This is a genomic window from Nocardia sp. NPDC005366, from assembly GCF_040606855.1.
In the GTDB taxonomy this organism is placed as follows: domain Bacteria; phylum Actinomycetota; class Actinomycetes; order Mycobacteriales; family Mycobacteriaceae; genus Nocardia.
This window is the reverse complement of record NZ_JBEXFQ010000006.1, coordinates 228,063-285,733: the sequence shown is the minus strand read 5'-3', so window position 1 is coordinate 285,733 and position 57,671 is coordinate 228,063. Positions and strand designations below refer to the sequence as shown.

General features: G+C 67.7%; 48 protein-coding genes and 2 pseudogenes (1 of these 50 only partly in view). 32 read left to right on the top strand and 18 right to left on the bottom strand.

The genetic code is table 11. The features are described 5' to 3' along the window. The first annotated feature begins 112 nt into the window (after nucleotides 1-112). From hisS to ABZS43_RS10055, 3 genes are all read left to right on the top strand, one after another. Entirely contained in the window at nucleotides 113-1,387 is a 1,275-nt protein-coding gene (hisS, locus tag ABZS43_RS10065; protein ID WP_355035473.1) for a histidine--tRNA ligase, read from the top strand. A 151-nt stretch (nucleotides 1,388-1,538) separates the two neighbouring features. Beyond that, complete coding sequence (locus ABZS43_RS10060) at nucleotides 1,539-2,186, top strand: hypothetical protein (protein ID WP_355035472.1); 648 nt, start codon at nucleotides 1,539-1,541, stop codon at nucleotides 2,184-2,186. Between the two features lie 167 nt (nucleotides 2,187-2,353). Next, nucleotides 2,354-3,361, top strand: a complete 1,008-nt coding sequence (locus ABZS43_RS10055; protein WP_355035471.1) for a malate dehydrogenase — start codon at nucleotides 2,354-2,356, stop codon at nucleotides 3,359-3,361. A gap of 11 nt (nucleotides 3,362-3,372) precedes the next feature. Here the strand turns inward: ABZS43_RS10055 and ABZS43_RS10050 are convergent, their stop codons facing one another. From ABZS43_RS10050 to ABZS43_RS10035, 4 genes are all read right to left on the bottom strand, one after another. Then, nucleotides 3,373-4,455: a 2-oxoacid:ferredoxin oxidoreductase subunit beta gene (locus ABZS43_RS10050; protein WP_355035470.1), complete on the bottom strand. Its 1,083-nt coding sequence runs from the start codon at nucleotides 4,453-4,455 to the stop codon at nucleotides 3,373-3,375. A 1-nt stretch (nucleotide 4,456) separates the two neighbouring features. Then, complete coding sequence (locus tag ABZS43_RS10045; protein WP_355035469.1) at nucleotides 4,457-6,421, bottom strand: 2-oxoacid:acceptor oxidoreductase subunit alpha; 1,965 nt, start codon at nucleotides 6,419-6,421, stop codon at nucleotides 4,457-4,459. A 115-nt stretch (nucleotides 6,422-6,536) separates the two neighbouring features. After that, nucleotides 6,537-7,553, bottom strand: a complete 1,017-nt coding sequence (locus ABZS43_RS10040) for an Rv2578c family radical SAM protein (protein ID WP_355035468.1) — start codon at nucleotides 7,551-7,553, stop codon at nucleotides 6,537-6,539. Nucleotides 7,554-7,584: 31 nt separating this feature from the next. Continuing rightward, nucleotides 7,585-8,589, bottom strand: coding sequence for an NAD-dependent epimerase/dehydratase family protein (locus ABZS43_RS10035; protein WP_355035467.1), 1,005 nt, complete (start codon nucleotides 8,587-8,589; stop codon nucleotides 7,585-7,587). A 463-nt stretch (nucleotides 8,590-9,052) separates the two neighbouring features. On the opposite strand from ABZS43_RS10035, the gene ABZS43_RS10030 reads away from it, so the two are divergent. The 5 genes and pseudogenes from ABZS43_RS10030 to ABZS43_RS10010 all read left to right on the top strand — a co-directional run bounded on the left by ABZS43_RS10030 (nucleotide 9,053) and on the right by ABZS43_RS10010 (nucleotide 13,145). Beyond that, the gene (locus tag ABZS43_RS10030) at nucleotides 9,053-9,244 is read left to right on the top strand and encodes a hypothetical protein (protein WP_355035466.1); all 192 of its coding nucleotides are present in this window, start codon (nucleotides 9,053-9,055) and stop codon (nucleotides 9,242-9,244) included. An 855-nt stretch (nucleotides 9,245-10,099) separates the two neighbouring features. Beyond that, on the top strand, nucleotides 10,100-10,990 hold the full coding sequence (locus tag ABZS43_RS10025; protein WP_355035465.1) for a helix-turn-helix domain-containing protein: 891 nt from the start codon (nucleotides 10,100-10,102) through the stop codon (nucleotides 10,988-10,990). A 63-nt stretch (nucleotides 10,991-11,053) separates the two neighbouring features. Next, nucleotides 11,054-11,635, top strand: coding sequence for a dihydrofolate reductase family protein (locus ABZS43_RS10020; RefSeq protein WP_345128216.1), 582 nt, complete (start codon nucleotides 11,054-11,056; stop codon nucleotides 11,633-11,635). A 121-nt stretch (nucleotides 11,636-11,756) separates the two neighbouring features. Beyond that, a pseudogene (locus ABZS43_RS10015) lies at nucleotides 11,757-12,161 on the top strand (ISL3 family transposase); the annotation flags it as partial. A 462-nt stretch (nucleotides 12,162-12,623) separates the two neighbouring features. Then, nucleotides 12,624-13,145 (top strand): hypothetical protein, encoded by a 522-nt coding sequence (locus ABZS43_RS10010; protein WP_355035464.1) that lies wholly within the window; start codon nucleotides 12,624-12,626, stop codon nucleotides 13,143-13,145. 19 nt (nucleotides 13,146-13,164) lie between these two features. Here ABZS43_RS10010 and ABZS43_RS10005 read toward each other — a convergent pair whose 3' ends face one another. Beyond that, nucleotides 13,165-13,509 carry a hypothetical protein gene (locus ABZS43_RS10005; RefSeq protein ID WP_355035463.1) on the bottom strand — a complete coding sequence of 115 codons (345 nt, stop codon included), beginning with the start codon at nucleotides 13,507-13,509 and terminating at the stop codon, nucleotides 13,165-13,167. A gap of 1,549 nt (nucleotides 13,510-15,058) precedes the next feature. On the opposite strand from ABZS43_RS10005, the gene ABZS43_RS10000 reads away from it, so the two are divergent. After that, nucleotides 15,059-15,379, top strand: coding sequence for a type VII secretion target (locus ABZS43_RS10000; RefSeq protein WP_355035462.1), 321 nt, complete (start codon nucleotides 15,059-15,061; stop codon nucleotides 15,377-15,379). An 18-nt stretch (nucleotides 15,380-15,397) separates the two neighbouring features. Next, on the top strand, nucleotides 15,398-17,056 hold the full coding sequence (locus ABZS43_RS09995; protein WP_355035461.1) for a hypothetical protein: 1,659 nt from the start codon (nucleotides 15,398-15,400) through the stop codon (nucleotides 17,054-17,056). 90 nt (nucleotides 17,057-17,146) lie between these two features. Here ABZS43_RS09995 and ABZS43_RS09990 read toward each other — a convergent pair whose 3' ends face one another. After that, the gene (locus tag ABZS43_RS09990; protein ID WP_355035460.1) at nucleotides 17,147-17,665 is read right to left on the bottom strand and encodes a hypothetical protein; all 519 of its coding nucleotides are present in this window, start codon (nucleotides 17,663-17,665) and stop codon (nucleotides 17,147-17,149) included. Between the two features lie 60 nt (nucleotides 17,666-17,725). After that, the gene (locus ABZS43_RS09985; protein ID WP_355035459.1) at nucleotides 17,726-18,649 is read right to left on the bottom strand and encodes a neutral zinc metallopeptidase; all 924 of its coding nucleotides are present in this window, start codon (nucleotides 18,647-18,649) and stop codon (nucleotides 17,726-17,728) included. Between the two features lie 302 nt (nucleotides 18,650-18,951). Between ABZS43_RS09985 and aspS the strand changes: the two genes are divergently transcribed. After that, entirely contained in the window at nucleotides 18,952-20,739 is a 1,788-nt protein-coding gene (gene aspS, locus ABZS43_RS09980; protein ID WP_355035458.1) for an aspartate--tRNA ligase, read from the top strand. Nucleotides 20,740-20,742: 3 nt separating this feature from the next. On the opposite strand, the gene ABZS43_RS09975 is transcribed toward aspS, so the two are convergent. Then, a complete protein-coding gene (locus ABZS43_RS09975) occupies nucleotides 20,743-21,729 on the bottom strand; it encodes a hypothetical protein (RefSeq protein WP_355035457.1) in 987 nt (328 codons plus the stop codon). A gap of 194 nt (nucleotides 21,730-21,923) precedes the next feature. On the opposite strand from ABZS43_RS09975, the gene ABZS43_RS09970 reads away from it, so the two are divergent. Beyond that, entirely contained in the window at nucleotides 21,924-23,093 is a 1,170-nt protein-coding gene (locus ABZS43_RS09970; RefSeq protein ID WP_355035520.1) for a kinase, read from the top strand. 78 nt (nucleotides 23,094-23,171) lie between these two features. On the opposite strand, the gene ABZS43_RS09965 is transcribed toward ABZS43_RS09970, so the two are convergent. Together ABZS43_RS09965 and ABZS43_RS09960 are read right to left on the bottom strand one after the other, a co-directional pair. Next, the gene (locus ABZS43_RS09965) at nucleotides 23,172-23,684 is read right to left on the bottom strand and encodes a DinB family protein (RefSeq protein ID WP_355035456.1); all 513 of its coding nucleotides are present in this window, start codon (nucleotides 23,682-23,684) and stop codon (nucleotides 23,172-23,174) included. Between the two features lie 64 nt (nucleotides 23,685-23,748). Next, nucleotides 23,749-25,347, bottom strand: coding sequence for an alkaline phosphatase D family protein (locus ABZS43_RS09960; protein WP_355035519.1), 1,599 nt, complete (start codon nucleotides 25,345-25,347; stop codon nucleotides 23,749-23,751). Between the two features lie 208 nt (nucleotides 25,348-25,555). Here ABZS43_RS09960 and ABZS43_RS09955 point away from each other — a divergent pair, with 208 nt between their 5' ends. The 6 genes from ABZS43_RS09955 to ABZS43_RS09930 all read left to right on the top strand — a co-directional run bounded on the left by ABZS43_RS09955 (nucleotide 25,556) and on the right by ABZS43_RS09930 (nucleotide 33,303). Further along, a complete protein-coding gene (locus tag ABZS43_RS09955; RefSeq protein ID WP_355035455.1) occupies nucleotides 25,556-26,917 on the top strand; it encodes a replication-associated recombination protein A in 1,362 nt (453 codons plus the stop codon). 129 nt (nucleotides 26,918-27,046) lie between these two features. Next, the gene (gene alaS, locus ABZS43_RS09950) at nucleotides 27,047-29,710 is read left to right on the top strand and encodes an alanine--tRNA ligase (RefSeq protein WP_355035454.1); all 2,664 of its coding nucleotides are present in this window, start codon (nucleotides 27,047-27,049) and stop codon (nucleotides 29,708-29,710) included. After that, a complete protein-coding gene (gene ruvX, locus ABZS43_RS09945; protein ID WP_355035518.1) occupies nucleotides 29,710-30,282 on the top strand; it encodes a Holliday junction resolvase RuvX in 573 nt (190 codons plus the stop codon). The genes alaS and ruvX overlap by 1 nt, the downstream gene beginning before the upstream one ends. Beyond that, complete coding sequence (mltG, locus tag ABZS43_RS09940; protein WP_355035453.1) at nucleotides 30,279-31,823, top strand: endolytic transglycosylase MltG; 1,545 nt, start codon at nucleotides 30,279-30,281, stop codon at nucleotides 31,821-31,823. Before ruvX ends, mltG begins: the two co-directional genes overlap by 4 nt. Before the next feature lie 25 nt (nucleotides 31,824-31,848). Further along, complete coding sequence (locus tag ABZS43_RS09935) at nucleotides 31,849-32,667, top strand: shikimate dehydrogenase (RefSeq protein ID WP_355035452.1); 819 nt, start codon at nucleotides 31,849-31,851, stop codon at nucleotides 32,665-32,667. Nucleotides 32,668-32,826: 159 nt separating this feature from the next. Continuing rightward, nucleotides 32,827-33,303 (top strand): B-4DMT family transporter, encoded by a 477-nt coding sequence (locus ABZS43_RS09930; protein ID WP_355035451.1) that lies wholly within the window; start codon nucleotides 32,827-32,829, stop codon nucleotides 33,301-33,303. A gap of 74 nt (nucleotides 33,304-33,377) precedes the next feature. On the opposite strand, the gene aroB is transcribed toward ABZS43_RS09930, so the two are convergent. The 4 genes and pseudogenes from aroB to ABZS43_RS09910 form a co-directional block, all read right to left on the bottom strand. Continuing rightward, nucleotides 33,378-34,499 (bottom strand): 3-dehydroquinate synthase, encoded by a 1,122-nt coding sequence (gene aroB, locus ABZS43_RS09925; protein WP_355035450.1) that lies wholly within the window; start codon nucleotides 34,497-34,499, stop codon nucleotides 33,378-33,380. Nucleotides 34,500-35,307: 808 nt separating this feature from the next. Beyond that, nucleotides 35,308-35,826: pseudogene (locus ABZS43_RS09920) on the bottom strand (shikimate kinase); the annotation flags it as partial. Further along, a complete protein-coding gene (gene aroC / locus ABZS43_RS09915) occupies nucleotides 35,823-37,031 on the bottom strand; it encodes a chorismate synthase (RefSeq protein WP_355035449.1) in 1,209 nt (402 codons plus the stop codon). The gene aroC and the pseudogene ABZS43_RS09920, both read right to left, overlap by 4 nt. A gap of 136 nt (nucleotides 37,032-37,167) precedes the next feature. Then, nucleotides 37,168-37,599, bottom strand: coding sequence for an A24 family peptidase (locus ABZS43_RS09910; protein WP_355035448.1), 432 nt, complete (start codon nucleotides 37,597-37,599; stop codon nucleotides 37,168-37,170). 225 nt (nucleotides 37,600-37,824) lie between these two features. Here ABZS43_RS09910 and ABZS43_RS09905 point away from each other — a divergent pair, with 225 nt between their 5' ends. The 9 genes from ABZS43_RS09905 (at nucleotide 37,825) to ABZS43_RS09865 (ending at nucleotide 44,527) form a co-directional block, all read left to right on the top strand. After that, on the top strand, nucleotides 37,825-38,952 hold the full coding sequence (locus ABZS43_RS09905) for a Xaa-Pro peptidase family protein (RefSeq protein WP_355035447.1): 1,128 nt from the start codon (nucleotides 37,825-37,827) through the stop codon (nucleotides 38,950-38,952). Between the two features lie 64 nt (nucleotides 38,953-39,016). Continuing rightward, nucleotides 39,017-39,580, top strand: coding sequence for an elongation factor P (gene efp / locus ABZS43_RS09900; protein ID WP_355035446.1), 564 nt, complete (start codon nucleotides 39,017-39,019; stop codon nucleotides 39,578-39,580). 66 nt (nucleotides 39,581-39,646) lie between these two features. Then, nucleotides 39,647-40,156, top strand: coding sequence for a transcription antitermination factor NusB (gene nusB / locus ABZS43_RS09895; RefSeq protein WP_355035445.1), 510 nt, complete (start codon nucleotides 39,647-39,649; stop codon nucleotides 40,154-40,156). Then, nucleotides 40,153-40,419 (top strand): YciI family protein, encoded by a 267-nt coding sequence (locus ABZS43_RS09890; RefSeq protein ID WP_355035444.1) that lies wholly within the window; start codon nucleotides 40,153-40,155, stop codon nucleotides 40,417-40,419. Before nusB ends, ABZS43_RS09890 begins: the two co-directional genes overlap by 4 nt. 124 nt (nucleotides 40,420-40,543) lie before the next feature. Further along, nucleotides 40,544-41,089 carry a DUF4334 domain-containing protein gene (locus ABZS43_RS09885; protein WP_355035443.1) on the top strand — a complete coding sequence of 182 codons (546 nt, stop codon included), beginning with the start codon at nucleotides 40,544-40,546 and terminating at the stop codon, nucleotides 41,087-41,089. A gap of 88 nt (nucleotides 41,090-41,177) precedes the next feature. Further along, a complete protein-coding gene (locus tag ABZS43_RS09880) occupies nucleotides 41,178-41,957 on the top strand; it encodes an enoyl-CoA hydratase/isomerase family protein (protein WP_355035442.1) in 780 nt (259 codons plus the stop codon). Nucleotides 41,958-42,048: 91 nt separating this feature from the next. Then, entirely contained in the window at nucleotides 42,049-42,939 is an 891-nt protein-coding gene (locus tag ABZS43_RS09875) for a hypothetical protein (protein WP_355035441.1), read from the top strand. Continuing rightward, nucleotides 42,939-43,628, top strand: a complete 690-nt coding sequence (locus ABZS43_RS09870; RefSeq protein WP_355035440.1) for a hypothetical protein — start codon at nucleotides 42,939-42,941, stop codon at nucleotides 43,626-43,628. The genes ABZS43_RS09875 and ABZS43_RS09870 overlap by 1 nt, the downstream gene beginning before the upstream one ends. Then, the gene (locus ABZS43_RS09865; protein WP_355035439.1) at nucleotides 43,607-44,527 is read left to right on the top strand and encodes an inositol monophosphatase; all 921 of its coding nucleotides are present in this window, start codon (nucleotides 43,607-43,609) and stop codon (nucleotides 44,525-44,527) included. The genes ABZS43_RS09870 and ABZS43_RS09865 overlap by 22 nt, the downstream gene beginning before the upstream one ends. 44 nt (nucleotides 44,528-44,571) lie before the next feature. On the opposite strand, the gene ABZS43_RS09860 is transcribed toward ABZS43_RS09865, so the two are convergent. Next, on the bottom strand, nucleotides 44,572-45,828 hold the full coding sequence (locus ABZS43_RS09860) for an SLC13 family permease (RefSeq protein WP_355035438.1): 1,257 nt from the start codon (nucleotides 45,826-45,828) through the stop codon (nucleotides 44,572-44,574). A gap of 96 nt (nucleotides 45,829-45,924) precedes the next feature. Between ABZS43_RS09860 and ABZS43_RS09855 the strand changes: the two genes are divergently transcribed. Further along, complete coding sequence (locus tag ABZS43_RS09855; protein ID WP_355035437.1) at nucleotides 45,925-51,660, top strand: TIR domain-containing protein; 5,736 nt, start codon at nucleotides 45,925-45,927, stop codon at nucleotides 51,658-51,660. 62 nt (nucleotides 51,661-51,722) lie between these two features. Here the strand turns inward: ABZS43_RS09855 and ABZS43_RS09850 are convergent, their stop codons facing one another. Beyond that, entirely contained in the window at nucleotides 51,723-52,718 is a 996-nt protein-coding gene (locus ABZS43_RS09850; RefSeq protein WP_355035436.1) for a zinc-binding dehydrogenase, read from the bottom strand. Between the two features lie 99 nt (nucleotides 52,719-52,817). Between ABZS43_RS09850 and ABZS43_RS09845 the strand changes: the two genes are divergently transcribed. Next, nucleotides 52,818-53,393 (top strand): helix-turn-helix domain-containing protein, encoded by a 576-nt coding sequence (locus ABZS43_RS09845; RefSeq protein WP_355035435.1) that lies wholly within the window; start codon nucleotides 52,818-52,820, stop codon nucleotides 53,391-53,393. 7 nt (nucleotides 53,394-53,400) lie between these two features. On the opposite strand, the gene ABZS43_RS09840 is transcribed toward ABZS43_RS09845, so the two are convergent. Both ABZS43_RS09840 and ABZS43_RS09835 read right to left on the bottom strand, forming a co-directional pair. Next, nucleotides 53,401-54,114 carry an HD domain-containing protein gene (locus ABZS43_RS09840; protein WP_355035434.1) on the bottom strand — a complete coding sequence of 238 codons (714 nt, stop codon included), beginning with the start codon at nucleotides 54,112-54,114 and terminating at the stop codon, nucleotides 53,401-53,403. A gap of 37 nt (nucleotides 54,115-54,151) precedes the next feature. Continuing rightward, nucleotides 54,152-54,778 carry an alpha-ketoglutarate-dependent dioxygenase AlkB gene (locus ABZS43_RS09835; RefSeq protein ID WP_355035433.1) on the bottom strand — a complete coding sequence of 209 codons (627 nt, stop codon included), beginning with the start codon at nucleotides 54,776-54,778 and terminating at the stop codon, nucleotides 54,152-54,154. 213 nt (nucleotides 54,779-54,991) lie between these two features. Here ABZS43_RS09835 and pyrR point away from each other — a divergent pair, with 213 nt between their 5' ends. The 3 genes from pyrR to ABZS43_RS09820 form a co-directional block, all read left to right on the top strand. Then, complete coding sequence (pyrR, locus tag ABZS43_RS09830; RefSeq protein WP_355035432.1) at nucleotides 54,992-55,627, top strand: bifunctional pyr operon transcriptional regulator/uracil phosphoribosyltransferase PyrR; 636 nt, start codon at nucleotides 54,992-54,994, stop codon at nucleotides 55,625-55,627. Beyond that, a complete protein-coding gene (locus ABZS43_RS09825; RefSeq protein WP_355035431.1) occupies nucleotides 55,624-56,583 on the top strand; it encodes an aspartate carbamoyltransferase catalytic subunit in 960 nt (319 codons plus the stop codon). The genes pyrR and ABZS43_RS09825 overlap by 4 nt, the downstream gene beginning before the upstream one ends. A gap of 76 nt (nucleotides 56,584-56,659) precedes the next feature. Further along, nucleotides 56,660-57,671: the 5' portion of a dihydroorotase gene (locus ABZS43_RS09820; protein ID WP_355035430.1), read on the top strand. The gene runs 290 nt beyond the window's last position; the window shows 1,012 of its 1,302 coding nt (coding positions 1-1,012); it begins with the start codon at nucleotides 56,660-56,662; its stop codon lies off the right edge, out of view.

Here is a 57,671-nt window from a genome sequence, read left to right as displayed (position 1 = left end):
CCGAACGAGCGTGGCGGGCGACGACCGCGCGCGTGCCGGTGACCCGCCTCGGCGTCGGCCGCGGGCAAACCGGTTGGACTTGTCGGGGCACAGTGGTGGAAACTTGACCATCGTGACCAAGACCAGCAGCTTCTCCGCCCCGAAGGGGGTTCCTGACTACGTCCCGCCCGGCTCCTCGGAGTTCGCCGCGGTACGCGAGGAACTGATTCGCGCCGCGACCCTGGCCGGGTACGGACATATCGAGCTGCCGATCTTCGAGGAGACGGCGTTGTTCGCCCGCGGCGTCGGCGAGTCGACCGACGTGGTCAGCAAGGAGATGTGGACCTTCGCCGACCGCAACGGTCAGAGTTTCACGCTGCGCCCGGAGGGCACGGCGGGCGTCATGCGCGCGGTCATCCAGCACGGCTTGGACAAATCGGCCCAACTGCCGGTGAAGGTGGTCTATTCGGGGCCGTTCTTCCGCTACGAACGTCCGCAGGCCGGTCGATACCGGCAATTGCAGCAGGTCGGGGTCGAGGCCATCGGCGTCGATGATCCGGCGCTGGACGCCGAGGTCATCGCCATCGCCGACGCGGGTTACCGCGCGCTCGGACTCAGTGATTTCCGGCTGGAGGTCACCTCGCTCGGCGACGAGACCTGCCGTCCGCAATACCGGGAGCTGCTGCAGGAATTCTTGTACACACTGCCGTTGGACGAGGACACCAAGCGGCGCGCCTCGATCAATCCGCTCCGGGTGCTCGACGACAAGCGGCCCGAGGTCAAGGAAATGACCGCGGCCGCGCCGTTGATGATCGATCACCTCTCGGAATCGGCCAAGACCCATTTCGAGCAGGTGCTCGGCTACCTCGACGCGCTCGGCGTGCCGTACGTGGTCAATCCGCGCATGGTCCGCGGCCTCGACTACTACACGAAGACGACCTTCGAATTCGTGCACGACGGGCTCGGCGCCCAATCCGGCATCGGCGGTGGCGGGCGCTACGACGGGCTGATGGCCGAATTGGGCGGCCAGCCGCTGTCCGGTATCGGGTTCGGGCTCGGCGTGGACCGGACCGTCCTCGCGCTGCGTGCGGAGGGCAGGCCGGCGGGTGATCCGGCGACCTGCGAGGTATTCGGGGTGCCGCTGGGTGATGCCGCCAAGCAGCGACTCGTGGTACTGGCGGCGCGGCTGCGCGCGGCGGGGATCCGGGTCGATCTGGCCTACGGCGGTCGCGGCATCAAGAGCGCGATGAAGGTGGCTGATCGCTCCGGAGCGAAGTTCGCGCTCGTCCTCGGCGACCGCGACCTGGCGGAGAACACCATCGGCCTGAAGGATCTCGGCACCGGCGATCAGCGGCAGGTGTCGCTCGACGAGGTGGTCGCGATACTCGGTGAGGCCCTCACCCGGTAGCTCGCCGACCCGGCGTCCTCGGTCCCGGCCCAGGTTCGGACCCGTCCGGGCCGGGGCGCCCACGTCCCGTAAGCGCCTCCGCGATACCGGGGCACGGGGTATCGTTTTCCGGCGCGCCGATGAGGCGCGAAGTCGCGGAGAGGCAGGGTCGGTGGAGTCGAATCCCGGTGACGCGGAAGCTGTTTCGGCGATCGGCCTCGATCTGGTCGCCCCCGAGGTGTACGCGCCGATGCTACGCAAACTGGCGCTGGCGGCGACCGGGGTCGGGGTCGGCGCTGCGCTGCTGGCGGCGACGGTGGTGAGCTGGCCGATAGCGGCGGCCATCGGTGTGGCGGTCGGCGTGCCGACCATCGGTTACGCGCTGGCGATACGGCGCAGGCGGATGTGGATGACCGGCACCACGATGCACGTGCGGCGGATATTCGGGGAGCGTCGCATCGAACTCCCCGAGGCCACCGGCGCCGAATTGCTGGTGTACCCGTCCAGGCTCAGCCGCATCGTGCTGCGCGTCACCGCGGGACCCGACACCCAGATCATCCCCCTGGCCATGTACACCGACGTGGGCAGCGGTCGCGAACTGCATCTACTCGGTCTGCGCACACTCGCCGATGCCTTGGCGGCGGGCCGATTGGCCGCTGCCGTAGCTGTTTCGGACGTCCTGGTTCACCAGTTGCGCGCCGAAGCTCGCGATGCAGGCCTGGCCGATCGGCCGCTGTACAAGGCCGTTCAGCTGGCCAGGGCCAAGGACGCGGTGTCGCCGGTCGTCCTCACCGACACCGAGGTCGCCGAACTCGGATGAAACCCGGACCGGCCGATCATCCGGGATGAACCAGCCGCGAACGCGCGCACGGCGGGCCGGGGAGTATCCGGCGACTACTGTCACGTAGCTCACGCCCGGCCTTCGAGGACGGTGAGACTCGATAGGGTTGAGGACGAGTTGTCCAATTGACGCAAGGAGTCGACGTCGTGAGCACCGCTCGGAACGCGCCCGTGACCGTTGCCGTGACCGGAGGAGCAGGCCAGATCGCCTACGGGCTGCTGTTCCGGATCGCCTCCGGGGCGATGCTCGGATCCGAGGCTCCCGTGCGGTTACGACTGCTCGAGATTCCCGCTGCTGTCGCGTCGCTGGAGGGTGTCGCGATGGAATTGGAGGACGGCGCGTTCCCGCTGCTCGAATCCATCGATATCAGCGACGATCCGTGGGTCGGCTTCGACGGGGCGAATGTGGCGCTGCTTGTCGGCGCGCGACCGCGCACCGCGGGAATGGAGCGGGGCGACCTGCTCGCGGCCAACGGCCCGATCTTCACCGAACAGGGGCAGGCCATCAACGCCAGCGCCGCCGACGACGTCAAGGTGCTGGTGGTGGGCAACCCGGCCAATACCAATGCCTACATCGCCATGTGCAACGCCCCCGATGTGCCCGCCGAGCGCTTCACCGCGATGACCCGTCTCGACCACAATCGCGCCATCGCCCAATTGGTCAAGAAATCCGGCGCGTCCGGCGCCGACATCGCCCGCGTCGCCATCTGGGGCAACCATTCCGCGACCCAATATCCCGATATCACCCATGCCACCATCGGCGGCCGTCGCGCCCTGGACCTCATCGGGGATCCGGACTGGGTGCGGACGGTTTTCATTCCCACCGTCCAGCGCCGCGGAACCGCCATTATCGAGGCGAGGGGCGCGTCCTCGGCCGCCAGCGCGGCCAGCGCCGCCATCGATCACATTCACGACTGGTCCCTCGGCACCGCCGAGGGCGACTGGACCTCGATGGCCGTCCCGTCCGATGGTTCCTACGGCATCCCCGGTGGACTCATCAGTTCCTTCCCCGTCACCTGCTCGGGCGGTGAGTACGAGATCGTCGCGGGCCTCGAGCTCGATGACTTCTCGCGCGCCCGCATCGACGCGAGTGTCGCCGAGCTCGAACAGGAACGCGAAGCCGTCATCGATCTCGGATTCGCCAAACGCGCCTGAGTCGGGCCGGTTCAGCCGCCCACGGTCCAGGTTTCGGAGCCGTTGAGCAGGTTCTGCAGGGAATCGGCGCGGACCGGGTCGCGCTCGCGGGCGGCGGCGGTCTGCGCGCGGACGCCGTCGTCGTAGGTGGGGCGGCTGACGCTGCGGAAGATTCCGGTGACGACGTGGTCGAGATCCTGGTCGGACAGACGCGAGAGCGCGTAGGCGTATTCGGGGTTGTCGGCGTAGGCGTCGTGGACGACTATGTCGGATTCGGCGACATCCTCGGACCGCGCGACCGCGAGGCCGAAACCGTCTCGCACCACGGCGAATTCGCGGTCCGCGCCGAAGCGGATGGGTTCGGCGTGGCGCAGGGGAACGAGATGGTCGGCCGCGTTGTCGCGACGTAACGCGTCGAAGGAGCCGTCGTTGAAGATGGGGCAGTCCTGCAGGATCTCTACGAAGGAGGTGCCCCGGTGTTCGGCGGCGGCGCGCAGCACCTCGGTGAGGCCCGCGCGATCGGAGTCGAGTGCGCGGGCGGCGAAGGTCGCCTCGGCGCCGAGGGCGACGGACAGCGTGTTGAACGGGTGATCCACCGACCCCACCGGGGTGGATTTGGTGATCTTGCCGGGTTCGGAGGTGGGGGAGTACTGCCCCTTGGTCAAACCGTAGATGCGGTTGTTGAACAGCAGGATGGTCATGTTCACATTGCGCCGCAGCGCGTGTATCAGGTGGTTGCCGCCGATGGACAGGGCGTCGCCGTCGCCGGTGACGACCCACACCGACAGATCGGGGCGGGTGACGGCCAATCCGGTGGCGATGGCGGGTGCGCGGCCGTGGATGGAATGGATGCCGTAGGCCTCGAGGTAGTACGGGAAGCGGCTCGAGCAGCCGATCCCGGAGACGAACATCAGGTTCTCCCTGCGCAACCCGAGTTCGGCGAGGAAACCGCGAACCGTCGCGAGTATGACGTAATCCCCGCAGCCGGGGCACCAGCGCACCTCCTGATCGGAGGTGAATTCCTTGACCTTCTGCGGGCCGTCCGCGACGGGCACCCCCGACAGGCCGGTGAGCCCCAGATCGGTTCCGACGAGCGAAGTCTCGATGATGGTCATCTCAGTTACCCCCGGTACTGGATCGAGCGGCCGGTGATCGGTCACCCGTCCGCGTGCGGTAGGTGGCCCGTGCGCGGGCGGCGAACGCTTTGCCGTGCTCCATTTCCGCGAGCGAGCCGTCCATGGCGGCGTCGATGACGCCGACGAGTTCCTGCGCGGCGAACGCGGTGCCCGCGATCTTCGTCCACGGCCGCACGTCCACGAGGTATTTCGCCCGCAACAGCATGGCGAGCTGCCCGCCGTTCATCTCCGGGACGACGACCATCCGGTAGCGCCGCAACACGGCTTCCAGATTGGGCGGCATGGGATTCAGATGCCGCAGGTGGGCCTGGGCCACCGCGACGCCGCGGCGTCGGGCTCGGCGGCACGCCTCACCGATGGGGCCGTAGGAACTGCCCCAGCCGAGCATCAGGAGTTCCGCGCTACCGTCCGGATCGTCGACCTCGAGTTCCGGCACGGCGATACCGTCGATCTTGGCTTGGCGGAGCCGGACCATGAGTTCGTGGTTATCCGGTTCGTAGGAGATATTGCCGCTGCCGTCGGCCTTCTCCAGACCGCCGATGCGATGCGCGCGTCCCGCGGTCCCCGGCACGGCGAGCGGACGGGCCAGGGTTTCCGGATCGCGGGCGTACGGCTGGAAACCGGTGTCGTCCACGGCATCCGGTTCGAATGCGGGATCGATGCGTTCCAGGCTCTCGACATCGGGAATCGACCACGGTTCCGACCCGTTGGCGATCGCGCCGTCGGAGAGCAGCAGTACCGGGGTGCGGTAGGTCAGCGCGATGCGCGCGGCCGTCACCGCGGTGGCGAAACAGTCGGCGGGCGAGCGCGGGGCGAGGACGGCGACCGGTGATTCACCGTTACGCCCGTACATGGCCTGCAGCAGGTCGGACTGTTCGGTCTTGGTGGGCAGGCCGGTGGACGGCCCGCCGCGCTGCACATCCACGATCACCAGCGGCAGTTCGGTCATGACGGCGAGTCCGATGGTCTCGCTCTTGAGTGCGAGACCAGGCCCGGAGGTGCTGGTCACCCCGAGCGCCCCGCCGAGCGAAGCGCCGAGCGCCGCACCGATTCCGGCGATCTCGTCCTCGGCCTGGAAGGTGGTGACGCCGAAATTCTTGTGCTTGCTCAGTTCGTGCAGGATGTCGGAGGCGGGGGTGATCGGGTAGGTGCCGAGGAAGACCGGCAGCCCGGCCAGCTGGCCCGCCGTCACCAGGCCGTAGGCGAGAGCGGTATTGCCGGTGATCTGCCGGTAGGTGCCCGGCGGCAGCGTCGCTGGCGCGATCTCGAAGGTGGCGGCGAAACTCTCGGTCGTCTCGCCGTAATTCCAGCCCGCTCGGAAGGCGAGGACGTTCGCCTCGGCGATATCGGGTTTCGCGGCGAACTTCTCCCGCATGAATTTCTCGGTGCCGCCGATCGGACGCCCGTACATCCAGGACAGCAGACCGAGGGCGAACATGTTCTTCGCGCGCTGACCGTCTTTCTTGCCGACCCCGGAGGGTTCGACCGCGCCCAATGTCAGCGCGGTCATGGCGACCCGGTGCACCGTGAAATCGGCCAGGGTGTCGTCCTCGAGTGGGTCGCCGGTATAACCGGCCTTGCTCAGATTGCGCTTGGTGAATTCATCGATGTTCACGATCACCGTGCCGCCGCGCGGTACGTCCTCCAGATTCGATTTCAGCGCGGCCGGATTCATCGCCACCAGGACATCGGGCTGATCGCCCGCGGTGAGGATGTCGTAGTCGGCGATCTGGATCTGGAACGAGGAGACGCCGGGCAGTGTGCCCTGTGGCGCGCGGATCTCGGCGGGGAAATTGGGTTGGGTGGCGAGGTCGTTGCCGAACGCGGCGGCCTCGTGCGTGAACCTGTCACCGGTCAGCTGCATTCCGTCGCCGGAATCACCGGCGAATCGTATGACGACCTTTTCCAATTTCGCTGTGCCGACCGCACTTTGGTGCGAGACCATATGCCTTCTTCACTTCCTCGTCGCGTGAGAGGGGTGCTAGTGGCCAAAGTACTCCGCGAGACGGCCCCCGCGCGGGTGAAGTGCGGTCTCCGCCGAGAATCGGCGCGGCGTGCTGTCAGGCGAACAGCGTCAGCTGCGGATCGGCGTCGGGTTCGGGCGCAGGACCTACGGCAGCACCGCGGTCGGCGGACCTGCTCAGGCCGTGCCGCAGCAGCAGTGGATCGATACGTTCACGCAGCCAGGCCGAGTATTCCGGGGTGACGTAGGCGCCGCGCCCGTAGAGCTGACGGTATCGGCGCAGCAACGCCGGATGCGATTCGGCCAGCCAGCCGAGGAACCAGCCCCGCGTCGCCCCGCGCAGGTGCATCGGGAATGCGACGGCCGAGGTCGCACCCGCCGCCGCGATCGCGCCGAGGAGTTCGTCGAGGTGGGATCGGCTGTCGGTGAGGTAGGGGATGACCGGGGCCACCATCACGTTCACCTCGAATCCGGCGTCGGTGAGCGCGGCGACCATATCCAGCCGCGCCCGCGGGGACGGCGTGCCCGATTCCAGTCCGTGGTGCAGATCCGTGTCCAGGATCGCGATGGACACCGCCACGCTCACCGGCACCTCACGCGCGGCGAGGGTGAGCAACGGCAGGTCGCGGCGCAGCAATGTGCCTTTGGTGAGAATCGAGAACGGCGTGCCGGAGTCGGTGAGCGCGCGAATGATTCCCGGCATCAACCGGTAGCGGCCCTCCGCCCGTTGATACGGGTCGGTATTGGTTCCGAGCGCCACCGGTTCACGCCGCCAAGAACGCCTGCCGAGCTCTCTGCGCAGTACCGCCGCGATATTCGTCTTCACCACGATCTGCGCGTCGAAATCACGGCCAGCGTCCAGATCCAGATATTCGTGGGTCGGGCGCGCGAAGCAATACCGGCAGGCGTGCGAACATCCGCGCATCGGATTGATCGTCCACTGGAACGGCAGCCCCGAACTCGGCGGCACCTTGTTCAGCGCGCTTTTGCACAGCACTTCATGGAAGGTCATACCGTCGAATTCGGGGGTTCGTACGGTCCTGACGACATCTGCCCGGCCTAGGCCGGGCAGCGCGCCGTCGTCGGCGTCCAGGGTCTGGTTCTGCCACCGCACCCCTTCAGTCGAACATGTGTTCTATTTCGTGTCAAGCGATCCGGCGGACGTCACGCTGGATGAACCGGTCCGGGTCGATGAAGAATTCCACCAGGTCGCGCACCGTTTCGTCGGTCGGGCGCGGCTGGTAGCCGAGTTCGCGTTCGGCCTTGGCGTGGTCGACCACCGGGGCGGAGATCAAGGCGCCGAGTGCCGCGCGCGAGACCACGTCGGTGCCGAGCAACTTGCCGATCGGAGCGAGTACGGGGATGAGTCCGCCGATCAGTTTGGGCGAAATGGTGAATTTCGGCCCCTTCTTCCCGCCGTGTCTCGCCGCGAGCCTGCACAGGTCGAGCATCGAGATCATCGAGCCGCCGAGCAGGTAATTCTCGCCGGTCCGGCCGCGCTCGGAGGCGAGGATCAGGCCCTCGGCGACATCGCGGACGTCGACGAGGTCGAATCCGCCGCCGATCATCGCGGGGATGCGGCCCTGTGCGGCGTCGCGCAAGGTGCGATTGATCCGGGACAGCGGAGTACTGAAATCGGCGGGCCCGAATACGCCGGTGGGGTTGCACAGCACCGCGTCGAGCCCTTTGTCGATCTCCGCGCGCAATGCGACCTCGCCCGCCCATTTGGACCGGTCGTAGACGGGCAGCGCGGGTTCGGTGGAGCGGGCGGAGGTCTCATCGATGCGGCCGCCGCAGCTGTACTGATCGAAGGCGTGGATGGAGCTGGCGTGCACCATGCGCCGGACTCCGAGTTCGCGCGCGGCCTCGGCGACCACGCGCACACCCTCGGTATTCACCTTCCATGCCAGGTCGTTCTGGTCGGCGAGGGTGATCACCGCGACGAGGTGGTAGACGATCTCCGCGCCCGCCAGCGCCGTGCGCATCGACGCGGGATCGAGGACATCGCCGCTCACCCAGGTCACGTTCGGTTCTTCGGTGCGGTCCGGCGCCACCCGGTCGACGGCGATGACCTCGTGCCCGCGATCGACCAGCAGGCGGAGCAGATTAGTGCCAAGGTAGCCGGCTGCGCCGGTGACTGCGACCTTCATGGCACCGAGAATATAGAACTTGTTCTAACACGCAAATCGCAGCGATAACGCGCTGTTTGTGTGCTCATACAGTCACACGTTATCGTCAACTGCTCGCTCAGAGTCGGTCGGTCTGGCAGTGAGTGGATGCAGGTCGGTTGCTGCCATCGGATGGGTTTCGCCGGTGAGCGCTGAGAGTGCGTATGCGACTTCGGGCATGCCGGCCCGCACATAGGTGAGCGTCGCGCCGGCGTTGGAGGCTGTTTGGGCGTGGTCGGCGTACGCGCGTGCGACGGCGTAGCCGTATTCGCGTTCGACCCAGGTGAGTGGGGTGTGTCGAAGCCAGTGGATGCTGAATTGGAGAGCGGCGGCCCAAGGAAGATGGGCGCGCAGACGTTCGCTGAGGTAGTCGAAGCGACGGCGGCCGATCGGTCGGCCATGGTGGTTGCGCAGAAGTTTGGTCGTCGTTTCGTCTCCGCCGCGCGTGCGGACGTGCTTTTGGCGCGGTACCGCGGCCACCGCCTACGGCGCGGCCTGGGACGAAGTAGCGGCCTCGGCCGCCTCCATATTCGACGCCCTGGCCGATATGGCTGCGCTACTGGGCGTGGTCGTTGATCGCACCGCCGCCGTCGACTACTCCCGCGCGGGCGGATTCGGCTCGCTCGACCTGCCGTGATCCGCCTTCCGGAAACCTACAATCACACAAATCCCCAGGGGACAACGAAATATGGCCGCCGACAACGTCACCTACAAAGTGGACCTTTCGCACCTGGACGAGACGGTAGCCAAGGTCGAGGCCCTGTACCGATTCGAGCGCGCCGCGACGCTGTGCCAGAGGACCAGCGGATACACCTACGGGACCGATTCGGCGACGAGGACGCGCTGGGAACCCCACGTGAGGCCGAATACCTGGCCGATGTCGAGCGCCGCAAGGCCCGCGGCGAGTACTGGGGTTGAGCTGACCATGACCGATCCGTCGGGTCACAGGCCGGGCCCATGGTGACGGCTGGGGCTAGGGTCTCGCAGGGTTGAGCGGAACGCTTCCTCGGAGCGTTCCTTCGCCTCGGCCTGTTTCGCTAGTGCGTTGGCTGTCGTCAGCGCGTTCATCGCGTACGCGGCTTCCAGGGTGGCGGCTCAACGTGCCGAGGAGGAAACCGAAGGTCGTCTGGGTCGGGTCGGTTATATCTTGCTGCGCCTGGAGTGCAGACGCCTCCCGATCCCCTTGCGGGACAACTACTACGGTGAGTGGGCCGCCGAAATCGACGCGATCCACACTCACGCAGCCGAGCGGCCTCTCACCCGGCTCTACTGGAGTGTGCGTTTCGCTGGGGCGCTTCTGCTCACCGCGCGATCTGTTGCGCGCATCCAGAGCCCCGGGGCTTTCACCAGGCGGAATTCCACTGCCACCGAACGGAATCCCAACAGGATGTTGTCCGCCTTCGTGATGGCATCGAAGGGGCCCTTCACAACGTGGGGTGTAGTTGGGGACCGAAATGCGCCGGGGCGCCCGTCAGGGATCGGCGCCGGCTCGATGCTGGCGGCGGCGCGTGATGCCGGATTGGCCGTCGGCAATGATGTCGGCGTGGAGTATGTATCCAGGGTGCCCGGTCCGCCGCTGGACGGGCTGATCGACGACCTCTACTACCTGGAGGGCGCCCCGCCGTACTCCCGGTTGATGCTGCCGGCGGCGCCCGCGCCATTGCTCATCGTCAACCTCGGGGCGCCGTTTCTCATCCGCGCAGGCACCGACGTAGACGCCGTGGAGTACGCCGACGGCTGCGCGGTCACCACGCCCACGCGTGCGTGGGAGTTCAGCTACCCAACCCCGACCCGGTCCGTGGGCGTCCACTTCAGGCCGTGGGGGCTGGCACCGTTCCTTCCGATGCCCGCGGCCGAGTTGTGTGACCGACCTGCGACGGTGGAGCAGATCTGGGGCCGGCCCGCTATCGCTGAATTGCGACACCGACTGACCTTGGCGAACGCACCGCACGAAATGCTGATGTTGCTCGAGGAGGAACTGGTGCGACGGCTGCGGGTGATCGACGGTCTTGACCTGGTCCGCCAAATGAGCAGCGCCGTCGCGGCGACAGGCGGGACAGTGCCGATCAGCGACATCGGTGTGGCGGCCCGCGCCAGCAGCACGTATTTGGCGAAGCGGTTCAAGGCCGTAGTTGGTGTCACGCCGAAGCGGCTGGCTCGCAGCTACCGCTTCAGCTCCGCCGTGTTGGCGCTCGACGTCGCTGCACCGATCGACTGGGGAGACGCTGCCGCTGGCGCGGGCTACTTCGACCAGGCCCACTTCGTGCGCGAGTTCCGGGAGTTCACCGGGCTCACGCCGACCCGGTACGCCGAAGTCCGGCGGCGATTCCTGCGCGATCATCCCGACCACGTCCTGGACGGCTGGCCGCTCCCGGCCGATTGATTTCGTACAAGAGCGACAGCTCACGCCGCACAAGACTTGGGACTCCGAACAGAGGAGGAATCCGTGGGGAAAGTGGTCATGAACGCGTCGGTTTCGGTGGATGGTTACATCGCGGCTGAGAACGACGATCCCGGTCCGATCTTCGAGTGGCTGGTCAGCGGTGACGTGCCGTTGGACGACAGTGGCGTTCTGAAGGTGTCGCAGGCTTCGTTCGACTACGTCCGGCCGTACTGGGACGAGGTCGGGGTGACCATTGCCGGCCGTCACGCCTTCGACATCACCGACGGCTGGGATGGGACGCCTCCGAGTGGGATCGACCATGTGGTCGTGGTGAGTCACCGTGGTGCGCCCGAGGGCTGGGACCTCCAGGCGCCGTTCCACTTTGTCGACGGCATCGAGGCGGCCGTGGCCAAGGCGCGGGAGCTTGCGGGTGACCGCACTGTCGAGTTCGCTGCTGGCGACGTCGGCGGCCAGGCGCTCGCCGCGGGTTGGGTCGACGAGGTACGCATGGACGTCGCACCCGTCGTGCTCGGGTCCGGTAAGCGTTACTTCGGCTCCGTCGACGCGCAGCACCTGCTGGAAGGCCCAGACGTAGTTGTTCAGGGCAACCGGGTGCTTCACCTGCGCTATCGGGTGCGCCGTTGACCGATCTGAGTGGGTACGCGAAGAAGACCGCTGCGACGGTGACACGAGATCGGGCGTCCGGCTGCGTTTGTGCATCGCTGCCCTGGGACGGAAGTCGTGGTCTTCCAGATTGGCACACCTCGTGTCTGACGCTACCTTTGCCTGCCCTGACCTGACCAAGTTCTGCCGGCTCGATGAGCTCGGCTTGGCCGTCACCGGCCAACGACTCAGGCCCGACCGTGCGGTGCTGGCATGCCGGGTCGTCGAGCCGGACCAGTGGTGCCGTCGCTGTGGTTGCGAAGGCGTACCGCGCGACACCGTGACCCGGGAGCTGGCCCACGAGCCGCTGGGCTGGCGGCCGACGACGCTCGTGGTGACCGTGCGCCGCTACCGGTGTACCGCCTGCGGTCATGGTTGGCGCCAGGACACCAGCCTCGCGGCTGAGCCGCGAGCGAAGCTGTCGCGTCGCGGGCTGCGGCTGGCACTCGAGGCGATCGTGTGCCAGCACCTGACCGTGGCCCGGGTCGCCGAGGGACTCGGGGTCGCGAGGATGCGGTGACGCTCAGTCAAGGCGGTCCTGGCCTGACAATCACCGATAAATCCGAGACCAGCGGCGCCAGGGTCTGGGTGCCGGTGAATCGCTGCAATCCTGTGATGAGTTTCGGGGCGATCACACGGTTGGTGCTTTCTTGGTTTCCGCTGAGCGTCAACATAATTGCGAGAATGCTTGGTCGGGAATGATGTCGTGGACGGACGGCAATGCGCCTTTGCCCTGGCGGCGGATCGGCCCAGTCGACACCCGTCATGGTCGGCCAGGTGGCGACTGCGCTCCGTAGCGACGACGGTTCCGCCGTATGTCTCGTGGTTGGATCGCTGCATGAGAAGTGTTCGCTCGCGGTCGTATCGCGCCGCAGCGGGATTCGGGGTCTTGCTGGCGGCCGTGGTCGGCTGTTCTGACGTATCCACGACGTCGCCGTCGGCAACTTCGAGAATGCTCACGACTCCGCCGGTGTCCTCGGCGAGCCTTCCCTGTGATGCCGCTGCCGCGACCGGACGGGTTTTCACTCTCGAACGCAACGAGAAACAGCCGTTCAGCGTGCGGGTTCCCGAATTTCCTGGATGGCAGCGTAATCGTGGGGCGGGCGGGGACGCCGATGGAGTCGGACTGCGACGCCGGGACACACTGCCCGGCGATTTCCGCAGCCCTACAGCGATGGTCACGTTACGTGTCGGCAGCCCGGTCGATTCGGTGCAAGCCGCGGTGGTGGCGAATCGGCGGACGGCGGGGACCGGCGCACGGGATTGGCGCACACGTGAAGACCAGCCGATCGCGGCGTGCGGATTCGAGGGCGGCAGAGTCACGGGTGTGTTCTCCGGCGGCGAGTGGTGGGAGGAGCAACGCGTGACCGTTTGCGTTTGCGGCGGCGCCGTGTATCCGGTACTCCTCTCCGCGAAGACGAAGGTCGCCGATCTCGACCGATTCGGCGGTGAGATGGCTGCGATTCTCGACGGGGTGCAGATCGTCGAATGACGTTCTGCGAGTTGTTTACTCATGCCCACAATGCTTGAGTACCGACCGCCGCGTTCGCGGCGTCGAGATCGACTCGCAGATCCTCCGCTGTCGCGATGTAGGGCACAAGGACGTCAACCGCGAAACCGTCGCAGTGCTCCAAGAGCACTTTGACGGCGTCACCGGTGAACGGGGCGCTCACGGTGACGTCGAACACAACGGCGCGGGCGCGCAGTGTGGAGCGATCCCGTGCCATTTCCAGCGCACGAGTTGCTGTTTGTTCGTCGTGGGAGGTGGTCGAGCGGGCGCTGCGGCGCAGCTGCTTTGCGTCGGTGTGATCGACGACCAGCATGAACGGAGCGAAAGTATCTGACGCCGAGAGCATTTCGGCAGCAGCATCGACCGCGTCGCGCAGCAGGGTGTCGTAGCAGGATGAGCCAATGACCGCCCAGGCGCGGTGTAGATGCCGCTTCGACGTATACCTCGGCGTGCGTGAGGCGCGAATCGCGGAGATAGGGCGGCGGCGCATCCTGATCGCCCGGAGGGGATCGAGGGCCCTGTGGCGTAGTCGATGATTCGCGCATGACGGTTTGTCCGGCGCGCGTGGCCCCGCAGGGTGCACTGCGCACGAGCACCCTTACATGACGGTGACCCCGCCGGTCTGTGCTGAGTCGTCGGCCGAACATTTGTGCGCGAGAGGCACACGCGCGCAGGGGGAGCCAGACGGTCGATCGTGGTGTGTGCGGTAGCCGACCGGTGCGCGCCAGAAGCCGAACAGTCCAGCCTGCGCGTTCGCGTCGGTGGCGCGCGATGGTGTCCTGACAGCGGGCTGGCAGGCCGTCGGGGTTGTCCTCTGACCGGATATATCCGTCATCGACCGCGTGCTCGTACAACTTGCGCAGCGCCGAGATCACCCCTCTGGCCGTGCCCTTACCGCCGACATCGTTGCGTCTCACCTGGCGCATCTCGACGATCTCGGCGATCAGGGTTTTGAACTCGGTCGGCGTGGGCTCATCGATCCGTCTGTCCGGCCACGCATCGGCGACCCTGCGCAGAAAGGACTGATACTGCACAACCGTCAAGGTCGCAGGCATCGCGGCCAGGACACAGGGAACGTAGTCCGCGAACGTGGGCACTGTCGGACGCGACTCGGTGTGTGCGAACAGATTCTGCATCTGGTCGAGCAGCCGCCTGGCGGCGTCCATGTCATTGGAGGAAGGCATCGCGGTCATGATTGCCCCGATTCCGCACGGTTGTCCTCACACGCCGCACCGACCGGTAGATCAACCGCCCGCAGCGGCAGCACCGTCATCGCACCCTGTTGTGTATCAGCGACCAGAAGAACCTGATCGCCGGCCGCGATCGCGAGAGCCCGGCGCGTCCTCGCCGCGAGACAGCAGATCGCGATCGGAAGTGATCGAATTCTTGCCCGACTCGCAGACCGTGAGCCGCACACCGCCACTCGCGCTCGTCCCGCAGAGCCGTAGGCCAGCAGTCCAACCGAGCGCTGCGACGACAAATTTGTCGATCACACGACCGTTGCAGTCGACGCGCCGCAGCCCATAGGTCCAACGGCTCTCATGAGGCGGGGTCGGATAGACCAACTCCACCAAGGGGAACGCTGCGTGTGCCGACGACTCGAATCTCGAACCTCTGTCGATAGCGTGTCAGAAAACTTGTTCTAATTTGCAACAGGTTCCAGTTTTTCCCGATCGCCGTGTGGCGTGCGGGAACTCGCGTGGTGGTGGCGGCTCGGCGCGAGACGCGCGGCGGTCATCGACCGTCTGGCTGCGCACAGGGGGGTCGGCTATATTAGGCCCAGCCGTGCCGGTTTCTGTGCTGGGAGTGCATGTGGCCGCCGCGGACAGGGAGTAGACGTCCGGCAACGGTAAGTGCAGGACACGAATGTTCACGACGATTTGGGGGGCAGCTCGATGAGTGACCAGCTCTCGGTAGAAACCGACGCGCTTCGGATTTTCGCCACCGAGAACGCCGGCATCGCGACGGAACTCGCGGGTGCGGCGAATTTCGACACCGTGGCACATGTCGCTTCGCTCACGCCGGTATTCGGCCTGATCGGCGCCGACTACCTGCTCAGCTTCGCGGCGGCGCAGGTGTTGCAGGCCAGGGATATCAACGATCTCTCGGCCAAATATCAGGGCCTGTCGTCCAAGGCGTTCACCGCGGCGCTGCGTTTCGACGGCACCGATACCGATAACGCGGTCGATCTCGGCGCTGCCGCGGAACAGATCTGAGGTCGCCGGATGAAGCCAATGGATACCGCGGACACCGGTCTCATCGCGCCGCAGGATCAGAGCCTCGCCTCGATTCAGAACGCCGCGGAAGATGGCAATCAGATCGCCGCGGCGATGGTGCAGAACACCCCGCAGGCGATCCAGGATCTGTCGTTGCCGCAACTGCCCGAGGATATGGCGCCGATCGAGGCGCCGGAATTCTATCTGGCGAAGAAGATCAGCGACGACGCGCAGAACAACGGTGCCATTCCCGGCGGGCTGCCCGGTCTGAACGGCGGCGCCGCCCCCGACGCCCAGAGTGTGCTCGGCGCGGCGCCCACCGACGTCTCCGGTCTGCTCGGTGACGCGAACACCGCGATCGGTCACGCGACCGCGCAGGCGCAGTCGGCGACCCAGGGGGTGCTCGACCAGGCGAACGGTGTGGTCGGCAGCGCGTTGAGCACGGGCGCGGCCCAGGTGACGCAGGCCGCCGCATCGATACCGACGAGTCTGTCCTCGTTGCCCGCCCTGCCCGCCGATCCGGTCGCCGCGCTGATGAATGGACTCTCCGTCCCCGCGCTGCCCGGCGTCGACCAGTTGCTCCAGCCGATTCTGTCGCTGCTCAGCAGCTTCGGCACCGGAGTGCTCGGCGCGCTCGACCCCACACAGATTCTGAGCCAGGCATCCCAGATCATCGATAAAGCCGTCGCGGTAGGCAAGGGCAGCATGGCGACCGTCGAGCAGGTGTGGGAGGGGCAGTCCGCGCGCAGCGCGCAGGCCGCGAGTCAGAAGGCCGCTGTCGAGGGACAAGAGACCAGCGGGCGCGGCGTCGACATCTCCCAACTCACGGAGTGGGCGGCATCCGACGTGCAGCGGGGCAATACCGAATTGGTCGCCGTCGTCAGTTCATTCGTCACGCAGGCGGTGGCCATGGCCCCGGTCATCCTCACCCCGCCCGGCCAGGCCGCCCTCATCGCGTCCGCGACCGAACATCTCGGCAACGCGGTGACGGTGGTCAATGCCACGCGCGGCCAACTGGCGGGCAAGACCGCGGAGTTGAACGGCGTCGTCGCCCAGATGCTCGGGCAGAGCGGCCTGCCCGCACCGCAGGATGTCGCCCAGGCCGCGATCCAGAACATCGGGGAGCCGCTGCTGAGCGAGGCACAGGACACCGCGACCAAAGCGGCCGGGCTCGGCAGCGACTCCTCCGGATCGCCGTCACTGGGCTCTCAGGCCCCGACTTCCGCGCAGTCCGCGGGCCAGGGCAGCTCGGGAAGTCCGAGTTCCCTCGGTGCGCTCGGCACCGCCCGTTCGGGTGGTTCCGGCGGGCGGTCCGGCGGGAGCGGTTCGGGTTCCGGCTCGTCCTCGTCGGCCCGCCCCGGCGCTGGTTCGCCCGGATCGACCGTGTCCCCGTTGCGCTCGGTGGCCGGATTGTCGGGAACTTCGCTGGGCAGCACGGGAACAGGAGCCTCCACGTCCGCGGCGGGTACGGGTAACTCGTTCATGGGCGGCGGCGCGGGAGCGGGTTCCGGCGGGCGCGGCGGCGACGACGATCAGCACTCGCGCACTGTGCAGCCGTACCAGAGCATTATCGGCAACGACGACCTGACCGGACCGCTCGGCGAGTCCACCCCGGATGTCATCGGCGCACCGCATTCGGACGAGCTGTTGTCGGACTACGAACAGGATCAGTTCTAGTACCGTTCTCGCACAACCGCATTCGACACGAGTGCCCCTTCCCGCTCGCGGGAAGGGGCACTCGTGGTCCGACGACGCCGTGTGCGGCGGTCAGTTCTTGACGAAGGCGTCGAGCAGTGTGCGATAGAGGTCGGCGAACCGTTTACGGGCGCTCTGCTGTTCGGGGGTGAAACCCTCGGTCAGGTCCGGCGCGTACACGATCAGGTGCACATTCTCTTCCGGCGGCTGCGGCATCAGATCGATGATCTGGGTGCCGTGGTCGTTGACCGCCGGTGTACCGAGATCGAGTGTCGAGAGTTCCTTGATCTCGGCGAGCGCGGACTGCACGACGTCCGCCCGAATCTTCCCGTCGAGCTGCTGCGGAGGGGTCTCCGGCTTGCGGTCCGCGGCGGCGGCATCGGGCTTCTTGATCGCGCGGCCGTCGGCGAAGACCTCGAGAATCGGGCGTAGATCGGTCCGCTCCTGCCAACCGTTGGGAATGGTGGTCAGGGTCAGCAGGGCGATCGACTCGGTCGGGGACGACCCGGATTCGGGGTCCGCCGACGCGACGCTCCCGCCGCCGGCGAGGGCCAGCACGAGAACCAGCAGCGCTGAGGTTGTTCTGCGCATGAGATTACCCACCTCGTTCTGTGTTTCGAATTCCGTCGAAAATTCCGCTACGTGATCGGCTCAGCGCAGCGCGTCCGGATTATCCAGATCACGCGCCGAATACGTGTCACAGGCCTTGACCTGCCCCGTCCGGTATCCGGTGAGGAACCACTTCTGCCGCTGGTCCGAGGAACCGTGCGTCCACGCCTCCGGATTGACCCGGCCCTGTGCCGCGCGTTGGATCCTATCGTCACCCACCGCCGACGCGGCGGATAACGCGTCACGAACATCGTTGTCGGACAGAGTTTTCAGGAAAGGCTGGGTGGTTCCCGGGGCGGGTGTCTTATCGGCGAAATGCGCCCAGATACCCGCGTAGCAATCGGCCTGCAATTCGGTGCGAACCGCACCGGATTCGGGACCGCGCGGATCGCGCTGGGCCCGGCCGATATCACCGAGCAGGTTCTGGATGTGGTGGCCGATCTCGTGGGCGACCACGTACTCCTGGGCGAGGGGGCCGTTGCTCGCGCCGAATCGGTCGGTCAGCTCGTTGAAGAAGGTGACGTCGAAATAGGCGGTCTGATCGGCGGGGCAGTAGAACGGGCCGACCTCGCTCGTGGCGTTGCCACAGCCGGTGGCCGTCGCGCCGGAGAACAGGACCACCTGCGGTTTGACGTACTTCTTGCGGGTCTGCTCCGGCAGTTGCGCGCCCCAGATGGCGTTGAGGCTCACCGCGGTCAGCGCGACCCGGCAGTCGACGTATTTATTGGCGTCGGCGCCGGTCTTGCAGTGCTCGGGTGTGCCGGATGCCTCGGATTGGGTCTGCTCGTTCTGCGCGCCGGTGAATTCGCCGAGCAGTGAACCGGGATCGCCGCCGAACAGCAGTGCCAGTACCAGCACGATGATTCCGCCGGCGCCGCCGCCGAGGGCGATTCTGCCACCCCTGCCCGGACCGCCGCCTGACCGGACGGCATCCGGATCGATCTGCATGCCTTCGTTGAAGGTCATCGTCGTCGCTTCCTGTATTCGATCGGACGCGCCGCCGTGAACGGTGTCGACGATTCGCGGCGGATGTAGCGCAAGGTCGCACACGGCATACCCGGGCGCGACCTGATGTCTACAGCTTGTCACGGATGCGCCCCATTCCGTTACCTACAGCAAACGTGTCGCTCGGTGGGCGGCTCGGGCGGGCCCATGGCGTCGCCGGTCGATGCGTGGCGAACGTGATTAGGGAGCCTGCCTGCGTCATCGCTACGATGGCAACCGCGCCGGGTGGCCCAACCGGTGCCGGAATCGTCGAAAGGAACCCCGTGCTGCGCACCCACTTGGCTGGTTCGCTGCGAAGCGAGCACGCCGGTCAGACCGTCACCCTCACCGGCTGGGTGGCCCGGCGTCGTGACCACGGTGGCGTGATCTTCATCGATCTGCGTGACGCGTCCGGAGTGGCGCAGGCGGTATTCCGTGAGGGCGAGCCCGCCGAGCAGGCGCATAAACTACGCGCCGAATTCTGCGTGCTTGTCACCGGCATCGTCGAGCAGCGCCCGGACGGCAACGAGAACCCCGACCTGCCGACCGGCTGGATCGAGGTCAACGTCACCGCGCTCGAGGTGCTCAACGAGAGTGCGCCGCTGCCGTTCCAGCTCGACGAGCAGCCCGGTGAGGAAGCGCGGCTCAAGCACCGCTACCTCGACCTGCGCCGCGAGGGTCCCGCCCATGCGATCCGGTTGCGATCCAAGGCGAACGCCGCGGCCCGCGCCTTACTGGCCGACCACGCCTTCGTCGAGGTCGAGACGCCGACACTGACCCGATCGACCCCGGAAGGCGCCCGCGACTTCCTGGTGCCCGCCCGTTTGCAGCCGGGCAGCTTCTACGCGCTGCCGCAGAGCCCGCAGTTGTTCAAACAGTTGCTCATGGTGGGCGGCATCGAGCGGTACTTCCAGATCGCGCGCTGCTACCGCGACGAGGATTTCCGCGCCGACCGTCAGCCGGAATTCACCCAGCTCGACCTCGAGATGAGTTTCGTGCGCCAGGATGATGTGATCCTGCTGGCCGAGGACATCCTGGTCGCCCTGTGGAAGCTGATCGGCCACGAGATCCCGACGCCGATCCCGCATATGACCTACGCGGAGGCGATGCGCCGCTTCGGCTCCGATAAGCCCGACCTGCGCTTCGGCGTCGAGATCACCGAGCTCACCGACTACTTCCGTGACACGCCGTTCCGGGTATTCCAGTCGCCGTACGTCGGCGCTGTCGTCATGCCGGGTGGGGCGAGCCAGCCGCGGCGCCAGCTCGACGCCTGGCAGGAATGGGCTAAGCAGCGCGGAGCCAAGGGCCTGGCCTACATCCTCGTCAACGAGGACGGAACCCTCGGCGGCCCGGTCGCCAAGAACCTCAGTGACGCCGAACGCGAGGGGTTGGCCAAGCAGGTCGGCGCCGAGCCGGGCGACTGCGTCTTCTTCGCCGCCGGCGAGGTCAAGTCCAGCCGTGCCCTGCTGGGCGCGGCGCGCGGCGAGATCGCCCGTAAGGTCGGGTTGATCGACGAGAGCGCCTGGTCGTTCGTGTGGATCGTGGACGCGCCGCTGTTCGAGCCCGCCGCCGAGGCGACCGCGAGCGGCGATGTGGCGCTCGGCTATTCGGCCTGGACCGCGGTGCATCACGCGTTCACCTCGCCGAAGCCGGAGTCGCTCGACACCTTCGACACCGATCCCGGATCCGCGCTGGCCTACGCCTACGACATCGTCTGCAACGGCAACGAGATCGGCGGCGGCTCCATCCGTATCCACCGCCGCGACGTTCAGGAACGCGTCTTCGAGGTGATGGGGATCAGCCACGAGGAAGCGCAGGAGAAATTCGGATTCCTCTTGGACGCCTTCGCCTTCGGCGCCCCGCCGCACGGCGGCATCGCCTTCGGCTGGGACCGGATCGTCGCGCTGCTGGCCGGTCTGGACTCCATCCGCGAGGTCATCGCGTTCCCGAAGACGGGTAACGGCGTCGATCCGCTGACCGACGCGCCCGCGCCGATCACCCCGCAACAGCGCAAGGAAGCGGGTATCGACGCGAAGCCGGAGCAGAAGAAGGAGACGTCCGGAGGGCGCTGACGATCAGGGTGCGACGACTCCGCCGGTGAGGCCGCGATAGGCGAAGGTGACCGCGATGACCGAGACCGGTCCCGCGATCAGCAGGCCGAGACCGCACAGCAGGGTACCGATGGCGGTGATCACCGCGACGGCAAGCGCGAGCAACAGCGTCTGCCCGAGATTGGTCACCACCAGCACGGCACTTGATTTGATCGCGGCGAACGGACCCTCATCCTGGTCGACGACGAAATGCAGTGCGAACATGCACAGATATCCGACGATCAGCCCCGGAATCACGCAGAACGCGAGGCCGATCCAGGTGCCCAGGCAGGCCAGCGTCGCGGTCAGCAGCACATTGCCCGCGTTCACGAAACGGAAGTACGACCCGAAAACCGGCTTGTTGCCATCTGTTTCGTACAGCGCGCCGCGCACCATGGCCGCCTGGAGCAGCCAGACCGCCGCCATCACCACGAGAAAGATCACGATGAGCGGCAGCAACGAGTTCGGTTCGAAGAGCCGGACGAGTAACAAGAAAACCAAATAGATGACAACGCCCATGGCTGTAATCGCGAGCCATGGAGCGGGATTCGCTCGGAACTTTTCCAGCCCGTAGCTGATCGCATTGCCGACATCGAGACTGGTCGGTTGTCCCACCGCTTGGTAGCCGTAGAGATGCTGGTGCTCCGAATCGGCCACCGAATCGGCCACAGAATCGGCCGGGGGAAGTGTGCCGGGGCCTGTTCCCTGCGGCCCGTAGGTCGGTTGCGGTGCGTGGGTGATCGCGGGCGGCGGCTCCACCGGTTCGCCGTACTGGGGCGCGCCCGGCCCCTCGAACTGCGGGTATCCTGCGGCGCCTGCCATTTCGTGTCGGGCGGGGGGTGTGCCCGGCTCGGGTGGCCGCGGCTGTCCGCCTTCGTGCTGTCCTCGGCCCGGCGCGTGCTGCTGGCCGCCGCTCTGTCGGGGTTCGTCCGGTGCGGGATCGCGCGGTGCGGGAGACGGCGTGTCGGTCATGGTATTCAGACCTTTCGTGGCACCTGGTTTCCGGTGTGGCGCACAGCAGTTGAGGATGAGAAAACCTGAACCGCGCAATGGTGTCAAGCAAGTGCCGCGCGTTCGGCGACCTGGATGCCAGACACGCCGAGCGACGCGGAAAGGTTGTGTAACAGCTCGCTAGAAGTGACCTGATGCGAGTAGCTTGGGAGGCGATGACCGCACTATTGGCCGAACGCGCCGCCGAAGTCGTGTCCGCAGCACAACAGTTGCTCACAAAGCGAATGGGTGCTGCGGTGAAACTGAGCGATCCGATGGAGCTCAGTGGAAGTGGTAGGACGACGGTCCTACGTGTGCGCGTTTCGGAGAATGCCTACTCGTTGCCACGGACCCTGATCATCAAACAGGTCCGCGGCGCCGCTCGTGATCGCCGGACCGGCGGGCTCGCGCCCGGCGTGGCCAGCATCGATTCGGCATTCCTTCGTGAAACCGTTTCCTACCAGTTCACCACCGCGCTCGGTCGCGACCAGCGGCCCGGCGCCTACTTGATCGCGCACAGCCTGCCGGACCGACTGCTCATCCTGAGTGATCTCGGTGAGAATTCACTGCTCACCCAGGTGCTGCACGCGGGCGCCGAACCGGCCACGCGCAATGCGCTGATGGCGTTCGCGCAGGCCATGGGCCGGATGCACGCCGCGACGATCGGGCGCGAGGCCGATTTCGTCGCGCTGCTACGCCGGGTCGAGGTCGTGCACCGGGTGGACGGAATCGCCCAGCAGGCCGAATCCGCCATCGCCGAGGTACCGGGGCTGCTCCAGCGCGAGCTCGGCGTCGAGGTGCCGGGGGAGATCGCCGAGCGGATCGTGCGAGGCAACCGATTGTTCTCGGCGGGCAGGTTCCGTGCCTTCAGTCCGTCGGATCTATGCCCCGACAATGTGATTCTCAACGAGGAGGGCGCGCGCTTCCTCGATTACGAGTGGGGCGGATTCCGCGACGCCACGCTGGATATCGCCTACGCGCTGGTGTCGTTCCCCGGCTGCCTCTGTGATTTCGAATTGTCGCGTGAACGCGGCAGGCAGATGGTGGAGGCGTGGCGCTCCGAGGTGGTCGGGGTGTGGCCCCCGCTCGCCGACGACACCGTCCTCGCCGAGCGCATCCTCGAGGCCAGGCTGATCTGGGTGTGGCTGAGTACCTACTGGTTCCTGCCCGCCGACCACGCCCGCATCGCCGCCGCCCGCGAACACGGACTGTCGGTGCCTCGCTCGGACGCGTTGATCAATCGCTGGGCCGCCCTCGCCGAGGACGCCCGCTGCACCGGTGACGACATCATCGGAGATTTCGCCGAGGACGTCTCCGCGAGGCTCGAAGAGCGCTGGGCGGAATAGCCCGAGATCCGACGACATCGAGGCGCGCCCCGGACGAGCGGGCGCGACCTCGACAATCCAGTCCGAAAACGGCCGCGTTCAGCGGCGGCGCAGGAGTACGCCGCGTATGAACGCGGCCTGTCCGGAATGCTGGATATCGTCATCGATGACGCTGACGAGCCGGACACCGAGGGTGACCGGCGGATCCCACCTGGTGTCGACGACGCGGGGCAGGTCGGCGTCGGTCAGCCCGGCGACATAGTCGATCGTTTGCGCGTGCACCGCGTCGAAGTAGCCGAGAAGTAGCTCCGCGCTCACCGCGCCCACCCGGTCGACCTCCGTCGGCCCCTGCCCGTAGCCGGTCTCCGCGTCGGGGAACGGCAGGTCGAAGCGTTTCGCCCAGCCTGCCGCGGTCCACACCTGTTCGAGCCCGGCCACGTCGGCGATGTGATCGTCCTGCACCCTGGTCAGATGCCAGATGAGCCAGGCGATGGAGTTCGCACCGGGTTCGACCCTGGCGGCCAGTTCGTCCTGGGTCATGCCCTCGACCGCTCCGTGCACATTCTCCCGGACTCGGCCGAAGGCGTCGCTCAGCAAGTCAGCACTCGTCATACCGAGACCAAGCGGCAGCGACGCGGCGTTATTCCCGGGCCGTCGATCGTCAGTGCGGCGATCCTCAGTGCAGCGGTCCCGAACACGGCTCCACCCGGCCGCCGGAGCGGACCGCGAACGAAACACCGTGGCGCACAGCGGTATTCGGGTCTTCGACGTCGGCGAGGTAGAACCAGTCCATCTGGGCTCGCTCGGTGGTGACGTCGAGGACGCCGTAGCCGTGCGATTCCACTTCGACGTAACGCAGGTGGTGGTTGACGCCCGCGACCGCCGCCTCGATGGGCACCGCGGCCGTGCGCGGCGGGGCCTTCAACAACTCGCCGATACTGGAGGAGGTGACGGACGGAACCACGAATTCCGCGCCGACGGTGGGGCCGCCCGGATAATTCGCGGCGTCGATCGGCAGGTCGGCGGCCCAGGAGGAATGGATATCGCCGGTCAGGAACACCACGTCGGCGATCTGCCGGTCCACAAGGGTGCCGAACAGCGTCGCGCGGTCCGCGGTGTATCCGTCCCACTGGTCGGCGTTGACCGGAATACCCGCCTGAGGCAGGCCCATCACGCGGGTGAAAGCCTCGGTGGCAGCGGGTTCAAGCGGCGGGAAGACCAGCGGCGCGATCATCACCGAATTGCCCACCAGCTTCCACTGCACCGGAGCCGAAGCCAAGCCCGCGGTGAGCCAATCCATCTGAGCCTTTCCGGTGATGGTGCGGGCCGGATCGTCGATCTCACGCCAGCCGGTCACGGCTTTGGCCTCGCGATCTCGGTAGCTGCGCAGATCCAGCATCGACAGTTCCGCGAGCGTGCCGAATCGCAGGCGGCGGTAGATCTTCGCCTGATCGCCGGAACCGTTGGCGCGCACCGGCATCCATTCGAGGTAGGCGCGCGCCGAGGCGGCGCGGCGGTCGCTCCACTCGCCGTTCACCGCGGGATCGTGCTTACTCGAACCGCCGGACCAGGAGTTGTCGGCGGATTCGTGGTCGTCCCAGGTGCAGATGAAGGGCAGTCGCACGTGCAGGGCGGCGAGGTCGGGGTCGGTCTTGTACTGGGCGTGCCTGATGCGATAGTCGGCCAACGTCACGATCTCGTGGGCGGGATCGTGCGGTCGGACGGCTCCGGCTCTGCCGCCGTATTCGCCGCGACCGTATTCGTAGATGTAGTCGCCGAGGTGAACGATGGCGTCGAGATCGTCGCGGGCGGCCAGATGGCGGTACGCGCCGAAATACCCCGCCTCCCAGTTCGCGCACGAGACGACGCCGAAGCGGAGACGTTCGGGGGAGTCCGCGGGTGCGGGAGCGGTGCGGGTGTGTCCGACGGGGGAGGTCTCACCGAGTGCGGTGAAACGGTAGTAGTAGCTGCCGCCCGGCGCGAGACCGGTGACGTCGACCTTCACGGTGTGATCGGAATCCGAAGCAGCCGTGGCGGTTCCGGATGCCGCGACGGTCGTGAAGGTCGCGTCGCCGGCGACTTCCCACCGCACGGTGGCCGGCGAGCCCGTGCCGGAACCGGGCGTCGCGTCGGGGGAGACGGTGACGCGGGTCCAGATGACGACACCGGTGGGCAGCGGATCGCCCGAGGCGACGCCGTGGGCGAAAACCGGAGTCGCGGCGCGCGCGGTGCCGGTGGCGAGTAGCGCTGTCGCGGCTGCTCCGCCCTTCAGCATGGTGCGACGAGCGAGGGGGCCCAGGAGAGCGGGACTTGAAACGGCATCGTTTTCGGCCACGGACAATGATCACAGTCGATTCGCGGGGCGGGGGCAAGTCGGACAGCGTGCCGCGCCCGGTGTCGTACCCGGGCGGTACGGTCGAATTCATGAGCGAGCGATTCGGGTGCCGCCCTGCGTCGGCTGCGCGCCGGGGTGAGGCGCGAGCATGAGCGATGGGCTCTTCGACGTGCCGGGGCACGCGGGCTCGGAGTCGGATGCGCAGCGCGACGGTGGTGTGGACTATTTCCGTGGCCCCGGCACCGCCGCGCCGCTGGCGGTGCGCATGCGCCCGGAATCGCTGGACGAGGTGGTCGGGCAGCAGCATCTGCTCGGCCCCGGCTCGCCGCTGCGACGGCTCATCGAAGGGTCCGGTGCGGCGTCGGTCCTGCTGTACGGCCCGCCCGGTACCGGGAAGACCACGCTCGCTTCGCTGATCTCACACGCCACCGGCCGCCGCTTCGAGGCGTTGTCGGCGTTGTCGGCGGGGGTCAAGGAGGTGCGCGCGGTCATCGATCTGGCACGGCGACGGCTCACGGCGGGCGAGCGCACGGTGCTGTTCATCGACGAGGTCCATCGTTTCTCCAAAACCCAGCAGGACGCGCTGCTGGCCGCGGTGGAGAACCGGATCGTGCTGCTGGTCGGCGCGACCACGGAGAATCCGTCGTTCTCGGTGGTATCGCCGTTGCTGTCGCGTTCGCTGGTGCTGCGACTGCACTCGCTGACCGAGTCCGATATCCGAGTGGTGCTGCGCCGCGCGATCGACGATCCGCGCGGTTTCGGCGGCGCCTACACCGTGACCGACGCGGCGCTCGATCACCTCGTGCGCATCGCGGGCGGTGACGCGCGGCGCGCCCTGACCGCGCTGGAGGCGTCCGCGGAATCCTCGCTCGACGGCGCCGTCGATGTGGAGTTGGTCGAGGCGAGCGTGGACAAGGCCGCCGTCCGCTACGACCGCGCGGGTGACCAGCACTACGACGTGGTGAGCGCGTTCATCAAATCGATTCGCGGCTCCGACGTCGACGCGGCGCTGCACTATCTGGCACGGATGCTCAGCGCGGGCGAGGATCCCCGTTTTCTCGCGCGCCGCCTGGTCATCTCGGCGAGCGAGGACATCGGTATGGCCGATCCCACCGCGTTGCAGACCGCGGTCGCCGCCGCGCAGGTCGTCCAGCTCATCGGTATGCCCGAGGCGCAGCTCACACTGACCCACGCCACGATCCACCTCGCCACCGCCCCGAAATCCGGCGCGGTGCCCGCCGCCCTCGGCGCCGCCATGGCCGATATCTCGGCGGGCATGGCGGGTCTTGTCCCCGCCCACCTGCGTGACGGTCACTACGCGGGCGCGGCGGCGCTCGGCAATGCCAAGGGATACAGATATCCGCACGACGATCCGGATGGCGTGCTGCCCCAGCAGTATCCGCCCGACGAATTGGTCGGCGCGGATTACTATACCCCGACCGACCACGGTCACGAACGTGAAATCGGCCCGCGCGTGCAGAAATTGCGCCGCATCGTTCGCGGCGGATAGCCGCGGCGGCGACATCGATGCGAGCGGCTGGGGTTCGGCCCGGCGGCCGGAGCCGCACGCGGGCGTCGGTGTCCGGTTCCGTGCGGGCGATGAAAAACCGCGTGCACGGCACCGGTAGGCTGGATATCTGTGCAGACCCACGAGATCCGACGGCGATTCCTGGACCATTTCGTCCGTGCCGGCCACACCGAGGTGCCCAGTGCCTCCCTGATCCTGGCCGACCCCAACCTGCTGTTCGTCAACGCGGGCATGGTGCAGTTCGTGCCGTATTTCCTCGGTCAGCAAACCCCGCCGTACGCTACCGCGACCAGCGTGCAGAAATGCGTGCGCACCCTCGATATCGAGAACGTCGGCATCACCACCCGTCACCTCACCTTCTTCCAGATGGCGGGCAACTTCGCCTTCGGCGACTACTTCAAGCGCGAGGCCATTGCACTGGCCTGGTCGCTGCTGACCGACAGCGTCGAGAACGGCGGCTACGGCTTCGATCCCGAACGGCTCTGGGTCACCGTCTACCTCGACGATGACGAGGCCGAGCGGATGTGGCTGGAGATGGGCGTGCCTTCCGAGCGCATCCAGCGCCGCGGCATGGCCGACAACTACTGGTCCATGGGCATCCCCGGCCCGTGCGGTCCCTGTTCGGAGATCTACTTCGACCGTGGCCCGGAATACGGCGTCGAGGGCGGTCCCGAGGCCGACGAGGATCGCTACCTCGAAATCTGGAACCTCGTCTTCATGCAGAACGAGCGCGGCCAGGGCACCGGCAAGGACGATTTCGAAATCCTCGGCCCGCTGCCGAAGAAGAATATCGATACCGGTATGGGTGTCGAGCGCGTCGCTTTCCTGTTGCAGGGCGTGGAGAACGTCTACGAGACCGACCTGCTCCGCCCGATCATCGATAAGGCCGAGGAGCTGACCGGCCGCTCCTACGGTGTCCAGCACGAGGACGACGTGCGCTTCCGCGTGATCGCCGACCATGGGCGCACCGCGGCGATGTTGATCGCCGACGGCGTCAACCCCGGCAACGACGGCCGCGGTTACGTGCTGCGCCGTCTGCTGCGCCGCATCGTGCGCTCGGCCCGGCTGCTCGGCGCGGAAAAGCCGGTGATGGCCGAATTCATGAAGGTCGTCAGCGATCTGATGGCGCCGTCCTACCCGGAGCTCGCCACCGATTTCCGCCGCGTCGAAACCGTCGCGGTGGGTGAGGAGACGGCGTTCCTGAAGACGCTGAACACCGGCTCCACCCTCTTCGACAACACCGCGTCCGCGGTGAAGGCCAAGGGCGGCAAGACGATCGCCGGTTCGGATGCCTTCACCCTGCACGACACCTACGGTTTCCCGATCGACCTCACCCTGGAAATGGCGTCCGAGGCCGGACTTTCGGTGGACGAGGACGGTTTCCGTTCGCTCATGGCCGAGCAGCGCAAGCGCGCCAAGGAGGACGCCCAGGCCCGCAAGCACGCGCACGCGGACCTGTCGGTCTACAAGGAACTCGTCGATCGCGGAGCCACCGAGTTCACCGGTTTCGAGGAACTCACCTCCGAAGCTCACGTGCTCGCCCTCATCACCGACGGCGTGCGGGTTCCGGTCGCCACGGCCGGGCAGGACGTCGAGGTGATCCTCGATCGCAGCCCGCTCTACGCCGAATCCGGCGGCCAGATCGCCGATCGCGGCGCCATCACCGCCTCGGGGGTGAAGTTGCGCGTCAACGACGTGCAGAAGATCGCCAAGAAGTTGTGGGTGCACAAGTCGACGGTCGAGCAGGGACAGATCACCGAGGGCGATGTCGTGCTCGCCCAGGCCGATCCGGCGTGGCGCAGCGGAGCCACCCAGGGCCATTCCGGCACCCATATGGTGCACGCGGCCCTGCGTCAGGTACTCGGCCCGAACGCCGTCCAGGCCGGATCGCTGAACAAACCCGGCTACCTGCGATTCGACTTCAACTGGCAGGGCCAGCTCTCCGAGCGGCAGAAGGCCGATATCGAAGCGGTGTCCAACGACGCGGTCGGCGCGGATTTCCCGGTGAACACCTTCGTCACCGACCTGCCCAAGGCCAAGCAGATGGGCGCGCTCGCGCTGTTCGGCGAGAACTACGGCGACGAGGTCCGTGTCGTCGAGATCGGCGGACCGTTCTCGATGGAACTGTGCGGCGGTACGCATGTGCGGCACTCCTCGCAGATCGGACCGATCACCGTGCTCGGTGAATCCTCTGTCGGTTCCGGTATCCGCCGCATCGAGGCGTTCGTCGGTCTGGATTCCTACAAGTACCTGGCGAAGGAACGCGCGCTGCTGGCAGGCGTCGCGTCCTCGCTCAAAGTGCCCTCCGACGAGGTGCCCGCGCGCGTCGAGCAGCTGGTGGAGCGGCTGAAGGTAGCGGAGAAGGAACTGGAGCGGACCAAGATGGCCGCCGTGCTCTCCTCGGCCGCGTCCTTCGTCGACCAGGCCGAGCGTGTCGGCTCGGTACTGCTGGTGGCCGTCGCGGCTCCCGAAGGCGTGCAGGCGGGCGATCTGCGCACGCTCGCCACCGATATCCGCGGCCGGTTCGGTAGCGAACCCGCCGTCGTGGTCCTGCTCGGCCATGCCGACGGCAAGGTGCCGTTCGTGGTGACGGTGAACAAGGGCGCGCAGAACGCCGGCGTCAAGGCCGGAGATCTCGTCGCGAGCTTCGGCCCGAGTATCGCGGGCCGCGGCGGTGGCAAACCGGAGATGGCGCAGGGCGCCGGCTCCGATCCGTCGGGTATCGCGGCGGGTCTGGCCGCGGTCCGCGCCCGGGTGGCTGAACTGGCCGGTTGATGGGCGACCCGGAAAGTTCCGAGAATTCGGGTGGTCCGCGCGGTGCGGACCGCCCCGATCCGGCGGCCGACCCCGGGCGGGGTCGGCGCATCGCCATCGATGTCGGCAGCGTCCGGATCGGCGTCGCCTCCAGCGATCCCGACGGTGTCCTCGCCACCCCGGTCGAGACCGTGCCGCGCGCGAAGAAAGTGCGCGGCGCTCGTTCCCCCGCGGATATCGACAGAATTGCCGAAATTGTGCGGGAATACGAGGCAGTCGAGGTCATTGTCGGCCTGCCGAGGACATTGCGCGGGGAGAAGGGGACGGCAGCCGACCTCGCTATCGCGTTCGCGGAACATTTGCGGAAAAAAATTGACCCCGTGCCGATCAGGCTTTCCGACGAACGTTTGACTACCGTGTCAGCTGCACGTGCATTGCGGGACAGTGGTGTTCGCGCGCGTGGCCAGCGGCAGGTGATCGATCAGGCGGCGGCCGTGTCGATCCTGCAAGGATGGTTGGACGAACGGAGTGCGGTGTTGAAGTCGGTCGAAGAGGCGCCGGTGCGTGACGCGTCGTTCGGAGACGACGCATGACGGATCGATGGGCGCGGGCCGAGGAACGCTACCGCGAGCGCGAGGCCGATCGGCGTTATCGGCGAGACGACCGAGCCTGGGGTCGCGACAGCCGGGGAGGCGGCGAACCCCCGGACGATGCCGACGACTGGGACGACGATGAGGACGACACCACCGTCATCCCCCGTTACACCGACGAAGAGCCGTTGTACGACGGCCCGCCACTGTACGACGACGATGATTTCGAGGACGAGGACGACGAACCGGAGCCCGCGCCGCCGCCGAGAGCGCGGACCGCGCGCGTCGGCAGGCCCGAGAGTGCGCCGCGGAGCCGTTCCGAGCGGCGTCCCCAGCCGCGACGTTCCGGTTCCCAGCGCGGTAAGCGCTCGCGGGCGGCGGCGCGCAAGGCCGAGGAACGCAAGAAGCGTCGCCGGACCATCTGGATCATCGGGGCGTGCTTGGTCGCGTTGCTCGTCGGCGCGGTCGGCTTCGCCGCCAAGAAATTCGCCGACTCGATGGCCATACCGGAGGATTACGCGGGCGCCCCGGGACCGCTGGTGGTCGTGCAGGTGCATCCGGGCGACACCGCCAAGCAGATCGCCACGTCGATGGTCGACAAGGACGTTGTCAAGAGCGGCGCCGCCTTCTTCGAAGCGGCGGTCCGCACCCCCAGCATGAGTTCGGTGCAGCCGGGGTTCTACGCGATCCCCAGCAAACTCTCGGCCGCGGACGCGGTGATCGCGCTGCTCGGCAAGGATTCGCGGGTCGGCAATGTGGTGGTCTCGGAGGGCAGGCTGCTGCACGACCAGCACGACGTCAACACCGGCGCGCGTAAGGAGGGGATCTACACCAAGATCGCCGCCGCCAGTTGCATCGGATCCGCCGCCGAGAAGAAATGCGTCACCTACGAACAGCTCGCCACCGCGGGCGCCGACCCCGACCTGGCGGCGCTCGGCGTCCCGAGCTGGGCGCAATCCTCGGTGAAGGCGGTCCCGGATCGCACCAGGCAGCTGGAGGGCCTGATCGCGGCGGGCACGTGGGATTTCGACCCGAGCGCGACGCCGCAGCAGATCCTGAAACAGCTCGTCAGCGCGAGCGCCGCGAGTTACGAGTCGACCGGGCTGCTCCAGTCTGGGGCGACGACGCAACTGTCGCCGTATCAGACGCTGATCGCGGCCTCCCTCGTCGAGCGCGAGGCGCTGCCGCAGGATATGCCGAAGGTGGCGCGGGTGATCGTGAACCGGCTGGAGGTAGGTCAGCAACTCGAATTCGACTCCACGGTCAACTACGCGCTGGACCGGACCGAGGTCGCCACCACCGACTCCGACCGCGCCACCCGCACACCGTGGAACACCTACGCGATGACCGGGCTGCCCGCCACACCGATCGCCGCGCCGTCGCTGAACGCTCTGCGCGCCATGGAGAATCCTGAGCCGGGTCCGTGGCTGTACTTCGTGACCATCGACATGAAGGGCACCACATTGTTCACTCAGAGCTACGCTGAGCATCTGCGCAATATCGAAAAGGCCGAGCAGAGCGGAATTCTCGACAGTGGGCGATGAAGCGGGCGCTGGTTCCGGTGCCGGGGTGAGCGGGCGGGCAGCGGCCCGCAAGGCCGCGGTGCTCGGCAAGCCCATCGCGCATTCGCGCTCTCCGCAATTACATCTCGCGGCCTACCGCGCCCTCGGCCTGCCGTGGACCTACGAGCGCATCGAATGCTCGGCCGAGCAGTTGCCCGGCCTGGTCGACGGGCTCGGACCGGAATGGGTCGGGTTGTCGGTCACCATGCCCGGCAAGGAGGCGGCGCTCGCGTACGCGAACGAGCGTACCGAGCGCGCGGTACTGGTCGGCTCCGCCAACACACTGGTCCGCACTGCCGACGGCTGGCGGGCCGACTGCACCGACGTGGACGGCGTGGTCGGTGCGCTGCGCGAGGGTGGCGTCACGGCACTGACCAGCGCGGCTGTCCTCGGCGCCGGCGGCACCGCACGTCCGGCGTTGCTCGGGCTGTCGGACCTCGGCGCGAAATCGGTCACCGTCTTCGCCCGCGACCCCGGACGGGCGCGCGGTGCGGCGGAACTGGCCGAACGACTCGGCATGTCGGTCACCGTGGCCGGATTCGACACCCATACCGTGCAGGCCGTCTGCGCGGAGGCCGACGCGGTGGTCAGCACGATTCCCTCGGAGGCGGCGGCGATCATCGCGGCCTCGGTAGCGCACGCACCCGTGGTGCTCGACGCGATATACAACCCGTGGCCGACTCCGCTCGCGGTGGCCGTCGCGCGGGCGGGGCATACCGTGGTCAGCGGTTTGCAGATGTTGCTGTTCCAGGCGTACGGCCAGGTCGAACAGTTCACCGGGCGGCCGGCGCCGCGCGCGGAAATGGCCGCGGCGCTGGAGGATTGATCGTCGCGTCGGGCGATCACGCGCTCCGATCGCCCCGACCCGGTTCGACCGGTCGCTGGTGGATTCCGCGGCGGCCGGACGACTTCAGTGCCCCCGTGACCGATTTTCTGATACCTGTTCTAGTTCTGATCCGGGGAGCAGGGCGTTATGGTGGTTGCCATGACTGCTTGGGTTCTGCGGGCTTTCGCGCTCGGTGTGCTGGTTGTCGGCCTGCGCACCGCGCTGGGGTTCGCGATGGTGTACTGGCCGACGCACGGGAGCACGATGCGGATCTTGTGCCTGTTCGCGCTGCTGGCTGTCATCGTGGCCTGGGGCGTTTTCGACGGTCGCGCCGATCGCCTGGAAAATCCCGATCCCGAACGCGGCGCCGATCTGACCATCCGGTGGTTGCAGGCGGCGGTCGCGGGCGGTATCGGCAGCGGTCTGGTGTCCTGGATCCTCGACTGGTTCCCCAGGATCGACCTCGGTGACAACGGCCTGCTCTTCGAGGTGACCGCAGGCGCGTCCTTCATCATCCTGCTGATCTTCATCCCCGCGCTGATCGGCGTCGGCATCGGCCGAATGCTGGCCGGACGCCGGGAAGAGAAATCGGCGACACATCATTCCGCGGACCATCCCGTCGCCTCCGCGGTCTGACCGGCACCCGACGACGAGGGGCGCACTCCTCGGGAGTGCGCCCCTCGTCGTATGAGACGCGTAGGACGCGAGTGCTACAGCAGGACGGCACCGCCGCTCGGGCTCTCCTCGCGGGCGATGGCCGAATAGGCGGCGGCCAGCAGGGTCGGATCCGGGCCCTCCAAACGGCCCGGTTTGGCCAGACCGTCGAGAACGACGAATCGCAGCACACCGGAACGGGTCTTCTTATCGGTCTGCATCGCGTCGAGCAACTGGGGCAGCGCATCGGCGTCGTAGGAGACCGGCAGCCCCACCGAGGCCAGCACTGCCCGATGTCGATCGGCGGTGGCGTCATCGAGACGACCGGCGAGCCGCCCCAATTCGGCCGCGAAGACCAGCCCGACCGAGACCGCCGCGCCGTGCCGCCACCGGTAGCGCTCACGGCGTTCGATGGCGTGGGCGAGCGTATGGCCGTAGTTGAGGATTTCGCGGAGGCTGGCTTCCTTGAGATCCGCGGCGACCACATCGGCCTTGACCTGGATCGCGCGGCGGATCAGTTCCGGCAGCACCGTGCCGGTCGGGTCGATGGCCGCCTCTGGATCGCGTTCCACCAGGTCCAGAATGACCGGGTCGGCGATGAATCCGGCCTTGATGATCTCGGCCATGCCCGCGACGATCTCGTTGCGGGGCACCGTCTCGAGGGTCGCCAGATCGACCAGGACGGCCGCAGGCTCGTGGAAACTGCCGACCAGGTTCTTACCGGCCTCGGTATTGATGCCGGTCTTACCGCCGACAGCGGCGTCGACCATCGCCAGCAGGGTTGTCGGCACATGCACGATCCGCACCCCCCGCATCCAGGTGGCGGCGACGAATCCGGCCAGGTCGGTGGCCGCGCCGCCGCCGAGGCTCACCACGACATCGTTGCGCGTCAGGCCGATCCGGCCGAGCACCTCCCAGCAGAAGCCCGCGACGGCCAGATCCTTACCCGCCTCGGCGTCCGGGATCTCCACCCGGTGCGCGTCGATCCCGGTGTCGGCCAACGCCTTGCGCACCGCTTCCGCGGTCTCGGTCAACGGCGGCTGATGGAAGATCGCGACCGTACGGACGCCCTTGGTCGCACCCGTCACCGATTCGACGAGTTCGCCGAGCAGACCGCGCCCGATGATGACCGGATACGGGTCGGCGGTCTCGACCTGGATACGACTCGGCTGTGTCACGAATGCTCCGATTCTCTCGTTACGAATTGTCGCGGTGCCGTTCCCGCTCGCGCGGCGGACCACGGACGCCGGGTAGGCGGGAGGGCGTGGACACGATGCCACGCCGCGCTCATGTGCGACGCTCCGATTCGGTGTAGGCCGATTGTTTCTCGGCCCGGGGGCGGGTGCGGGGCGCGCGCCTGCGGCGAGGCCGCTCGGACTGGCGATCGCCCGTCGCCCGCTTCGGCTCCGCACCACGGTCACGGCCGTCCGTCTCCGGGAGCGCGCCGGTGCGCGAGGCGACGCTGGCGCCCGATCCGGCATCGGCACCCGATGTCGTGCCGGGGGCGCGGTCGGAAGTGATGGAGCGCGCGGACTCGGAGGTTTCGGTACCCGCCGTGACGTGGGTGTCGGGTGCACCGGCCGGGCGATGCGCCTTGCGCGCACGATGTCGCGTGGTCGGGCTCGCGGAGACGGTATCGCCGCCGCGCGGCGGCGATACCCCGGCGCGATCCGTGCCCGCCTCGGGTATCCGGCCGGTCGCGGCGTCGCCGGTTCGGCTCACGCCGATGTCGGCGTCCGCGCCGGTCTTCGCCGCCGTGCTCGCGGATCGACGGCCGCGGCCGCGTCGCGACCGCTGGCTCGGGGCGGGGTCGGTGGTGCGCCGGGGTGTCGGTTCGGTCGTCTCGGCGGTCGCCGATCTGCGCCGCGCGGCGGCTCGGGCTCGGGCTCGACGCCGCGTGCGCGACCGCCTGCCGACCTGGCTGCCCGGGGCTTCCTCGCTGGTTTCCGGCTCGGGGTCGGTGCTCGGCGCGACCGATTCCATGCCGAGTTTGGCCAGGATCATTCGGACCACCCGGCCGGGACTGCGGCCGTCGGTGCGCACGCGAACGGTCGCCACCTCGCGATAGAGGGGGCGGCGCTCGCGCATGAGTTCGCGGTATTTCGCGCCGGGATCGGCGCCGTTGAGCAAGGGGCGCTGACTACTCGCACCGGTGCGGCGAAGCCCTTCGGCGACACTGATTTCCAGGTAGACCACGGTGCGCCCGCGCAGTAACGCCCTGGTGTGCTCGGAGAGCACCGCGCCGCCGCCGAGCGACACCACGCCGCGTTCGGTGAGGACAGCGCGGCGCACCACCCTCTCCTCGATCTTGCGGAATTCGGGTTCGCCGTCGGTGGCGAAGATCTCGGGGATGGTCCGGCCGGTCTCGCGCTCGATGCCCGCGTCGGTGTCGTACAGCTCCACCCCGAGTTCCCTGGCGAGTTTGCGGCCGATCGTCGACTTTCCCGCACCCGGCGGCCCGACCAGCACCACGCGCGGGGCACGTGGATCGGTCTGGACGATCATTGCGACCGACTGTCCGCGGGAACGTGCGGCCGGGTGCTGACCCGCTTGATGTAGCTGTGGATGTTGTCGACGGTTTCGGTCAGCGAATCCCCGCCGAACTTCTCCAACGCGACCTGTGCGACGACGAGCGCCACCATCGTCTCGGCCACCACACCTGCGGCGGGCACCGCGCACACATCGGAGCGCTGGTGGATGGCGACGGCTTCCTCGCCGGTGGTCATGTCGACGGTCGCGAGTGCGCGCGGCACCGTGGAAATCGGTTTCATGGCGGCGCGCACCCGTAGCGCCTCGCCGTTGGTCATACCGCCTTCGAGGCCGCCCGCACGGTTGGTGGAGCGCAGCACCCCGTCCGGTCCCGGCCGCATCTCGTCGTGGGCCTGGCTGCCGCGCCGCCGCGCGGTTTCGAAACCGTCGCCGACCTCGACACCCTTGATCGCCTGAATGCCCATGAGGGCGGCGGCGAGCCGGGAGTCCAAGCGGTCCGCGCCGCTGATGAACGAGCCGAGCCCGACCGGAAGACCTTCCACGATCACCTCGACCACGCCACCGAGGGTGTCGCCGTCCTTCTTGGCCGCTTCGATCTCGGCGATCATCGCGGCCTCGGCGTCCTTGTCGAACGCGCGCACCGGACTCTCGTCGACGGTGGCGAGATCGGCGCCGGTCGGGGTGATACCGGTGGTGTTCGCCGCGGTGCCGATCGAGACGACATGGGAGACGACCTCGACCCCGAACGCCTGCCGCAGGAAATTACGGGCGACGGTGCCCGCGGCGACCCTGGCCGCGGTCTCGCGCGCGCTGGCCCGCTCCAGCACATTGCGGGCATCGTCGAAGTTGTACTTGAGCATGCCGGAGTAATCGGCATGGCCGGGGCGCGGCCTGGTCAACGGCGCGTTGCGGGCCAGGTCGGCGAGCACGGCCGGATCCACCGGATCGGCGGACATGACGGTCGTCCATTTCGGCCACTCGGAGTTGGCGATCTCGATCGCGACGGGACCGCCCATGGTACGGCCGTGCCGGACGCCGCCGACCATGGTGACCTTGTCCGCCTCGAATTTCATCCGGGCGCCACGTCCGTACCCGAGCCGACGGCGGGCCAGTTGTGCGGAGATATCGTCGGATGTCACCTCGACACCCGCGACCATCCCCTCCAGGATGGTGACGAGGGCGGGACCGTGAGATTCTCCAGCAGTTATCCAGCGCAGCACGCTCTATATCCTTCCATGTCGGCGCCCACGTGGCCGCATCCGGTCGCTCGTGATCGAGGGCACGTCAGTGGTGGCGCGGTCAGTACTTTCATCGCGGTTCACGGGCGCGGGCGCAACCCGCGCGACCCGCCGGATCTCACGGCGACGCCGCGATCAGTGCGGCCAAGGTCGCCAGGCACATCGACGGTCCGTGCGGCACGCCGTGATCGCCGCGCCGGGCGGCCAGCACCGCCACCCCGGCCAGCGCCGTCAGCGCGGGCGCGGCGAGGGCCGCCCATACCCACGCCTGCGCCCCGCCCATCGCGCTCGCCGCCCCGAGCCCCGCGGCGAGTTTCACATCGCCCGCTCCGAGTGCGGCCGGCGCGAGGACGTGAACCGTCAGGTAGGCCATTCCCAGGAGCAGCCCTCCGGCTACCGCGACGGTGAATCGTGTTGTCGCCACGGCATATCCGAGGATCACCGCGGCGCCCGCGCCGGTCAGCGGATTCGGCAGCCGCCGGTGCCGCAGATCGAACCAGCCGAGGACCGCGGACCAAGCGGTGAGCGCCGCGAGCGCCGTGGGGGACATGGCTCCAGCCTTGCCGAAATCGCCGCCGCCGTGCCGTGTGAATCGCCGAATGTGGACAGCTTCGGCATATGTGGATATGCGGCGTTCCGCACCAAGGGAATTCGGCGCCCGCGCGCCGGGGCCCATCCAGCACCCATCCAGGGGCCGCGGCGCGGCGAGGATACGTTCCGCATACGTCTCGACCGGCGAGGAGCCGACCGGGGCGCGTCGCGGTAACTTGGACGCATGTCTGCTGATCGCGCGGGTCGGGTGCCCGACTACGCGGCGCGCCGAGGCGCGTTGCGCAGTCTGCTGGTGGAGAACGAGGTCGACGCGCTGTTGGTCACCGATCTGGTGAACATCAGGTACCTGACCGGATTCACCGGGTCCAACGCCACGCTGCTGGTGCACTCCTGGGATATGCGCAATGCCGAGGAGCGCACGGTCATCGGAACCGACGGCAGATATCTCAGCCAGGTCGCCGCGCAGGCGCCGGATCTGCGCGCCGAGATCGCCCGGGCGACCGCACGCCGGATCGTCGCGCTGGCGGGGGAGTGGCAGCTGGGCCGGATCGGCTACGAAAGCCATATCGTCACCGTCGATCAGCATCGCGCCTTCATCGAGCAGGGCACCGGGCTGGAATTCGTCGCGACCCCCGGACTGGTCGAACAGTTGCGCACGGTCAAGGACGCCTACGAGGTCGAGCAGTTGCGGGCGGCCTGCGCCGCCGGTGACGCCGGGCTCGCCACCCTGCTCGAACGCGGTGGGCTCCGTCCCGGCCGCACCGAGAGACAGGTGGCCCGCGACCTCGAATGGGCAATGTTCGAACACGGCGCGGAGGCGATCTCGTTCGAGACGATCGTGGCCGCCGGCGCCAATTCCGCCGTCCCGCACCACCGGCCCACCGGCGCGGTGCTCGCGGCGGGCGATTTCGTCAAACTCGATTTCGGCGCCGTCATCGGCGGCTACCACTCCGATATGACGCGCACCTTCGTACTCGGCCGGCCGACCGACTGGCAACGTGAGATATACGCGCTGGTGGAGGAATCGCAGCGGGCCGGACGCAAGGCCCTGCGGCCGGGAGCGAAGGCCGCCGACGTCGACGCGGCCTCGCGCGCGGTGATCGAGGCGGCGGGCCACGGCGCGCTGTTCGTCCACGGTCTCGGGCACGGTGTCGGATTACAGATCCACGAAGCGCCGGGAATCGCGAAAACAGGAACCGCTACACTTCTGTCTGGCGTGGCGGTGACCGTCGAACCAGGTGTGTACTTTCCCGGCCGCGGCGGGGTCCGGATCGAGGACACGCTCGTGGTGCGCGAAGGGGGCCCGGAGCTGCTCACTCACACCAGCAAAGATCTGACCGTCGTCGAATGACGTCGGTCGCCCGAGACAACAGTGTTGACGACAACAAGCTTACGAACGAGGAGATCCGAGGACAGTGGCGGACACCAGCGACTTCAAGAACGGCCTCGTGCTGAAGATCGACGGAAATCTCCAACAGATCATCGAATTCCAGCACGTCAAGCCGGGTAAGGGCCCCGCCTTTGTGCGGACCAAGCTGAAGAACGTCGTGTCCGGCAAGGTCGTCGACAAGACCTTCAACGCGGGTGTCAAGGTGGAGACGGCCACCGTCGACCGCCGCGATATGACCTACCTGTACCACGACGGCACCGATTACATCTTCATGGACGGCGAGACCTTCGACCAGCTGTCCATCGCCGAGGCCACCATCGGTGACGGCGCTCGCTTCCTGCTGGAGAACATGGCCGTGCAGGTCGCCGTGCACGAGGGCGCCCCCCTGTTCGTCGAGCTCCCGGTCTCGATCGAGCTCGTCGTCCAGCACACCGATATCGGCCTGCAGGGCGACCGCTCCACCGGCGGCACCAAGCCCGCGACCCTGGAGACCGGCGCCGAGGTGCAGGTCCCGCTGTTCATCAACACCGGCGACAAGCTGCGCATCGATTCGCGCGACGGCAGCTACCTCGGCCGAGTCAATGCCTGATCGCCACCGAATGCCTGATCGCCACATGTCTGATCGCCGCTTCGGCGCGCGGGGATAATGGTGACTGTGGCGGAACAGCCGGTAGAGAAGAAGTCCAACTTCAAGAAGCTCGGCGCCCGGCATAAGGCCAGGCGTCGCGCCGTGGATCTGCTCTTCGAAGCAGAGGCAAGGGATGTCGACGTGGCCGACCTGCTCGCCGAGCGGGTCGATCTGGCGAGCCACGACCAGTCGGTCGCGCCCGTGCACGCCTACACCCACACCCTGGTGGAGGGCGTCGCCGACGACCTGGATCGGGTGGACGGCACCATCGAGTCCTATCTGCAGGACTGGGCGCTGTCCCGGCTGCCCGCCGTCGATCGCGCCATTCTGCGCATCGCGGTGTGGGAGTTGTTCCACGCCAACGATGTTCCGCCGGTGGTCGCGGTGGACGAGGCGGTGGAGCTGGCCAAGGAACTGTCCACCGACGACTCCCCTTCGTTCGTCAACGGTGTGCTCGGCCAAGTCGTGCTGGTGGCTCCCCAGGTGCGCGCCGCCGCCGCCGCGACGCGGGCGCCACGACCTGGCACCGAAGCATGACCAGCAAGTACCTGGTCATGGCGATGCGCACGCCGGATTTCGACATCGAGACGATCGAACCGCACCGGCGATTCCTGAGCGAATTGCTGGAACGCGGTCAGTTGCTCGAGAGTGGCCGATTCACCGACGGCACCGGCGGCGCGTACGTCATCCTGGCCGAAAGCCTCGATGCCGCACGGGAGATCGCCTTCACCGATCCCGTGCACACCAGCGGTTCCTCCGAACTCACCGTCTACGAATGGGAGATCGCCGTTTCGGCGTGAATCCCTGTACTCGAGGTCGAGGATGGTGTCGCGGCCACAGCGGGCCGTCCGGACCTGGCGGGAAGCCGGGTGCGAGAGATAGCTACAGTTGTTCTCGCAATAGTGCCGTGTGAGGAGAGCTGGGATGACAACGAATTCGGCGACAGAGGAACTGGCGCAGTTGCAAGCCGACGGGTGCACGCGCGAGCAGGCGTGGGCGCTGTTCGACGGGTTGCCCGTCGCGAAGGTCGCCGATATCGCGACTGGACGCTGGCGCGGCTCGGAGATCCGGACCGGACACCCGTTCGACGGCGTGCTCGGCGCGTCGGGCTGGTACGGCAAACAGTTCGACGACGCCGAATCCGTCCATCCGCTGCTGTTCTCCGATACCGCGGGAAAGATCTTCGCGGTCGATCCGCGCCGGGTGCCCCTGTCGCTGACCGGCAAAGTGCCGCTTCCCACGGTGCGTGCCATCCAGAAGTCGTTGCGCTACACCGGAATCGCCCTGCGCACCACCCGCTACGCGGCCCGCTTGCGTGCCGTCGAATACCGCGACGTGGTCAGTGCGGCGATGATCTACGACCACCTTCCCATCATCGACCACTTCCGTCAGGTCGACGCCGACACCCTGTTCGGCGTGATGGATATGCGCGGATTGGCCGAACCGTACTTCTTCATCCTGCGTCGCTGAGCCGCGGGCGCGGCCGCCGCTGAAACCGGCCCCGCCTCGCGGATGCCACGCCGTCTGCCGGGGTTGACGCGTGGAGTACTGTCGCGGCATGGAAGACGATCTAGGCGCGTCCGGACTGCGATTCGAGCGCGAGGGGTCGATCGGTTGGTGTGTCATCGATCGGCCATCGGCACGCAATGCCTTCACCCCGGCCATGTATTTCGGGCTGAAGCGTGCGGTCAACCTGGTCAACAAGGACCCCCAACTCGCGGCCCTGATCATCACCGGGGTCGGCGATGTCTTCGCCGCGGGCGGCGACCTGGGTGGGCGGTCCGAACCCGGCGAGTCGGTGCCGGAAGGGCTCGGACACGACATTCTGCCTTTCCTCGCCATCCGGGACAGCCGCGCGCCGGTGATCGCCGCGGTGAACGGCATCTGCCAGGCGGGCGGTCTGCTGGTCGCGATGCTGGCCGATATCGCGGTGGCGAGTGACCGGGCCACCTTCCGGGTGCCGGAACTGCTGCGCGGAATTCCGGACGCGACCTTCGCCGCGGCACTGCCCGCGCACGTCGGGATCGCGGTCGCGCGGGATCTCCTGTTGTCGGCGCGCCGTTTCGATGCCGCCGAAGCGCAGCGCCTCGGTGTGATCTCCCGGATCGCGCCGCACGAGGAGTTGCGCGCCGCCGCGCTGCAGGCCGCGCGCGAGGTGCTGCGGACGGCCCCGCAGGCGCGAGCGCAGGTGAAGCGCATGCTGAACGAGCGCTACGGACTGATCGACTACCAGACGATGTTCGCCGCGCTGGAGACCTCGCCGGAGCCGCGCGAGGGTATGCGCGCTTTCATGGAGAAGCGCGAGCCGAGCTGGGTGCCACCGGACCTGCCCGCCTGAGGAAGCTGTTGCGGGACAGCACTTCTCGGCTATCCCGCTCGACCCTCTCGCATTGCACCTATCCTGGTGGAGAGACAGGGGAGGGCGGTGCATGGTACGGCTGCTTGGCTGGATGCGGAACAATATCGATGGCGTCGTCGCACTGGTGCTCGCGCTGACGGTCGGCGTGCTCGCGGTATTGGACCTGATCGACGTCGACTCGGTGAACGCGGTCGTGTTGCTCGTGCTCGGCCTGCTGGCCACCACCTTGCTGCGCGATCGACATCTCTCGGCGCAGGCCGTCAGGGACGCGTCCTCGGTGCGGCTGCTGTACGGTCCGGAGATCGGGCACGCGCATACGCTGGCCCGCCGCGATACCGAGCAGTGGATCTTCAAGGGCGGCACGGGAACCTATCTTCGCGCGGTGACGCTGCGCGCCTGCGTGGAGAACGCCAGGCGCGAGCATCGCCCGCTGCGGATGCAGGTGGAGATTCTCGACCCGAGCAACGAACCGCTCTGCAAGACCTACGCGGATTTCCGTTCCTCGCTGACACCCGACGCCGACCGAACCGGTGAACGGTGGACCGTCGAGCGGACCCGCAAGGAGGCGTACGCGACGGTGCTCGCGGCCTGCTGGTATCGGCAGCGATTCACCTTTCTCACCATCGACGTCGGGTTGTCGTCGGTGATGACGACCTTCCGCTGGGATCTGTCCTCCCACTGCGTCATCGTCACACAGGACAATCCGAACACGCCCGCGTTGATGTTCGAACGCGACAAGCCCTACTACCGGGATCTGAGCCGGGAATTGGTGGCCAGCTTCAAACAGACCCGCCAGGTGCCGCTGAGCCGGAGCGAGGATCTGATGCTGGCCGACGAACCGACCGTCGACCAGGCCCGTGCGCTGTTCGACGCGCTCGGACTCGGTTTGCCGACCTCGTTCACCGACCGCGATGTCGCCGATATCGTGCGGCGCGCGCTGCAACCGAGGAATCCGTACTAGTGAACGACTACGCCCGCCTGCGGACGCTGATGACCTCCGATGCGACGCGGCTCGGCGTGTACGGCTGGGTCCGTGACTATCTGGCGGGGGTGGTCGCGGGCGACGTCGACGCCGACGCGGTGCGACATCCCCTGGGCTTTCTCTGTTTTCCCGCGTGGCGCGACGGCGTCCTCGGTATCTGCGTCCATGTCTGGGTCGATGGCGCGCGTGCGTGTCCGACGACTTCGCCGATTCACGCGCACAGCTGGGATCTGCTCAGCCTGGTGCTGTACGGCGCCGTGGCGAACGAGATCATCGAGGTGAGCGGACCGCCAACGACGCCGACCCATCGTATCTTCGAGATCCACAGCGACAGCGACGGTGATCTGGTCCGTGCGACACCCGGTGCGGTGGGGTACCGCGTTCGTTCCAGGCAGGTGTTCGGCCGCGGCGAGATCTACACGCTGCCGCGCGGGGTCTTCCATGTCTCCGATGTCAGGGGCCCGGCCGCCACCGTGGTCTTGGGCGAGTACCGGCCCGGTTGTCCCGATCGGTCGCTCGGAACGTTGACCACCGAGGATCATTGGGTGCACCGCATTTCCTGCGCCACGCGGGAATCCGTCCACGCCGCACAGCTCGTGCTCGACCGGATGGCCGATCAGGCGGCATCGCGAGACCTGGAGGAACGATGCGATCGGGCAACGTCATGAATCAGGTGCTGGAAGCCGCCGCCCTCGAAGCCGCCGCCATGGAAGCCGTGGTCCAGGAGGCCGCGGTCCTGCGGACGGCCGCGAAGGTGGCGGTCGCCGCCGCGACCGCGGCGGGCGCCGCGATCCGATCGGGTCTGGAAGGCGCTGTCGCCGTGCGAGCCAAGGGCACCGCTGGTGATCTGGTGACCGATCTGGACCTACGGGCCGAGGAGATCATTCTCGGACGGTTGCGGCGCGCGTTCCCGGAACATCACATCCTCGCGGAGGAATCCGGGCTGCTGCACGGTGCCGACGGTACGTGGTGCTGGGTGGTGGATCCGCTCGACGGCACCAACAACATCGCGGTCGGGCTTCCGGTGTACTCGATCGGAATCGCGTTGTGCCACTTGGGGACACCGGTTCTCGGGGTGGTGCACGAGCCGACCACCGGATACACCTGGTCGGCGCTTCGCGGCCGAGGCGCCACCGGTCCGAGGGGAAGACTGGCGCGCGCGCAGGCCCCGTGCGCCGACTCCGGACCCATTCTGGCCTGGTTGCAGGGGTATCCGGTGGCGCGCACCGATCCCGTCGCTCGCGCCCTGCGGATCACCCTCGAGGCCAATGCGCGCCGGGTGATCCAACTCTGGTCACCGCTGCTGTGCTGGATGATGTTGAGCCGCGGCGATATCGACGGTTTCGTCGGCTACCGCGCCGGACTCGTCGATCTGCCCGCGGGCAGTATCATCGCCCGCGAAGCCGGTGTCCGGATCACGGATTGGGTAGGCGCGCCCCTCGACGACCGGATCGACCCGAACGGTGGCGAGATCGATTTCCTGGCGGGTAGTCCGGAGATCGTGGGTGATCTCGCGGCGCTGGTGAAATCGGCGGGCGATGTCACCGTCACCGGGCTGCCGGACTGAGGCGGTCGGACGCCGGATCTCCCGCACCGGGGAACGCGCGGTGCTCAGCCGATGACGAGTAGCGCGGCGACCGCACTCGTCGTCGCGAGTATCGCCAGGAGCGAACCCGTGCCGACGAAACGCGCCATCGGTACGCGTACCCCGTGTGTCCGGCAGAATTCCAGGCACAGCAGGGTCGCCAGCGACGCCCACGGCGTGACGATCGGACCCACATTCGTGCCGATCAGCAGGGCGAGCAGCTGATCTCGGTTCTGCACCGGCACGACCGCTTCGCCCGCGGTGTAGGCGGGCAGGTTGTTCGCGATATTGGACAGGGCAGCGCCCGCGCCCGCTGCTCGGTACGCGCCTTCCGCGCCGGGGTCGGAGCCGATGAGCGCGTGCGTCAGATCGGAGAGGCCGAACCGGCTCATCGTCGGTACCACCAGGAAGAGGCCGACCACGAAAACCAGTAGTTGCCAAGGGATCAACGACCAGGTCAGCGCCGAGCGATCCAGAACCGCGAAGGCCGCGACGGCGATCGCCGCGGCGAGGGTCGCCGCGATCTCGATGCGGTCACCGAGAACCGGAATGGCCAGAATGAACAGCGCGCAGGCGCCCGCCGTGGTGTAGAGCAGGGCACGTTGCCGCGCGTTCTCGGGACGTACCGGCTCGGGGGTCACGTAGCGGTCGGCGGCGCGGCGACCGCGCCGCCAATAGAAGATCCACAGGCACAGCATGGTCGCCGCCACCGACGCCAGTTGCGGCGCCCACATGGTCGCCGCGAATGCGGTGGCATCGAGTGCGACCCGGTCGGCGGCGAGCAGATTGGTGAGATTGGAGACCGGAAGCAGCAGGCTCGCCGTGTTCGCCAACCACAGTGTCGTCATCGCCAACGGCAGCGGCGCGATGCGCGCGGGCACGGCGAGCGCCAGCATGACGGGGGTGAGCAGGACGGCGGTGGTGTCGAGATTCAGCAGTGCGGTCGTGGCCGAGGCGAACAGCCCGCACAGCCCGAACAGCGCCGGGTAGTTGCCGCGGCCGAAGATGGCGAGTCGGTGTGCGATCACATCGAACACCTTGGCCTGCCTGGTCAGTTCGGCCAGCACGATCACACTGCCGAGGAAGAGCAGCAACGGACCGATCCGCCGCATATTGTCGGCCGCCTCCGCGCGCGGCAGCAGGCCGGTCAGTACACAGAGCAGCCCGACCAGCAGCAATCCGATCCGAACCCGGTCGAGCACACTGAATCGCGGCGCGGGTGAGGACGCGGGCGTGGGACTCGTCGGTGGATTCGACGCGGCGGAGCCGTCCTCTGCTGGCACCAGTGCATGATCGCAATCCGTCTGTGTGCCTGAATTTTCGGGGCGGTCAGTTCGATGCGGGGCGGATCGAACGACCGGACCGGGCATACTGGGGGCGTGATACAGCGGGGCGGGCTGCAGAGGGACTTTTTCATCAGCTATTCACCCGCGGACGAACGGTGGGCGACGTGGCTGGCCTGGCAGTTGGAAACCGCAGGCCACCGAACCTTGATCCAGGCTTGGGATTTCGTGCCGGGTACCAACTTCATCGACTTCATGGATCGCGGGGTCCGCGAGTCGGCGGTGGTCATCGCGGTGCTGTCCGATAATTACGTCGGATCGCGGTACGGAACCATGGAGTGGCAGGCGGCATTTCGGACCGATCCAGGAAAGCTGCTGCCGGTACGGATCGCGGAATGCACACTCGAAGGTCTGCTTGCCACGATCACCTACCTGGATCTCGTCGGGGTGAGGACCGCCGACGAGGCGCGCGGGATTCTGCTCGAGCGGGTCGGGCATCTGCTGGCCGGACGGGCCAAACCGCAGTTGGAACCGCGCTACCCCTACGACACCGCACCGCAGGACCGGATCGCCGACGAGGAGGACGGCGGCACCGTCGAATCCCCGCTGAACAGGCGCACGCCGGTTTCCGCGCCCGGATTTCCCGGTGCGGGCGATCGGGCCGCCGACCGTCACGAGGGCGTCTCGGTACTGCACGTGGCAGGTCCACGCTTCGGCCGCGGTCTGTTCGGGCGCGACGAACCCGCGACCGCGCGGGAATTGCAGGCCCGCATATGGGCCGACGTCACCCATCTGGTGGATCAGGGCGTGCCGAAACCCGATCTCATCGTGGTGACCGGTGATCTGACCGAGTCCGGCCGTCCGAGAGAGGTCGACGAGGCGTTGTCGTTCCTGACCGGGCTGCGGGTACTGCTCGGCCTGGAACCCGACCGGCTGATCGTCGTGCCTGGCAACCACGATGTGTCGAAGGTGGCATGTCACGCGTATTTCCTGACCTGCGAAGCCCGCGATCGGCGGCCTCAGCCACCGTACTTCCCCAAGCTCGAGCAGTACGCGCGTCTGTTCGGCGAGCTCTACCAGGGGCTGGAACACCTGGTCTTCGATGTGGGTCAGCCGTGGACCCTGTTCCCCATCCCCGAATTGCGCGTGGTGGTGGCGGGTTTGAATTCGACGATGGCGGCGACGCACCGGGCCGACGACGATTACGGAATGCTCGGCGAACCGCAGACCGCGTGGTTCGCCGAACGACTGCGGCCGTTCGAAGAGCTGGGCTGGCTGCGGCTCGGCGTGGTGCGCCACGATCCGCTGCCAGGCCCGGCCGCCGCACCGCGTGATCCCGCTCTGCTCCACGATGTCGATACGCTGTCGCGGTTGTTGGGGAACAGACTTCATCTGCTGATCCACGGCCCCGGCCCCGGCGGTCGGCATCTGGACTTCCTGGACGGCAAACTGCCGGTGCTTCCCGCGGACGCGCCGGGACGTTCCGAGATCATCCACATCACCACCGAAGGGCTGGCCCGCTACAGCAGCCGCGACGCGCGTCCCGGTGAGCCTGGCGCCCGTCTGGAACGCTCATGGTCGAGTTCGGCCGCCGCGCTGCTCACCGCCGCTGACCTCGAATTGGCGGCAAAGGAAGATACCGAGATCTCGGCGCCGCCCGCCGAGACGCCGGCGATCGTCGACCCGCACGGGAGACTGCTCGATCGGGTGGCCGAGGTCTGCGAAACCCGCTATCCGGGGGCCAGGATCCGGCGCGTCGACGTGGATCCCCCACACCTGTTCGTCACCCACCAAGTCGACGAGGTCGTCGCTCAGTGGCGCATCGGTGTGCATGTCGGCGATGTGACCAGGCAGGTGGTGGAGGAATTTCTCAGCCACGATCCGGAGTACGGTTCCGAACTCGTCTATCGCGGTGCGGCCCCGCCGCGTTCGCTGCGGGAGGAAGCCGCGAGTCACGGCCTGCGGGTACGCAGTTTCGTCGAGTTCCAAGGGCTGCTCGACCTCGCGGACTACCTCGCCGGGCAGGCCGTCCGACTGCGCACCGATCGGCGCTACCCACCGGATATGTATGTGCCACAGCGTTTCCGCCTGCTCGACGACGGCGATCACCTGATTCGTGACGATCTCGTCGGCGAGCTGACGAGTCTGGTCGCCGCCGATCACGGGCGCTTCGTCCTGCTGCTCGGCGATTTCGGGCGCGGGAAGACCTTCGCGCTGCGCGAAGTCGCCCGCCGCATCACCGAGACCATGCCCGCGCTGATCCCGATTCTCATCGAACTGCGCACGCTGGACAAAACCCACTCGGTCGACGGACTCGTCGCCGCGCACCTGGCCGATCACGGCGAGGACCGGATCGACTTGAAATCGCTGCGCTACATGCTGCGCGAGGGCCGGGTGGTGCTGTTGTTCGACGGCTTCGACGAACTCGTCACCCGCATCAGCTACGAGTTCGCCGCCGAGCACCTGGAAACCCTGCTCCAGGCCGCGGTCGGCAAGGCGAAGATCATCGTGGCCAGCCGTACCCAGCATTTCGAGTCACGGGCCCAGGTGCTGTCCGCGCTCGGCGAGCGCGTCGGGGTGTTACAGGACCGGCGAATCATCGGTATCGAGGATTTCGCGCCCGCGCAGATCAGGGCCTACCTCGCCAACCGTTACGACGGTGACGAAGGCAGGGCCGACAGCAGGATGCGGTTGATCACCGGCATCCAGGATCTGCTCGGACTGGCGCAGAACCCGCGCATGTTGAGTTTCATCGCGGATCTGGACGAGCGCAGACTGCGCGCCGCGGCCAGCGCCGAACAGGCGGTCGGACCGGCCGGGCTCTACCGCGAGATCCTGGAATCCTGGTTGACCTATGAGGCCGACCGGGTCGCAGCCGTCAGGGGCGCGCTGCCGGGCCTGCGGGTGCACGAACTCTGGCTCGCCGTTACGGCATTCGCCGTGCGCAGTTGGGAATCCGGCGAACCCTATCTGCACCTGTCTGAATTGACCGATGTGGCAAGGGATCTCGTCGAGCTGCTCGGCCCGCAGTCGATGTCTGTTCCGCAATCCGCGCACGCGATCGGCTCGGGCAGTCTGCTGGTGCGCACGGAGGACAACCTCTTCGGATTCATCCATCTCTCGGTCATGGAATGGCTGGTCGCCAACCATATCGCCGACCAGTTCGCGGCGGGGACATCGGCTCCGCCGCAACTGTCCATGGCCCCGCTGTCGCAGTTGACCATCGACTTCCTGTGCGATCTCGCCGATCTCAGGGCGGCGCGCGCGTGGGCCGAGGCGGTGCTGGCGGATTCGGCGGCCGACGATCATTCGCGCACGAACGCGCTGCGGATGACCACCCGCCTGCGCACCGCGCCGACCGCCGATCTGCGCGGCGCCGCGCTGGCGGGGGAGGACCTGTCCTACCGGGACCTGCGTGGGGTGGATCTCAGCGGCGCCGACCTCACCGAAGCCCGGTTGGTCGGGACGAATCTGTCGCACGCGATCCTGCGCGGCACCCGGCTGGTCGCGGCGCGGCTGGACGCGGCGCTGCTGACGGGCGCCGACTTGACCGACGCCGATCTGACTCGCGCGCGGTTGGCCCGCACGGATCTCACCGGATCCCGTGCCGCCGGTAGCCGCTGGCACCGTGCCGCGCTGCTCGACGTCACCGGAACACCGGCGGGTACCGACCTGCGCGGCGCGGCTCGAGTGCCGGGGTTCGCGGCCGGAACCGAATTCGCGCCCGCCGCGATCGGTGTCAGGCACGGCTTCGACGCCAGGCACGGCAGGCTGCCGCAGCCGGTGGCCTACAGCCCGGACGGCAACACCTTCGCCAACGGCAGCGACGACGGCGGCGTGCTGATCTGCGACAGCGAGACCGGTCGTCCACTGCGGACTCTGCAAACGCACCGGGCCCGCACCTTCGCGGTCGCCTATACCGATACCGTCCTGGTCACCGGATCCGGTGACGGAACGGTCGGCATCTGGGACGCCGTCACCGGCGAATTGCGCCGCATTCTCCAGGGGCACCGGGCCTGGCCCTGGCCGGTGGTGCTGAGCGGATCCGGGGATCTGCTTGCCACCGGCGACGCCGAGGGTGTGCTGCGGCTGTGGTCGCTCCCCGACGGCGAACTACGGCATACCTGTCGGCCCGCGGACGGGCAGGAACTGATCTACAGCATGGATTTTCACGGCGGCCTGATCGCCGCGTCCTACCGCGACGGCGCAGTCCGGCTGTGGGATACCGAATCCGGTGTGGAGACAGGAAAATTCGTCGGAGCGCCCGGCTCGGTATTCCGCGTCGCCTTCAGCCCCGACGGCAGGCTACTGGCCGTGGCGGGCGTCGACGGCACACTCGCGCTCTGGGATCCGGCGACCGGGCTGACAGTCCGCACTCTCGCGGGACATACCGGACGGGTGTACACCGTCGCCTTCCATCCCACCGAACCCATTCTGGCCAGCGGGGACACCGATGGGGGACTGCGCTTCTGGGATACCGGCACCGGGGCCGCGCTGCACGCGCCCACCGAACACGGCGCCGCCATCTACTGGTTGGCCTTCGACCCGACCGGCGACGTCCTGGCCTCCGGCGACAGCGCGGGCCTGGTATGTCTGCGTGACGGCACGAGCGCCCAACTGAGGCACCGCCTTTCGGCGCATACCGGTTCGGTGTGGCCGTTCGCCTTCCGGCCGGACGGCGCGCAGCTCGCCGTCACCGACGACCAATTCACCACGCGGCTGTGGGATCCGGTGACCGGCGGGTGCAAACATACCCTGACCGGGCACGGCAGACAGATCACCTCGGTGACCTTCAACGCCGACGCGACCCTGCTCGCCTCCTGCGGCAACGACGGTGTGGTGCGGCTGTGGGATCCGCTGACCGGCCGCCTCACGCGACGTCTGGTCGGCAGCGAGGACCGGCTGTTCACGTTCGAATCCGCCCTGTTCAACGTCGCCGTGCCCCAGCAACTGGGCACCGTCGGCAATGACGGCAGACTCAGCCTGTTCAACCTCGGCACCGGCGTCTACGACAGACATATCAATATCGAGTCGGCGCCCGTGTGGGCGTTCGCCTTCGACCCGACGGGAGAATTCCTCGCCACCGCCAATGACGACGACACGGTGGTCATCTGGGTGCGAACCACCGGTGCGCTGCACACGGTCTGCGCCGAACACCGGGGCAGGGTCCGGTCCATCGCCTTCAACGCCGACGGCAGCCTGATGGCCACGGGCTGTGACGATTCGGTGGTCCGGATCTGGGAGGTGCGATCCGGGCGACTACTACAGAACCTGCGCGGTCATCAGGACCGGGTGTACGCGGTGGCGATCCACGGCGACCGGCTGGCCAGCGCCTCATGGGATGGCACGGCGCGCATCTGGGATGTGGCGACCGGCGCCGCGCTGCACGAGCTGACGCGCCATACCGGCCGACTGTGGGCCGCCGCGGTCGACGCGCGGACCGGAACCCTTGCCACCGGAGGCGACGATCTCGTCGTCCGCCTGTGGGATATCGAGACCGGTCGTCATCTGCATACCCTCGAGGGGCATAAGCGACGCATCTGGTCCCTGACCTTCAGCCCGGCCGGCCGGTGGCTCGCCAGCGGCGGTGACGACGGAAACGTCATCGTCTGGGCGACGGGGGCACAACCGGCCGAACCGGCCGCCGTTCACGCTGTCCTGCTAGGGCTTCCGGAGGGCTGGGCGGCGCTCGCTCCCGACGGGCGATACAAATTCGAGGGCAATATCGCGGGGCAGTTCTGGTACGTGATCGGCATGTCGCGCTTCGAAACCGGTGAACTGGACCCCTACGTTCCCGAGGTGCGGCGACTGGCTTCGGACGACCCCTTCTGACCGTCCTGGTCTGCCGCCGCCCGTGCCGGTTCTGATGTACGGATGCCCGGTGTCGTACGGCGTTATCGGTTGCCCGCCGAATTCGTCGACGCGGCGAATGGGTGTCGTGTGGGACGCAGGATGATCTTGCCGAGCGGCGTCCTCGCCTCGACCAGTCGGTGTGCCTCGTCGGCGCGTTCCAGGGGCAGCACGGATTCGACCAGGGGATCGAGGTGCCCGTTCGCCGCGAGTTCGAAGGCCCGTGCGCGATTGGCGTCGACGACCGCGAGCCAGTGCGGCCCGGCGCAGCCGACGAAGGTGAGTCCGCGGGCGATCAGATCGGCGGCCGAGATCTGAGCCGGTGCGCCGGAGAGGAATCCGTAGCCGAGTATCCGCCCGGACAGTGGTGTGACGAGGTCGAGCAGGTCCGCGGCGGTGGCGCCGCCGATGGAATCGAAGACGATGTCGACCGTCGCGCCGCCGAGGGATTCGCGCAGGCGCGTGGTCCAGTCCGCGTCGCGGTGGTCGAAGACCTCGGCGGCGCCGAGTGCGCGGGCTCGTTCGGCCTTGGCCGGACCGCCCGCGGTGGCCAGCACGCGCAGTCCGCGCTGGGCGGCCAACTGGGTCAACGCCGCCCCGACGCCCGTCGCCGCGGCTTCGATCAGGACCGTCTCGGTGCCGGTGCGTCCCGCCGCGTCGAGCAGCGTGACCGCTACCGATCCGCTCATCAGCACCGCCGCGGCATCGGCGGCGGAGAGGCTTTCGGGCACGGCGGTCGCGGAAACCGCCGGTGCGCAGACATATTCGGCGTACGAGCCGAAACCGGGGGTGGCGACGGCGACCCGCCGACCGACCAGTGCCGCGTCGACCTCCGGCCCGATCTCGGTGACGACGCCGACCGCCTGGAATCCGAAGACCAGCGGCGGCGCGGCGGCCAGCGGAAACGCGCCCGAGCGCAAGGCGGTTTCGGGATAGAGCACCGGAATCGCCTCGGTCCGGATCATCAGTTCGCCCGTGCCGGGGCGGGGCGTCGGGCTCTCGCGGGCCACCAGCACCTCGGGTCCGCCCGTCCTTGTCATTACGATTGCCTGCATCGAGAACTCCATAAGTTGACTGCCGGTCCAGATGTCGAACGATATGGACCGTCGGTCAACTTGTCAATTGGGAAAGTGGGTGAGATGGCAGGGGACCGTCCGAGGGAGCGTGCCGACGCGGCCCGCAATCGGCGCGCGATACTCGATGCGACCAGGGCGTTGCTGGCCGAGCACGGGGCCGAGGCGGTCACCATGGATCGGGTCGCCGCGGCGGCGGGAGTCGGTAAGGGGACGATCTTTCACCGGTTCGGCAGTAGGACCGGTCTCCTGCACGAGTTGGTCGCCGAACCCGCTCTCGCCCTGATGGACGCGGTGACCGCAGGTCCGCCACCGCTCGGGCCCGGCGCCCCGGCGGCGGACCGGCTGCTCGCCTACTTCGACGCGATGGCCGGAGTCGTGATCGACAATCTCGAACTCATGGTCGCCTACCAGTCCGATGCCCCGCACCCGCAGCGCGACGAAATCCACGCGTTCTGGGCGGCGCATATCACCGCACTGCTGCGCGAGGCGCGCCCCGACCTGGACGCGGAGGTGGTCGGCGCACTGCTGCTCGCGCCGCTGGGCAGTGAACTGACATCGCGGCTGGTGCGCGCGGGGCAGGCCGAACGTCTCCGCGCCGCCGTCCGATCACTGGTCGAATCGGTGCTGCGGACGCCATGATCGCCGCTCAGTCGGCCGCCAGGATCGCTTCGAAACGCTCGTCCGCCCGATCCAGTTGATCGAGGATGAGCTGTTTGACGTGGTCGGCCAGCGGTGTATCCGGCCGGTTGACCAAATCCCGGTAGATATCGGTCAGTGGCCGGTACTTGGTGGCGAGTCGCGCCATCGCCGGTCCGGTCGCGTAGAGAATTCCGACGCCGTTATCGGTGAAATCGGAGAGTTTGACGATGCGCGCCCACGGCGCCCGATCGAGATCGGCCGCGATATGTTCGCGATATTGTTCGTGCTTGTCCTGATCCGGATCGCGGGCCGGATTGGTCACGGCGGCGACGATATCGGCGACGCGGGTTCCGAAACGTTCGGCGAGCGCCTCCAGCGCGGCCGACCTCGGATCGCCGGGACGGCTGCCTGCCAATTCCCGAGGGTGGTCCTCGACCGAATCGTGCAGTAGTCCCGCCACGACCAGATCCGGATCGCGGACCTCGTAGTGGCTGACGATCCGAATCGTCACCCGCAAGAGATGACTGAGATACGGTTCGCGGCCGTAGCGGTCCTCGCGATGCAGTTCGGCGGCGAGTTCGAGGGCGTCGGTGAGTCGATCGGTATCCGGTAGTTCCGCGATTTCCAGCAGTAGTCGTTCTCGCAGCCCGGCTTCGCCGTAGACCTCGCTGATCGTGTGCAGCGGCATAACGGCCAAGACCCCCGCCCCTGGATTGCTCATAACGCCAATCTATCCGCGCGTCGAGGCCGAGTCGTTGTCATCGCACGCCGCGGGGCCGGAATTGGATGCTGATCCGGGGCCCCGTGGGCTTGCGCGTCTTCGGTACCGCGTGCTCCCAGGTCCGCTGACACGATCCGCCCATGACCAGCAGATCGCCGTGTCCCACGTGATAGCGGATACTCGCGCCGCCCCCGCGCGGACGCAACAGCAGCGCGCGTGGAGCGCCGACGGACAGGATCGCGACCATGGTGTCGTCGGTGGCGCCCCTTCCGATGGTGTCTCCGTGCCAGGCCACGCTGTCGCGTCCGTCGCGGTAGTAGCACAGACCCGCGGTGCGGAACGGTTCCCCGAGTTCGTCGCGATAGTGGGTGCTCAGCGCGGTGCGCGCCGCGTCCAACGCCGGATCGGGAAGATCGTCGCGCTCGCCGTAGAACCGCAGCAGGCGCGGTACGTCGACCACTCGGTCGTACATCGGTCTGCGCTCGGCCTGCCACGGCACCGTGTCGGCCAGTCGCTCGAACAGCAGATCCGCGCCGGTCAACCATCCGGGCAATACATCGACCCACGCGCCCGCGGTGAGCGCGGTGCGGCGAATTCCTTCCGGCGCGCCGACCGTGACGTCACCGAATCCGTCGAGCAGTGAACCTTGAAATGGTGTCGGCACGCACTCGAATCTACGTGGCATCGAACGTATGTGCTAGCGGGTATCGGACTCGGTCGTCGCGCGGGGACGAGGTCGGGAGTCCGCGACGGGCCGCACGTGGCGGGGCTCACAAGGCGATACCGCTGGTGAAAGCGCGCTGTTCGGCGCTGTTACGCTGCTCTGCGTAAGACATCCTTTAACGGACCGTCCGGTGAGGCGGGGAAGGAGGTCGGCATGGCTGTGCCCGGAGATCGGGTCGCCAAGTCCGGCGGTGCCGAGGTATCGCAGCGGCACACCCCCGAGTGGGTGGAGGCGGGGCGCGAACTGTTGTCGGCGTCGGATGTGAGCCGGACCATCGCGCGCATCGCGCATCAGATCATCGAGAGAACCGCCCTGGATTCGGGCGAATCCGGTGCGCCGCGCGTCGTGCTGATCGGCATTCCGACCCGAGGCACCACGCTGGCGGCACGGCTCACCGACAAGATCGAGGAATTCTCCGGGGTCCGCCCCGCGCTGGGATCGCTCGACATCACCCTCTACCGTGACGACCTGCGCAGTCGCCCGCATCGCCCGCTGGAACGCACCTCGGTGCCGGACGGCGGCATCGAGGACGCGCTCGTCGTCCTCGTCGACGACGTCCTCTTCTCCGGCCGCACCGTGCGCTCCGCGCTCGACGGTCTGCGCGATCTGGGTAGGCCGCGTGCGGTCCAGCTCGCGGTGCTGATCGACAGGGGACATCGCGAACTCCCCATCCGCGCCGATTTCGTCGGCAAGAACGTGCCGACCTCACGCTCGGAGGACATCTCGGTGCTGCTCGCCGAACACGACGGCCGCGACGGCGTCTACCTGCACCAGGAGGACGCGCAGTGAGGCATCTGCTGACCGTCTCCGACCTGGACCGTGACGCCGCCACCGAACTGCTCGACGAGGCGGAACGCTTCGAGCAGGCGCTGCTCGGCCGCGAAGTGCACAAACTCCCGACCTTGCGCGGGCGCACCGTGATGACTGTCTTCTACGAGAATTCGACGCGCACCCGCGTCTCCTTCGAGGTCGCGGGCAAATGGATGAGCGCCGACGTCATCAATGTCAGCGCCAGCAGTTCCTCGGTCTCCAAGGGCGAATCGCTGCGCGATACCGCGCTCACCCTGCATGCCGCGGGTGCCGACGCGCTCATCGTGCGGCATCCGGCCTCCGGCGCCGCACATCAGATCGCGCGCTGGATGGACAGCTGGGCCGCCGCCGGTCGCGGATCCGCTCCCGCCGTCATCAATGCCGGTGACGGAACGCACGAACATCCGACGCAGGCCCTGCTCGACGCGCTCACCCTGCGCCAGCGCCTCGGCGATATCGCGGGCAAGCGGGTCGTCATCGTCGGCGACATCCTGCACAGCCGGGTCGCGCGATCGAATGTCTTCCTCCTCGACACCCTCGGCGCGGAGGTGGTGCTGGTCGCGCCGCGCACGTTGCTTCCCGTCGGCGTCGACGCGTGGCCAGCGCGGATCTCGCACGCGCTCGACGCCGAATTGCCCGGCGCCGACGCGGTGCTGATGCTGCGGGTACAGGCCGAGCGGATGAACGGCGGCTTCTTCCCCTCGGCCCGCGAGTACGCGGTGACCTACGGTCTGTCCGAACGCAGGCTCGGACTGCTCGACGACCACGCCGTCGTCCTGCACCCCGGCCCGATGCTGCGCGGTATGGAAATCGCCTCGGCCGTGGCGGATTCGCCGAAGGCCGCGATCCTGCAGCAGGTCACCAACGGGGTGCACATGCGCATGGCTGTGCTGTTCCGGCTGCTGGTCGGCACCCAGGAGGCGGTCGCCGTATGAGCGCGCGCGGTGCGGGCGGGGGCGGCAAAGGACGGAAATCCATCGGTACCGAGATCCGGGCGGAAGGCGGCGCGGCATGAGTGAGTTGTTGATCGAGGCCGCGCGTCCCTACGGCGAGGGCGAACCGGTCGACGTGCTGGTGCGCGACGGCGTGATCGTCGAGATCGGGCCGGATCTGTCCGCGAGCGAGGCCGCCGAGATCATCGACGCGAAGGGGCAGATCCTGCTGCCCGGTTTCGTCGATCTGCACACCCACCTGCGCGAACCCGGTCGCGAGGATACCGAGACCATCGAAACCGGTTCCGCCGCAGCCGCGCTCGGTGGCTACACCGCCGTCTTCGCGATGGCCAATACCAATCCGGTCGCCGATTCGGTGGTCGTCACCGATCACGTGTGGCGGCGCGGTCAGGAAGTCGGGCTCGTCGACGTGTACCCGGTGGGCGCGGTCACCGTCGGCCTCGCGGGTAAGCAACTCGCCGAAATGGGCACCATGGCCGCGGGCGTCGGCGCGGTGCGCATGTTCTCCGATGACGGCCACTGCGTCTACGACCCGCTGATCATGCGTCGCGCGCTGGAATACGCGAACTCCCTTGGCGTTCTCATCGCCCAGCACGCGGAGGAGCCGCGGCTGACCGAAGGCGCGGTGGCGCACGAAGGTCCGACCGCCGCGCGCCTGGGCCTGGCCGGGTGGCCCCGCGCCGCCGAGGAATCGATTGTCGCCCGCGACGCGCTGCTCGCCCGCGACGCCGGCGCCCGCGTGCACATCTGCCACGCGTCCACGGCCGGTACCGTCGAGTTGATCAAATGGGCCAAGTCCCAGGGTATTTCGATTACCGCCGAGGTCACCCCGCACCATCTGCTGCTGGACGACTCGCGGCTGGAGACCTACGACGCGGTCAACAAGGTGAACCCGCCGCTGCGCGAGGCCTCTGATACCGCCGCGCTGCGCCGGGCGCTGGCCGATGGCATCCTCGACTGCGTCGCGACCGACCACGCCCCGCATGCCGAACAGGACAAGTGCTGCGAATTCGCCGCCGCCCGGCCCGGCATGCTCGGTCTGGAAACCGCGCTGTCGATCATCGTGGCGA

Bases quoted from the DNA above. Each gene is read 5' to 3' on its own strand.
- ABZS43_RS10025 (WP_355035465.1), top strand. From the start codon at position 10,100: ATGCTGGCGGCGGCGCGTGATGCCGGATTGGCCGTCGGCAATGATGTC.
- ABZS43_RS09840 (WP_355035434.1), bottom strand. From the start codon at position 54,114: ATGAGCAATCCAGGGGCGGGGGTCTTGGCCGTTATGCCGCTGCACACG.
- ABZS43_RS09880 (WP_355035442.1), top strand. From the start codon at position 41,178: ATGGAAGACGATCTAGGCGCGTCCGGACTGCGATTCGAGCGCGAGGGG.
- mltG (WP_355035453.1), top strand. From the start codon at position 30,279: ATGACGGATCGATGGGCGCGGGCCGAGGAACGCTACCGCGAGCGCGAG.
- ABZS43_RS09890 (WP_355035444.1), top strand. From the start codon at position 40,153: ATGACCAGCAAGTACCTGGTCATGGCGATGCGCACGCCGGATTTCGAC.
- pyrR (WP_355035432.1), top strand. From the start codon at position 54,992: ATGGCTGTGCCCGGAGATCGGGTCGCCAAGTCCGGCGGTGCCGAGGTA.
- ABZS43_RS10005 (WP_355035463.1), bottom strand. From the start codon at position 13,509: ATGCTCTCGGCGTCAGATACTTTCGCTCCGTTCATGCTGGTCGTCGAT.
- ABZS43_RS09960 (WP_355035519.1), bottom strand. From the start codon at position 25,347: ATGCTGAAGGGCGGAGCAGCCGCGACAGCGCTACTCGCCACCGGCACC.
- ABZS43_RS10050 (WP_355035470.1), bottom strand. From the start codon at position 4,455: ATGACCATCATCGAGACTTCGCTCGTCGGAACCGATCTGGGGCTCACC.
- ABZS43_RS09865 (WP_355035439.1), top strand. From the start codon at position 43,607: ATGCGATCGGGCAACGTCATGAATCAGGTGCTGGAAGCCGCCGCCCTC.
- ABZS43_RS10035 (WP_355035467.1), bottom strand. From the start codon at position 8,589: ATGAAGGTCGCAGTCACCGGCGCAGCCGGCTACCTTGGCACTAATCTG.
- ABZS43_RS09975 (WP_355035457.1), bottom strand. From the start codon at position 21,729: ATGACCGACACGCCGTCTCCCGCACCGCGCGATCCCGCACCGGACGAA.
- ABZS43_RS09910 (WP_355035448.1), bottom strand. From the start codon at position 37,599: ATGTCCCCCACGGCGCTCGCGGCGCTCACCGCTTGGTCCGCGGTCCTC.
- ABZS43_RS10045 (WP_355035469.1), bottom strand. From the start codon at position 6,421: ATGGTCTCGCACCAAAGTGCGGTCGGCACAGCGAAATTGGAAAAGGTC.
- ABZS43_RS09875 (WP_355035441.1), top strand. From the start codon at position 42,049: ATGGTACGGCTGCTTGGCTGGATGCGGAACAATATCGATGGCGTCGTC.
- ABZS43_RS09995 (WP_355035461.1), top strand. From the start codon at position 15,398: ATGGATACCGCGGACACCGGTCTCATCGCGCCGCAGGATCAGAGCCTC.
- ABZS43_RS09845 (WP_355035435.1), top strand. From the start codon at position 52,818: ATGGCAGGGGACCGTCCGAGGGAGCGTGCCGACGCGGCCCGCAATCGG.
- ABZS43_RS09885 (WP_355035443.1), top strand. From the start codon at position 40,544: ATGACAACGAATTCGGCGACAGAGGAACTGGCGCAGTTGCAAGCCGAC.
- ABZS43_RS09985 (WP_355035459.1), bottom strand. From the start codon at position 18,649: ATGACCTTCAACGAAGGCATGCAGATCGATCCGGATGCCGTCCGGTCA.
- ABZS43_RS09905 (WP_355035447.1), top strand. From the start codon at position 37,825: ATGTCTGCTGATCGCGCGGGTCGGGTGCCCGACTACGCGGCGCGCCGA.
- ABZS43_RS10000 (WP_355035462.1), top strand. From the start codon at position 15,059: ATGAGTGACCAGCTCTCGGTAGAAACCGACGCGCTTCGGATTTTCGCC.
- ABZS43_RS09850 (WP_355035436.1), bottom strand. From the start codon at position 52,718: ATGACAAGGACGGGCGGACCCGAGGTGCTGGTGGCCCGCGAGAGCCCG.
- ABZS43_RS09930 (WP_355035451.1), top strand. From the start codon at position 32,827: ATGACTGCTTGGGTTCTGCGGGCTTTCGCGCTCGGTGTGCTGGTTGTC.
- ruvX (WP_355035518.1), top strand. From the start codon at position 29,710: ATGGGCGACCCGGAAAGTTCCGAGAATTCGGGTGGTCCGCGCGGTGCG.
- ABZS43_RS09955 (WP_355035455.1), top strand. From the start codon at position 25,556: ATGAGCGATGGGCTCTTCGACGTGCCGGGGCACGCGGGCTCGGAGTCG.
- ABZS43_RS09965 (WP_355035456.1), bottom strand. From the start codon at position 23,684: ATGACGAGTGCTGACTTGCTGAGCGACGCCTTCGGCCGAGTCCGGGAG.
- ABZS43_RS09990 (WP_355035460.1), bottom strand. From the start codon at position 17,665: ATGCGCAGAACAACCTCAGCGCTGCTGGTTCTCGTGCTGGCCCTCGCC.
- ABZS43_RS09970 (WP_355035520.1), top strand. From the start codon at position 21,924: ATGACCGCACTATTGGCCGAACGCGCCGCCGAAGTCGTGTCCGCAGCA.